The sequence below is a fragment of the Flavobacteriales bacterium genome, from assembly GCA_016779995.1.
Taxonomy (GTDB): domain Bacteria; phylum Bacteroidota; class Bacteroidia; order Flavobacteriales; family UBA7312; genus UBA8444.
On sequence record JADHMO010000003.1, the window covers coordinates 114879 to 172549 of the forward strand.

The window sequence follows — 57671 nt, forward strand, 5'->3', positions numbered from 1 at the left end:
AATCTTGGACTTGAAGTTAGCTCAAGTGAATTATTTGATATGGTTCAAGGAGATAATCCATATCCATCTGTTAAGCAATCGTTTACAAACCCTGAAACAGGACAGTTTGATAGAGCGAGATTATTACAATTTCTTAAAGAAGACATCAATAATGATGAGACCGGACAAGCTATGCAACAATGGTTAAACTTTGAAGAGGCTATCCGTAAAGAAAGACAAAATAATAAGTATAACGCATTAGTAGCTAAAGGCTTATCGGCATCAGATTGGGAAGCACAACTGACTAAAAAATACCAATCAGAGATACGTAATGTATCCTACATTCAAATTCCTTTCCAGAGTATTCCAGATAGTCTAATATCGGTAACTGATTCTGATTTGAAATCTTACATTAAAGATAATAGCACAAAATATCAGCAAACGGCATCACGAACTATTGAATACGTTGTATTCAATGTTAGTCCGTCAGATGAAGATAGAAATGATGCTCAAGATTGGATACAAGATGTTAAATCTGATTTTTCTCAAACAGATAACGATGAGCTATTTATTAGAAAAAATTCTGATGTATTTAACCGTGTAATGTTCGTTTCTAAAGACGATTTAACAGATGACGTTAAGCCATTATCTACCGCTCAAGCTGGAACAGTTATTGGTCCTTTCAAGCAAAACGCAAATACGCTTAGACTAGCTAAGTTAGTTGAGAAAGCGTCAAGACCTGATTCTGTTGAGGCAAGACACATTTTAATAACTACTGCTGATGCTGATGCTAAAATAGATAGTTTGAAAGATGTTATTTCTAAAGGACAGTCTTTTGCTGCATTGGCAGAAAAATTCTCACAAGACCAGGGTTCTGCCGTCAATGGCGGTGACTTAGGCTGGTTTTCGGAAGGATTAATGGTAGAAGAATTTAATAACGCTTGTTTTAGTGCTAGAAAAGGAGAGTTAGTTGTTGTTAAAACTCAATTTGGAACACACTTAATTGAGGTTGTAGATAAATCTAAATCAACAGAAAAGTATAAAGTTGCTTACTTGGATAGACAGGTAACATATAGTAATACGACTTATCAAAATATATTTGCTAAAGCGGGTAAATTCGCTGCTGAAAATTCTAACTACGAGCAATTTGATGCTTCTGCAACAGCAGAAAATCTATCTAAAAGAATAGCAGACGAATTACAAGAAAGCACAATAAGTATTCCTGGTTTGGAGAACCCAAGAGAATTAGTGAGGTGGGCTTATGAATCTGAAGTCGGAGATGTTTCTGACGTTTTTGAATTTGGAAATAAAATAGTTGTTGCTACGCTTACTTCAATTAAAAAGGAAGGATTGAAAGATGTAGAAGATGTTAGAGCAGAAGTCGAAACTTTAGTTCGTAACCAAAAGAAATCTGAAAGATTAATGGAAGAGTTATCGAGCTATTCTTCTTTAGATGAAATTTCCTCTAATTATGGTTCTACAATTAATACTGTTGAGGGACTAAATTTTTCAAGTACACAAGTACCTAATTTAGGAGATCAACCTGCATTTGTTGGTGCTGCTTTTGCAGTAGAAGAAGGTCAAGAGTCTGGAGTATTTTCAAGCAAAAATGCAGTCTTTGCGCTTAAAGTCGATAAAGTCATTGCATCTGCTGAAAACTCAGATTTTTCAAATGCTAAAAATTCGATTATTAATACCCTAAAAAGTAGATCATCTTTTCAAGCATATCAAGCTCTAGTTGAGTTATTTGATGTTAAAGATAATAGAGCAAAATTCTATTAGAATTCTGTCTTATGAAGTATAAGCCTCAACGTTTCGTTGGGGCTTTTTTTATCTCAACACTTGAAGTCTGTACGAGTCTAGGTTGAGAAAAATAAATAATAAAATCGTAAAGCCCCAAAGTGATGAGCCGCCGTAGCTAATAAATGGTAATGGAATTCCAATAACAGGCGCTAGACCTATTGTCATGGCTACATTAATAGCGATATGAAAGAAAAATATACTCACTACACCATAGCCAAAAACTTTACTAAATACTGAGCGTTGCCGTTCAGCTAAGTAAAGTAAACGAAAGAGAAACGCTAGGTATAGTAATAGCAAAAACGTACTGCCAATAAATCCCCATTCCTCTCCAATTGTGCAGAAAATAAAGTCTGTGCTTTGTTCAGGAACAAAATTGAATTTTGTTTGTGTGCCATTTAAGTATCCTTTTCCTGCAAAACCTCCAGAGCCTATTGCTATCATGGATTGATTGACATTATAGCCAGAGCCGTGAGGGTCGCTTTCTTGTCCTAATAATACTTTTATTCTCGTTACATGATGAGGTTCTAAAACACGTTCAAAGGCATAATCTACGCTGTATATAAATCCTATACACATAGCCAATAAAGAAGAAATAATTATTAGTTCACGAAGTTTTCTACTAGAGATTATAAAAAAGAAAATAGCTATAACCGATAAAATTACAATTAGTACAATTTTAGAAACAATGATAGATGTTACAAATAAAATGGTAGTAACTATGCCTATAATGAGTAAAGTAGCTGGTAGCCCAAAGCGATAAAGTACTAATATAAAAGTCGAGTAAACAAGAGCTGAGCCAGTATCATTTTGTAAAGTGATAAAGATAACGGGGAATAGGATTAAAGCTGTTGCTATGATTTTATTTTTCGTTTTTTCTAAGCTCATATTTAATCTACTTAAAAACTTCGCTAAGGCTAGGCAACAAGCCACCTTAGCAAATTCAGCAGGTTGTATTCGTATGAAGCCAAAATCAAACCATGATTTGGCACCATTGACTTCTATACCGAATAATAAAACACCAATAAGACTCAGTAAAGAGAGTACATAGATTAGATAAGCAAAACCTTCAAAAAATTTCCAATTAAAAAACAAAATGAAAATAGCAATTAGGAAGGCTATCGATATCCATATTAATTGTCGTCCATACTTTTGGCTGAAATCCATCAGCTCATAGTTTTCATTAAATAATGCCGCATAGATATTTAACCAGCCTATTATGACTAATACGGCATACATTAGTACAGTCCACCAATCAACTTTATCAAATATGTGACTTTTAAAACGCATTAATATTCAATTACTCCTTCCACAATTTTTTTCTCCAACCAATCTCTTTGAATAGTGTCGTTGAGGTACTTCTCTATCATTAGACTAGCAATAGGAACGGCCCAAGTTGAGCCCCAACCTCCATTTTCTACATAAACTGCCAAAGCAATTTTAGGATTATCTTTTGGGGCAAATCCAATAAATATGGAGTGGTCTTCTCCGTGTGGATTTTGTGCAGTTCCAGTTTTACCACATACCGTAATATTTTCCATTTTAGCGATATTAGATGTTCCTAATTCCTCATCTTCTACAACCTCTTGCATTCCCTTTATCACTATTTCGAATAGAGAGGAATCTACCATAGTACGAATGGGTTTTCTAAATCTATCATCTATGCTATCATTTTCAATGCTTTTAACGATATGTGGCGTGTAATAATAACCTCTGTTGGCTATTGCTGCAGTCATATTTGCCATTTGTATGGGAGTGGTTAGCAAAGCATCTTGCCCGATGGAAAGGGATAAATTAGTTAATGATTTCCAACGATTTTTACCATAAATTCTATCGTAAAAATTTGGAGTAGGCACAAAGCCTTTTTGACCTGTCGGTAAGTCATTATTAAGCCAATTACCTAATCCAAAGCTCGTGACATAGTTTCGCCATACTTCATAGCCCTCGTATGTATTGGGGTATTTTTCAATAATTGCTCTGTAGACATTACAGAAATAGGCATTACACGAATTTGAAATAGATTCAATAAGATTCAAAGGAGAACGGTGCGGGTGGCACTTCATTTTACGCTTTTCCTCACCATACACATAACCTTCATCACAATTAAATTTACTTCCAGAATATATGACCTTTTCTTGAAGCCCTATCAATGCATTTATCAATTTAAATGTTGAACCTGGTGGATATTGCGCCAAAGAAGCTCTATTAAAAAGAGGCTTATTTATGGTATCTTCATTTAAAATCAAATAGTTTTCTGATCGCTTTCTTCCAACTAAGATATTAGGGTCGTAATTGGGTGACGATATTAGACATAGAATTTCGCCTGTTGAGGGTTCTAAGGCAACAATACTCCCTCTTTTATTTTTCATTAAAGACTCGCCGTAGTTTTGCAAAAAAATATCTATCGAAGACTGAAGGTCTTTGCCTGGTTTAGATTTGATATCAAACTTACCATCATTAAAGCTTCCTTTAATATTGTTATGTACGTCTTTTAAAAGTAGTTTGACACCTTTTTGTCCTCTAAGTTTATCTTCATAAGCTTTCTCTATACCACTAACTCCTATATAGTCCCCTTCTTTGTAGTAGGGATTACTTTTGACAATTCTTTCGTTGACTTCTCCCACATAGCCTAGCAAATGACTAGCCGTTGAGTAAGGGTATTTTCTTAAGGTTCTTGTTTGTACAAAAAAGCCAGGCATCAAAAACATATTCTCTTGTAACTTGGTATAGGTTTCGACAGATATTTGCTTCATCAATACACTAGCTTTATACATAGAATAATTTCTAGCCTTTTCTATTCGCTTCATTAGATTGAGAGTGTCAATTTCTAACAAGGAGCAAATGAGAGCTGTGTCTAAAGATATGGCTTGTTTTGGGGTAATCATAAGGTCATAAGCCGCTTCATTATATACGATAAGCTCTTTATTCCTATCATAAATAAGTCCTCTCCTTGGGTAGTCTGTTTGTTTTCTGATTACGTTGTTTTCTGATGATGTTTTAAAGCTATCATCTATTACTTGAATTGAAAATAAACGAATAATGAAAATGAGTATGACTAGTCCAAAAAAACCACCAATGATATACGTTCTATTTTCGTACCTTTTCACTTCAATGTATTTCTAGAATTTAAAAATTGGAAGATGATTAGCAAGATAGAAGTGATTAAAGCACTAGCTATTGTACGTAGTAAAATATTACCAATATCGAATCTAAAAGCTTCAATAGTAAACAATACCAAATGATGTATAAATACTAGTAGGGTAGTATATATCACACAAATCTGAACGCCAAATTCTTTCATTGAAAACTCAATCATAGTTTGAGATTTGTTTTTCAGTTGAGGGACTAGTCTATAAAGTATAGGGGTACGCACATAAGCAATTAATACACATGTAAAAGCATGCATTCCCATAGAGTTTTGAAAAGCGTCAATAATAAGCCCTGTACCTAGAGCTATGAATAGGGTTAAATTTTTGTTTGACTTATTGAAGGGTAATAATATGATAAAAAGAAGATAAACATAGGGATTGATATATCCCATAAAAAGGATGTTGTTAAAGATGAATACTTGTAAGAAAATAAATAGTATAAATCGAACGCTATGTCTTATCGTTACATTATTCATCTAGGGATTTTTCTAAATTAATCTTTTCATTTTTATTTAAAGACTCACACACATTGACATACCTCAATTGTTTCAAATCTTCAATGAAAGTCATTTTTATTTTATGGAATTTATCGTCATTCTCTGTGTCAATTTCGCTTATTAGACCAAGGTCTATTTTTGAAGGAAAAATATGAGAAAAACCACTTGTTATTATAGTGTCACCAATAGTTAACTTTACATGTGATGGGATATCGTATATACGAGCTTTTTTATAGCTTTTTCCATCCCACTGTAAAGAACCAAAATGGTTGTTTTTTTTGATTGCTACACTTAGTTTGCTTTGGCTATGTAAAATTGATAGTACCGTACTGTAACGTTTTGAGGTTTCTTTAACTATACCAATAACACCTCTTTCAGAGATAACGCCCATGCCTTTTTTTATACCATCGATTTCACCTTTGTCTAGGGTTAAATAATTATTGGCCTTTGCCACAGAGTTATTTATGATAGTTGCTGAAATGTATTGATAAGGGTCTGTGCTTCTTATAGTATCTGTGTTTTGATAGCTAATAAGACTTTTTAATTTCGCATTCTCTAATAGGAGTAAATCGTTAGTCTTCTTTAGTGAAAAGTATTCTCTAATATTACTAATTACAGCAAAACTATTTGCCGTTACGCCATTAGTTGAATTTAAAAATGCGGCCTTGTGAAATTGACTGTTTTGAACGATAAGAAATAAGGCAAAACTTTCTAAAAGAATGAATAAGAGTAAATGATTGTGTTTATTTATTAACTCTAATAGGTTACGCATTTTCTATCCAATAATTTATCGAATTAAAAATGGGAAGTTTTCAGTATTCTTCAATGCAATTCCTGTGCCTCTAGCTACTGCTCTAAGCGGGTCTTCAGCGACATAAACTGGCAGTTTAGTTTTTAAAGATATACGTTTGTCAAGTCCTCTGAGCATAGATCCTCCACCAGTAAGGTAAATACCAGTATTGTAAATGTCGGCAGAAAGCTCAGGAGGTGTTTGACCTAAGGCAGCAAGTACAGCTTGTTCTATCTGCGAAATAGTTTGGTCTAAAGCTCTAGCAATTTCTTTGTAAGTAACGATAATTTCTTTTGGAATACCACTCATCAAATCTCTACCATGAACAGCAAAATTTACTGGTGGTTCTTCTAATTCTTGAAGAGCAGCACCAACATTTATTTTTATTTTTTCTGCCATACGTTCACCAATATCTATATTGTGATGATTCCTCATATAAATACGTATATCCGTAGTGAAGTTATCACCTGCTACACGAATAGACCTATCGGTAACAATACCCCCTAATGAAATGACAGCAATTTCTGAAGTACCACCGCCTATATCAATAATCATATTACCTTTTGGTTCAAGAACATCTACACCGATACCAATAGCTGCTGCCATAGGTTCATGAATAAGAAATACTTCTTTTGCTCCAGCATGTTCAGCAGAATCTTTTACCGCTCTTTTTTCTACTTCTGTAATACCAGAAGGAATACAGACTACCATTTTTAATGATGGTGAGAATATACTTTTTCTTCGAGGTATCATTTTAATCATACCTCTTATCATTTGTTCTGCAGCAGAGAAATCAGCAATAACACCATCTTTCAGTGGCCTAATGGTTTCTATAGTTCTGTGGGTTTTACCATGCATTTGCTGGGCTTTCTTACCTATAGCAACAACTTTATTTAGGATAATATCTTTAGCTACAATTGAGGGCTCATCAACAACTACTTTGTCGTTGTGAATGATAAGAGTGTTTGCTGTACCTAAATCAATAGCAATCTCTTGTGTCATAAAATCGAAAAAACCCATATTCTTTTCTTTTTAGTGTTTAAAATGTCTTGTTCCAGTCATTACCATGACCATTTTGTTTTCGTCGCAGTAGTCAATGGATAAATTGTCTTTTATAGATCCACCAGGTTGAACCACTGCTTTAATACCTGATTGATGTGCAATTTCTACACAATCTGCAAAAGGAAAGAAAGCGTCTGAAGCCATCACACAGCCCTCTAAATCAAAACCAAAATGCTTGGCTTTTTCAATTGCTTGATTTAAGGCGTCAACTCTAGAGGTCTGACCTACACCACTTGCCAATAGCTGCTTGTCTTTTACAAGAACGATAGCATTTGACTTGGTGTTTTTACAAACTTTACTAGCAAACTCTAGGTCTGTCAAATGTTGTGCTGTTGGCTCTTCTTTTGTCACCGTCTTCATACCTTCAGCTCGGTCGATGGCTACATCTTTATCTTGTTCTAAAACACCATTTAAAATAGTTCGAAACTGTCTATTTGGTAGCTTAGATTCCTTCTGCACTAATATAATGCGATTTTTCTTGGATTTCAAGATTTCTACAGCTTCTTTTTGATAGGACGGAGCAATAATGATTTCGCAGAATAAAGTGTTGATTTCTTGGGCTGTTTGCTCATCAAGTTCTACATTACAAACTAGTATGCCGCCAAAGGCTGAAATAGGGTCTCCAGCTAGAGCAGCCTTGTAGGCATCTTTTAAGTTATCCCTTGAGGCAATACCACAAGCATTATTGTGTTTTAAGATGGCAAATGTGGTATCTTCAAATTCAGAGATGAGATGTATTGCGGCATCTACGTCGAGTAAATTATTATAAGAAAGTGCTTTGCCATTGAGTTGTTCGAAAAAGCCTTCAAGGTCACCATAAAATGTGCCTTTTTGATGTGGGTTTTCTCCATACCTCAAGCTATTAGCATTAGGCATACTGAATTTGAAGGCTGTATTGCCATCATCGAAATATGTAAAAATAGCAGAATCGTAGTGCGATGAAATGTTAAAAGCTTTTGATGCAAAGCGTCTTCTGTCTTGAATTTCGGTGCCATCTTTATCTTTTAGAATATCATGAAATTCTACATAATCAGCTCTCGAAGAAATGACCATTACATCTTTGAAGTTTTTGGCTGCTGCTCGAATTAAGGAGATGCCACCGATGTCAATTTTTTCTATGATTGATTGTTCGTCAGCACCAGAAGCAACAGTTTCTTCAAAAGGGTAGAGGTCAACAATAACAATATCAAACTCTGGAATGTCATATTCCACTAGTTGATTATTATCAGATTCTAACTCACGGCGACTTAAAATGCCACCAAAAACTTTAGGGTGTAGTGTTTTTACTCTACCTCCTAATATAGAGGGGTATGAAGTGAGGTCTTCTACTCTTTGGACATTTACTCCAAGTTCTTCAATAAATGTTTGAGTACCTCCTGTAGAGTAAATATTTACTCCTAATCGGTTGAGTTGTTCAACGATAGGGGCTAATCCATCTTTGTAAAAAACAGATATTAATGCATTTTTGGGCTGAATGTGTTTGTTCATTTATCTATGGTCTTATCTTGCAATATTACCTAAATAACATCTTTCAATCAACCACTATTAAAAGCTTTTACCTGTTTGTTAATAACTTTCAATTCCTTCAAAAAATCTTATCTTTATCCAACCAATTTTCATTATGATTTTACTGCGTATTTTTTTAGAAAGTTTTCGTTTTGCCTGGCATGCCATCGTTAGTAATAAATTGAGAACTTTTTTGTCTTTGCTAGGTGTAACCATCGGCATATTAGCAGTTATTACCGTATTTACAATTGTTGATTCTTTGGAGAAAAACGTCCGTGATAGCATCAACAAATTAGGAAGTGACGTCATTTATATTCAAAAATGGCCTTGGGGTGCTAGCGATGGTGGTGAATACAAGTGGTGGGATTTTATGAGTAGGCCAGAGGTAGAAATTAGTGAAATGAAAAAGTTAGCCGCTAAGTCTAAAAAAGCAGAGGCTATTGCCTTTATGATTAGTGCAAATAGAACACTCAAATACCTTAATAATAGTGTCGAAGGGGTAGATGTTATGGCAGTTTCATACGATTGGAAGTCGATTCGAAGTTTTGACTTGGCTTATGGTAGATATTTTACTGAGCAAGAAATTGATGGGGCAAAAAACTATGTCATATTAGGTCATACCATAGCACTTTCCTTGTTGAATAATTTAGACAATGTGGGAGAGGTTATTAAGATTAAGGGTGAAAAAGCTACTGTTATTGGTGTTTTTTCTAAGGAGGGAGAAGATATTACTGGCAACTCTTTAGATGATGCTGTTGTTGTACCTGTTACTTTTGGATATAAACTAATGAACAAGCGATGGAGCAATCCCACTATTATTGCAAAAGCAAAAACTGATGTTTCTAATGAGGAGTTAAGGTATGAGCTCACCGGTGTTATGCGTTCGCTGAGGAGACTTAAGCCCAAAATGTCGGACAACTTTGCTATGAATGAAATAAGTTTGATAAGTAGTCAGCTAGATAGTTTGTTTTCAGTAATTGGTTTAGCTGGTTGGATAATAGGAGGGTTTTCTATTTTAGTAGGGGGCTTTGGAATTGCAAATATTATGTTTGTTTCTGTCAAAGAAAGAACTAAACAAATAGGCATACAGAAATCACTAGGGGCAAAGAACAGTTTTATCTTATATCAGTTTTTGTTTGAATCTATCTTTTTGTGTTTAATTGGAGGCATTCTAGGTTTGACTTTAGTCTTTTTACTGACTCAGTTAGTGACTAATTTTCTAGATTTTTCTATTGATTTAACCCTTGAAAATATTGCTTTAGGTTTGAGTGTATCTGCAATAATTGGTATAATCTCGGGTATTGTTCCAGCATTATCGGCATCAAAACTTGACCCTGTTGAGGCCATAAGAAGGTAGTCCAATTATTGAACGATAAGATTAGTTAGTGTAAAGTAATAATCTACTGACTAAAATTAAATTATTCCAATAATATAGAATTGATTTTCTCTATGCCTTGTTGAATGCTATTGACATTTTTTATTCTAAAAATCAATTTACCTTTCAGTTCTTTCATCTCACAATTTTTATGATTCTTTTTAAAATATTCTAAGACCTTACCAAAGGTGGTAGATTGAAAATAGGGATTTTCTTGTGGAGGGAAATATCCTGTTAGATTTTCGTTCTTTAGAGATATACGTTGGAAGCCTAGGGTCTTGCCTATCCATCTTAGTCGAAGTGATAAGATTAGTTCTTGCACTTCTGTGGGTAAAGGTCCAAACCTGTCAATAAGTTTAGCTTTGTATTCTATAAGTTGCTCTTCTTCAGATAAACTGCTCAGTTCATTATATAATTTTAGACGCTCACTGATGCTATTGACATAATCGTTGGGGATTAATATTTCCATATCAGTATCTAACTGACATTCGTCAACAAATTCTTTTTCTTTATCATCTTCGGCATACAATTCCTTAAACTCTTCTTCTTTCAGTTCGTTGATAGCTTCGTCCAATATCTTTTGATACATCTCAAAGCCTATATCACTAATAAAGCCGCTTTGTTCTGCACCCAGCAAATCTCCTGCGCCACGAATATCAAGGTCCCGCATAGATATGTTAAACCCACTACCTAGTTCAGAAAATTGTTCAAGGGCATTAAGTCGTTTTCTAGCGTCTGCTGTAAGAGAATAGGTAGGAGGGGCTAAAAGGTAGCAGAACGATTTTTTATTGGAACGTCCTACTCGTCCACGCATTTGGTGTAAATCACTGAGTCCAAAGTTATTGGCATTGTTGATGATGATGGTATTGGCATTTGGTATATCCAAACCACTTTCAATAATAGTAGTAGAAACTAACACGTCAAATTCATTTTCCATGAAGGAAAGCATCAGTTCTTCCAGTTTTTTGCCTTCCATTTGACCATGACCTGTACCAATCTTAGCATCTGGACAAAGTCGCTGTATGAGTCCTGCCACTTCTTTAATGTTTTCAATTCTATTGTGAACAAAAAAAACTTGTCCACCCCTAGAGATTTCATAACGGATAGCGTCACGAATAGTTTCTTCATCAAAAGTGCATACTTCTGTTTCTACAGGATATCTATTTGGCGGTGGGGTATTGATAACCGATAAATCCCTAGCACCCATCAAAGAAAATTGTAAGGTTCTTGGTATAGGTGTGGCGGTCAGTGTTAAGGTATCTACATTAGCTTTAAAGGTTTTGAGTTTATCCTTGACAGCAACTCCAAATTTCTGTTCTTCGTCAATAATTAATAATCCTAAATCTTTAAAGCTAACGTCTTTTCCTACAATTCTATGTGTGCCTATAAGAATATCCACTTCTCCTTCAGCTACTGCTTTTAAAGTTTCTTTTTGCTCTTTCGTAGTCCTAAATCGATTGATATAATCCACTTTACAAGGCAATCCCAGCAACCTATTTTTAAAGGTCTTGGCATGTTGCATAGCCAATATGGTAGTTGGCACCAATACAACCACTTGTTTATTATCTGTTACAGCTTTGAATGCCGCCCTAATGGCAACTTCCGTTTTTCCAAAACCAACATCGCCACAAACCAACCTATCCATAGGCATAATGCTTTCCATATCTCTTTTGACATCTAAAGTAGCTTTGTGCTGGTCAGGAGTGTCTTCGTACATAAAGGAGGCCTCTAGTTCATATTGTAAAAAACTATCTGGTGAAAATTCAAAGCCTTTCTGTTCTTTTCGCTTGGCGTATAATTGAATGAGGTCATAAGCAATGGCTTTAACTCGGCTTTTTGTTTTTGCTTTTTTCTTTTGCCAAGCACCAGAGCCTAGCTTATTAGTCTTTGGTTCTGCTCCGTCTTTGCCACTATATTTTGCAATTTTGTGCAATGAGTGTATGCTAATAAACAAAGTGTCGTTGTCTTTGTATAATAGCTTAATGGCTTCTTGTTTTTTGTTATTTATGTCTATGGTGTGCAGTCCAGCAAAACGACCAATACCGTGGTCAATATGTGTGACATAATCGCCTGCTTGCAAACTATTGAGTTGCTGCAAACTGATAGCTTGATTGTCAGCAAAACTTTTTTTAAGGTGAAATTTATGGTATCTCTCAAAAATTTGATGGTCGGTATAGCAACATAATTTCAATTGATGATCCACAAAGCCCTGACTCAAACTTAACAGAATAGGCTTGAAATGAGCGTCTTTATCGTAATCTTCTAAAATACTCTCAAAACGAATGATTTGTTCCTTACCATTACAGAGAATAAAATTTTGATAGCCTTTATTGTGGGCATCTTCTAAATCCTCAATGAGTAAATCAAATTGTTTATTAAAGACGGGTTGTGGTGAAGACCGAAACTCAAAAGAAGCATCGGCGTTAAAGTAGTGGCGTTGCCCAAACTCTACCACAGGAAAATGAGCCAATTGTTTTAAGAACAAGTCTCCGTTTAAGAAAATGTGTTGAGGCTGGGTGTGTTTAAGAGGACTATCTTGAAGATTGTCAAAGTGTTGCTCTGCTTTTTCAAAGAGCTCATTGAGTTTGTTTTTGGCATGGTCACAGTCTATGAGCCATACTTTAGAATTATTAGGTAAAAACTCTAATATACTCTCTTGGGCATTGTCACTAAAAATAGGGAATCGAGGAACAATGCTAATGTGTTTTTGCTTTTCTTTAGACCTTTGGCTATTGATGTCAAAAGTCCTAATACTTTCTATTTCTTCGTCAAAAAATTCTATTCTGAAAGGGGACTCATTAGAAAAAGAAAACACATCTACGATACCCCCACGAACGGAATATTGACCGGGCTCAATGACAAAATCAACACGTTTGAAGTTGTATTCTTGCAGACATTCGTTTAAAAAATCTATGGATATTTTATCCGATAGCTTAATATCGAAAGAGTTGTTTTTAAGTTGCTCTTGGCTGATGACTTTTTCAAAGATTGCCTCCGGATAACTGACTATTATAGGTAGATTTTGATGGTTTAAACTATTCAAAACCTCTGTTCGTAATAGAATATTGGCATTGTCGGTTTCTTCTAACTGATATGGTCTTCTGTATGAACTAGGATAAAACAATACTTTTCTGTTCAACAGTGTTTCGAGGTCATTCAGAAAGTAAGCCGCTTCTTCTTTGTCGTTAAAGATAAATAGTTGAGGTCTTCTTATCTTTTGAACACTATGTGAGGCAATAAGTGCTGTTTGAGCACCAACTAAATTTTTAAGATGAAATTTTGCAGAATTATTTTCTCTAAAACAATCCGCCATTGCATTTAAGCAAGGGTGGTCTTTGTAGTGATTAGATAAAATTAAAGGTTTCAATTAATCCTCCTGCATAAATGATTCAGCCTTTTCAACCATTTCTGTTGAGCCAATAAAAAATGGCACACGCTGGTGTAAGTCATTAGCTTCTATATCCATTATTCGTTGAAAACCATCTGAAGCCTTGCCGCCCGCTTCTTCAATAATCCAAGCTAAAGGGGCGCATTCATATAAAAGCCTTAATCTACCTTTAGGAGCAGCATCGGTGCTAGGGTAAATGTAGATGCCTCCTTTCAGCATATTACGGTGAAAATCGGCAACTAATGAACCCATAAATCGTGCTGTATGGGTACGCTTTCCATTATTTAGTTGATGACAGTAATCGGTATATTTTCTAACGCCTTCGGGCATTATTTTTTCGTTGGCTTCGTTGACCGAAAATATTTCGCCATTGAGTGGTGTCTTAATGTTAGGATGCGATAGGCAGAATTCGCCAATCGAGGGGTCAAGAGTAAAACCATTAACGCCATTTCCAGTAGTGTAAACTAGCATAGTAGAAGAACCATAAATGACATAACCTGCAGCAACTTGTTCAGTGCCTTTGACAAAAAATTCATCGGTGGTCACTTTTTTATTGGTTTCTTTTCTCTTTAACACATTGAAGATAGTTCCTACTGATACATTCACGTCTATATTAGACGATCCATCTAGCGGGTCCATACATACCAAGTATCTAGCTCCTTTGGACTCTAGCCCATCAAGAACAATGATTTCTTCATTTTCTTCAGAAGCGATAGCGGCGCATTGACCACCTGAATTTAGCGCAGAAATAAAAGCATCATTGGCATAAATATCTAGTTTTTTTACAGATTCACCCTGCACATTATCTTCGCCAACTTCTCCAAGGATATCGACTAATCCTGCCTTATTTATTTCTCGATTTACAATTTTTGCCGCTATGGATATGTCATAAAGCAAACGAGTTAAATTACCAGTAGCTTCTGGTTTCAAAACTTGTTGTTCGGTAATAAATTCTGCTAGAGTAGTTATTTTAGCCATTGGGTGCTTAATTATTCAGCAAATATCGAATTTTTAGACAAATAATTACGTTCAAAAATAATTAACTTTGAACACTCTATTATGGAAGTTAAAATTAGAAAAGGTCAAAAAGCCGATTTGCCTAGTGTATTGAAACTTATCAAGGAACTTGCTGAATTCGAAAAGGCGCTTGATGAGGTTAGTGTGACTTTAGAAGAGCTTGAAGATGATGGCTTTGGTCAACATCCCTATTATTGGTTTATCGTAGCCGAATATAAGGGTGAGATTATTGGACTTTCTTTTTATTTTATTCGCTATTCGACTTGGAAGGGGCGATTTTTATTTTTGGAAGACTTTGTAGTCAAGGAGAACTATCGAGGTCAAGGAGTTGGAGCGCAATTATTTGAGGAAACAATTCGAATTGCACAACGATTAAATGTTAAAGGTATGATTTGGCAAGTATTGGATTGGAATGAAGATGCCATACGTTTTTACAAAAAATATGAAGCGTCCATACATACAGAATGGCTAAATGGAAAGCTGAGCAAAGAACAATTAAATGCATTTGAATTAAATGAAAGTATTTAAGTTTGGAGGGGCGTCAGTTAAGGATGCCGAGGGTATTCGTAAGATTAGTCAACTTCTTCTCAATGAAGGTGCAGAACCACTTGCTATTGTTGTTTCAGCTATGGGCAAAACGACCAATATGCTTGAAAATGTAGTCAATGATTATTACGACAGAAATACCCCAAACCTTGATGAAGTCAAGCACTACCACTATGCTATTTTAGAAGAATTATTTGATAAGTCTCATTCTATTTTTGATGAAATCAATAATCTATTTGTGGAGATAGAATGGGCTATAGAAGATGCGCCGACGTCCACTTATGCTTATGAATACGACCAGATTGTATCTGTTGGCGAATTGTTGTCCACCAAAATAGTAAGTGCCTTTTTAGAGCAGGAAGGCTTTGCTAACAAATGGATAGATGCTAGAGATATTATCCGCACTGACAACACTTACAGAAACGCTCGTATAGATTGGCAGTTAACCCAACAACAAATTGCTAAATACATTTCTAATGATGGGGTGTTTTTGACTCAAGGTTTTATTGGTTGCACCACAGAAAATTTCACGACTACTTTAGGACGTGAAGGTTCAGATTTTACAGCTGCTATTTTAGGTTTTGCTTTGGACGCTGAAGAAGTAACTATCTGGAAAGATGTGGACGGCATGCTCAATGCTGACCCCCGTTATTTTGACGATGCTAAGTTGTTGCATCAGCTATCCTTTGCTGAGGCTATTGAGTTAGCTTATTTTGGAGCAAAAGTAATACATCCCAAAACCATACAGCCCTTGAAAGAAAAAAACATATCGCTAAGGGTTAAGTCTTTCCTCAATCCTAAAGAGGAAGGAACTGTCATCTTTGAAGATGCAGAAATGAAACCCTTTATGCCTTCTTTTATCATTAAGGAAAATCAAATATTGATTTCTATTTCTGCCAATGATTTATCTTTCATCGTGGAAGACCATTTGAGTTATATTTTTTCGCTTTTTGCTAAATATGGACTAGCCATAAATATGATGCAAAACTCAGCAGTAAGTTTTTCTGTTTGCGTAGATAACGATTCTCAAAAAACATTACCTCTCATTTCTGAACTAAAAGAAGGTTTTAAAGTTCAATACAACGACCAATTAACACTGTGTACCATTAGACACTATGACCAAGCTGCCATAGACAAAGTGGTGGATGAAAAAAATATACTAGTAGAACAAAAAAGCCGTCAGACTGTTCAGTTTGTATTTTCAAATTAGTTCCTTTTTAAAAATCTTGTGGTCTATTTCTCTTTTTTTGGTTAGTTTTGCGTTAAACAATCCTTTAAAAAAACACCATGAAAAGACTATTCTACTTTCTTTGTGTGAATTTTATTTTTTTCACATCAAGTGCCCAAACTACACAATTTGTTATTTCTACAACAACTACAACCAATGCCAACGAATACCAATGGAATATTCTAGATTCGGATAGTACGACTGTTTTATTTTCGAGTACAGTCTTTAGTGATAGTACTATGGTGAATGATACGGTTACTTTAAACGATTGTAGTGATTATTATTTTGTCACGTCTTCTAATGATACGGCAAATTCTACATGGAGTAGTGGGTCTTCTGTTTATGTAATAGAATTAGCCTCTTCAGATACAATAATACAAACTGTTGGTACGACACCGCCTTTTATACAAACTGTCTTTGCTGCACAGTGTAATTTAATAATTAATGAAATTCATTATGATAACATAGGTACAGATACCTTGGAAGGTGTCGAAATTGTAGGAAAAGCAGGTTATGATTTGTCTTGTTATACTTTATATCTATATAATGGTTCTACAGGCTTGGTATATGATTCACTCAATTTATCAGGAGTTATACCAAATGATAGTTGTGGTTATGGTGCAATTTGGTTTGCTATTTCAGGTATCCAAAATGGAGATGTTTCTTCTGGTGATGGAATAGGGTTAGCAAATAGTTGTAAGAAATATAAAATCCAATTTTTGAGTTACGAGGGTTCGTTTATTGCCAATAATGGACTGTTTGATTCAGAAGTAGCAATGGATATTGGAGTTAGTGAGTCGGCTATGACTCCTGTTAATACATCTATTCAGCTTGTTGGTTTTGGAGAGGAGTATTCATCTTTTGTTTGGGTAGCCTCTTTGCCAAATACTAGAAATATGGTGAATACTGGACAAAGTTTTTGTTTGCCTGATTTAGAACTAGTAGATGTGGTGTTAGATTCGGTATGTGATGCATTAAATCCTGTAAACAATAGATTTATTTTAACTAATGTCGGTACAGTTCCATTTAATAACTTTTTAGTGAGTTATTCTATTAATGGAGGCACAACTGTTAGTGAATTGGTAGCAGATACCTTAATGCCCGCAGACACTTTAAATTATAGTTTTGTGACGTCTGAAGATTTTAGCAATGCTGTTGGTGATTATTCCATTACATCGTGGTGCTCCTTAAATAGAGATTCTAATTCTTCCAACGATAGTTTAAGTAAAATCATCAATTTTATTGATATAGTAGCTTATGATACAACTGTTTGCTATGGTGATAGTTTATTATTGTCACCCACAGTTTCGAATGCGACCAACTATATTTGGAGCACTGGAGATACAACTTTATCCATATCGCTTTTACCGTCTAGTACGTCTTCCTACACTCTTATTGCCTCCAATGCTTGCTTCTCAGATACAGCTATTATCAATGTAATTGTGTCAAACCCTACTTTAGATTTAGGTTCTGATTTAGTTCTTTGTGGAAATGATACTATTACCTTAGATGCTACTGCTAATTTTTCTTCATACGCTTGGTCTTCTGGTGATAGTCTTCAACTGACTAGTATAATTCAAGGGGGGGCTTATTCTGTTGTTGTAACGGATAGTTTAGGTTGTAGTACTTCAGATACCATTTCTATATTTCATTCGATACCACAGGCTGATTTAGGTGCAGACCTAAATATTTGCGGTCTTGATTCTATTGTTCTTGGCGTTTCAAGTTTCAGTTCTTATAGTTGGTCAAATGGAGATACTTCACAAAACTCAGCAGTCACACAAGTAGGGACATATACTGTGTCTGTAGTTGATAGTGTAGGTTGTCCCGACTCGGATACTATTGTAATTTTCGAATCAGCAACATCTGTTGATTTAGGACCTAATGTTGTTGCACTTTGTGGTTCTAACGATACGATTACTTTAGATGCAACTTCCATTTATTCGTCATATTCTTGGTCAACAGGTGATACTTTACAAAGTTTAGCCGTTTATCAAGTAGGAAACTATAATGTTACTGTTACTGATAGTTTAGGTTGTACTGCATCGGACTCAATAGAAGTGATAGTGTCAAACCCTACTCTAAATTTGGGTTCTGACACATCCTTGTGTAATTATACTTCATTATCTATTACTGCTCCAGCCAATTTTAGTTCTTATATATGGTCAAATTCAGATACTACACAAACTATTACAGCTACTCAAGATGGTGCATATTCATTAATAGTAACTGACAACTATGGCTGTCAAGCTTTTGATACGATTGTTATATCTTACAATGGTCCTAGTTTAGACTTAGGTCCTGATGTCATAGTTTGTGAAGGAGATTATCATACGTTTTTTGTACATGATAATTATAGCATTTACCAATGGTCTCAAGGCGGTTCTTTAAATTATATTACTGAAAAGACAGCGGGTGAATATTGGTTAAAAGTAACGGCTTCAGATGGTTGTACTAGTATCGATACGGTTAAGCTAAGTACTAAAGACTGTACATCTTTAGAAGAGGCAAAGGATATTCAAAAGCTCAAAATTTTCCCTAATCCTAATAATGGAACATTTAATTTAAGTTTAAATAATTTTTCTGAAGAAAAGGGAAGTTTCGAAATAGTAAATACACTTGGAGAAAGGGTATATGTTCAAGATTTAGAATTTAATGAATCGATTTCTCAAAACTTTGAATTGAACTCACTTCCTAAAGGAATTTATTTCTTGAATGTTAAGACTGAAAGCAAATATCTTGTTGAAAGACTAATAATTCAGTAATTATAGATTCATCTGTCTATAATTTTTTGAAATAGTACTTGAGCAATTTTGAGTTGGCTTTCTTGTGTCCAACCAGCAATATGGGGGGAGAGGATGACCTTATTGGACTCTAGCAGTTGTTTCAATTCTGTTGGTTGTTCGGATAAGTTTTCGAAAGATGTTTTTTCGTATTCCAAGACGTCTAGACAAGCCCCCAAGACTTTGCCAGAGTTGAGATTTGCCAAAAGGGATTTGGTGTCTAAACAAGACCCTCTAGATGTGTTGATTAGATATATAGGCTTATGGAATTGCTTCAAAAATGAATCCTTGACCAAGTGCTGAGTTTCTTCTGTAAGTGGAATGTGTAAACTCAAAATGTCAGCTTGTTCAAAAATGGTTTTCATATCACTTTCAATAGCATATTTTGGGGAGTAGTTTGTTTTGTATTTGTCATAAGCTAGTACTTTAGTTTCAAATCCACTTAATACTTTAGCCAATGCTGAACCATTATTTCCATAGCCAATAATACCAACCGTTTTACCACTCAATTCAATCCCTCTGTTTTCTTCTCTTTGCCAAATGCCCTTTCTTACTTCGCTGTCAGCTTTATTAAGATTATTGAATAGACTTAAAATCATGCCTAAGGCGTGTTCAGCTACCGCTTGTTTATTTCCCTCAGCAGCATTGATGGCATGTATGTTTTTAGAATGGACATAGTCAAGGTCTATGTTTTCCATGCCTGAACCTGCACGAGCGATAAAAGTAAGGTTGTTAAAGTGCGATAAGAAATGGGCATTAATTTTTATGCGAGAACGAATAACTAGACCGTATGCATCATTGTGTTGTTCAACAATAGCCTTTTCAGAAAGGTCGTATCCTTCAACACAAGTATAGCCTTCTTTTTGTAATTCTTCCCAAAGGTATGGGTGAACGGTATCTACAAAAAGCACTTTTTTCATAAAGATAGTATCAGCTGACCTATGAGGAAATAAATAAATAGACCAAGTACATCGTTAACAGTTGTGATGAACGGTCCTGTAGCTAAAGCGGGGTCAATTTTATATTTATCTAGGGTTAGTGGGATAAATGTTCCAAATAAAGCAGCGAAAATGATAACTGACAATAACGCTATGCTAACTGTTATGCTTAACAAAAGACTATAGCCTAATAAATAGGCTGCTAATAAAATAATGCTTGAACAGATTATACCATTAACTAAAGCAACACCGAGCTCTTTAATTAGTCTTTGTGAGATATTCCCTAAGGTATTGGTTCCACCAGCTAGACTTTGTACTACAATAGCAGCAGACTGAACACCAACATTACCGCCCATAGCTGCAATAAGAGGGATGAAAAATGCCATTTGATAGTTTTTCTCAATATCAAAAATGCCTATCACTTTTGCCCCAAAAAGTCCGCCTATCATACCAATTAGTAACCAAGGAAGTCTAGCTCTAGTAATTTCCCAAATTGTATCGCTAGACTCTACGTCTTCAGAAATACCCGAAGCCAATTGATAATCTTTTTCAGCTTCCTCTTTCATAATATCCATGACATCATCGGCAGTAATTCGACCAATCAATTGGTTCAAGTCATTAACTACAGGTAGCACAATTAAGTCGTACTTATTCATTGTATTAGCTACATCTTCTTGGTTCATCGATGCGCTAACTTTGATGATGTCTTCTTTCATTATTTTAGAAATAATGGTCTTAGAGTCTGTAAGCAATAATCGTTTGAGTGATAGGGTACCTAACAGAACATTATTATCATCAACAACGTAAATCGTATAGACTAACTCTACATCTTCTGCTTGTCGACGCATTTCTTTGACACAACGCATGACTGACCAGTTGCTATTTACCTTGATAAGCTCTTTTGCCATTAGACCACCAGCAGTATCTTCATCATAATTTAGTAAGTCAACAATATCACTAGCAAGTTCTTGGTCTTCAATGAGTGAGAGTACTTCTTGCTTTTTGTTCTCTGGTAATTCAGAAATGATATCGGCAGCATCATCTGAATCCATATTATCAACAAATTCTTCGGCGATTTCTTTTGGAGAATATATTTTTAAGAGTTTTTCTCTGAGGTATTCTTCCAATTCTACCAATACATCGGCAGCTATATTATCTTCAAGTAGTTCGAATAGAAAACAAGTGTTATCAAATTCCAATTCATCAAGAATTTCGGCAATATCGGCAGGGTGACAGTTTTTAATCATAGAAATAATAGACTTTTGGTCTTTATTTTCTATGCGCTCATTTAGTTCGTCAATAAATTTTTTGGTTAATTCAAACTTCATCACTCAAAACAGATTGTTAAATTCATAAAATCTTCAACACTTAATTGCTCAGCTCTCAATGAAAGGTACTGACTAGCAGTATTTTCGTCCACCAAGTTAAGACTTTTTAGAGCATTTTTCAAAGTCTTTCTCCTTTGACCGAAAGCTGTTTTTACCACTTTGATGAATTTTTTCTCATCACAGTCTAACTTATCTCTGTCATTTCTTCTCAATCTTATGACTGCCGATTTTACTTTAGGTGGTGGGTCAAAGACAGTTTCATCTACCGTAAAAAGGTATTCTACATCATAATAGCATTGTAGTAGAACACTTATTATGCCGTATTTTTTACTGCCTGGTAGCGATACAACACGTTCGGCAACTTCTTTTTGAAACATACCTACAATTTCAGGTATTATATCCTTGTGGTCTATTGCTTTGAAAAGAATTTGAGAAGATATGTTGTAAGGGAAATTGCCAATAATTGCTATGGGTTCCTTGAAAATTTCTTGTAACGGTAGTTTGAGGAAATCGCCTTCTATAAGATGATGATCTAATTCAGGAAAGTGTTTTTTAAGATAAGAAACGGATTCTTTATCTATTTCTATCACAAATGTTTCTGTATCTAAAGGAATGAGAAATTGTGTTAGCACTCCCATGCCTGGTCCTACTTCTAATACTTTAGAATAGTTGTTTAAACTTAGGCTATGAGCAATATCACGAGCAATTCCTAAATCTTTTAGAAAGTGTTGACCGAGGTGTTTTTTTGCTCTTACCTTTGACATGAATTAATGTTGATGAACGATTTCTAAAAGTGTTCTGAATGCACCAAATTTACCTCTGTATCGCTTGTTGTGTTCTTCTTGTAATTGTGGAGCGCATTTTTCTTGATATTCATTAAGTGTAGCTATATCCTTACAGCTGTACTGAATGGCATAAGTAATTTCATCTTCCACCAACAAACGACATAATTTATTATCTAAAAAGTAGCCCGTGCCCATCACTTCAGGAATATGAACTTCTTTCATCCATTTTAACCAATCTTGATGAATACTTTGGTCTACTAAACTTACAGTTACATTATAAATAATCATAATTCTTCGTTTTGGTCACCTCTTAACTTTCTAAATCTTTTTCGAGCCTCTACAGTGTATATGCTATCGGAATAGTCTAAAACTATCTTTTCATAAAGTTCTTGTGCTTTTTTACTATCGTTGAGTTTTTCTTCGAGTATCTCTGCCCATTGGAACAAGGCATCGTCAGCAAGTATATCAAATGAAAACTCAGTAGCTACTTTTTCATAGAGTTTTACAGCTTGGGTATAATTTTTCTTGTTGAATTCTATTTCAGCTTGTTTGTAAAGAATTTCATCAGATAGGGTATGCCCTGGAAAAGTAGTGAGCATACTGTCTAATAGCTGATAGCTTTCATCGTTTTTGTTCTGATAGATAAGCCATTCTGCTTGGGCATACATTTGCATAGCTAGTGCTGAGGTATCTAAGCCCATATTATCAGTAATTAGAAGGGACAACTGCATAGCGTTATTGGCAATTAGTTTGGTGGTAGAGCCTTTCAGGACATTGAGTTGTGCTTGTGCCCAATCGAATTGACCTTGGAAATAGGCAACCCTTGCTCGTCTGAATTTAGCTTCGTGGCCGATAGGGTTTTCTTTAAAAGCTTTTTCTACTTGTGAATATTGAATGATAGCGTCCCATTCTTTAGTATTGATGAGGTAAATGTCTCCTAGTATAAGCTTACATTCTGCTTGAAGTTCACTTTCTGGCAATAAGTCAATACATTCTTCGAGGATTTGTTCAGCGGTTTCGGTTTCGTAAAGATGATAGGCTTTTAATTTAGCGTAGTCTTTCATCAAATAGACCAAATCTTTACTCTTTCCAAGTTCATCTATGGTAGATTGATAGTCATTATCTAGAGATAGCAATTCGTTTTGGCTGTATTCTCTATTGAGGAGTTCTTCACCGCTAACAATGACTTGTGAAATTTTAGCATCGATATAAAAGGGGTTGTCAACACCTAAGTCAATGAGGTATTGATAGCATTTTACAGATTGATTGTAGGCTTTGTTTTCGTAGGCTATATAGGCAAGGTCAAACATACGCTCTCCATTTTCTCTTAAGCGTTTGTCTAGTGCTTTGGTATAAATGTAAGCGGCATTATACTCGTTCGATTGTATGTAAAGCCATATTAATAATTCAGTTAGAGCATTATTGTTATTCTTTTGGACACGAGACAATAATTTCTTAGATAATAAGTCGTAGTTGTCTTGGCTGCTTTTAGTTCTACCTAGAGTGTTTTGAAGTCGAATTTTAACAGACTTAAGATGGCTTTCTTCCTTTTCTATTAAGTCCAAATAGGTGTCAATCATCTGTTCAGTTTTTCCGGCACTAGACAATGCCGCTGCGAGTTGAAAGCCAAATTCATAATTAGGATTCAATTCTTGTCCTCGCTCATAGGTTTTGAGTACGTAGTTGTATTCTTTATTTCTTAAAAAGCTATTGGCTAAAGAGGTGACTTGATTTATTCTACCGCTTTCCATAGCATCGATACTTTTTTGAAATTCTATTTCTGCTCGAATTTTATCTCCTTTAGCTTTATAAATGAACCCTAAGTCGGCTATATATTTAGCTTGATTGGGGTATTTCTTTTTTACTTTTTTAACTAATGCAATAGCGGTGATATATTTTTCTTCAGCAGTTAGACATTTTAGATAATTGCTGTAATAGCTTAGTATATTAACTTTCGATTCTAAGGTTTCGTAAATCTCATTGGCTTTATCACATTGTTTGCTATTAGCATATTTATCGGCAATCTTTAGGTTAGAGTTGGATTGCGCAGATAGATTTAGAGCATAAATGCATAAGGTTATGAGTAAAGTAAACCTCATTTATTGATAATTGAAGGTTTGACTAAGTTGCTCAAGACTATCGAAACGTATTTCATAATTTTTATAGGCTGATTGAAACTCATTCAATTGAATTGATATTCCTTCAAGGGCTTGTTCTTCTCTTACTATAATAGCATTTAATTCTTCCTTAGTGAAAATAGCGTTGTCAATATCGCTCAGTAAGTTTTGTAGTTGTTCTTGATTTCTAATGATGTTAGTTACAAAACCGTTCTTTTGATTGGGCGCATTCTTGAATTGGCGTTTCATCAGTTTCAAATCATTAAGGTAGGTCATTGTCTCTAGGCTTGGTTTCTTGTCAGTGCTAAGTTTAGTTTTGGAGTAGGCTAAAGCTTCTTTGTAACGTTTCAAATTAGAGCCTGCTGAGCTAATATCTATATTTTCAACGCTTTGTAAAAGACTATCATATTGTATGATTACAGCATTGACTTGTTCTTGCTCTTGTTCAAAAGTTGATGAAGAACAAGCAGTTAAAATTCCTATGAGTATAAGTGCGATATATTTCATTAGTCGATGTATTCAAATCCAGTGTATGGCACCAATACTTTTGGTATTCTAATGCCTTTTTCATCCTGATGGTTTTCCAAAATTGAGGCTACTATTCTTGGTAACGCTAAGGCACTACCATTGAGTGTATGGCATAAAACGTTTTTCTTGTTTTCGTCTTTGTATCTCAATTTTAATCTGTTGGCTTGATAGCTTTCAAAATTTGAAATAGAACTAACTTCTAACCAACGTTTTTGAGCGGCTGAATAGACTTCCATATCATAAGTAAGGGCTGAAGTGAAGCTCATATCTCCACCGCAAAGTTTTAATATTCTAAAAGGTAATTCTAAATCCCTTAGCAGTTCAGTGACGTGTTCTACCATTTCATCTAAGGTTTGGTAAGAATCCGATGGTTTTTGTACTTGTACAATTTCAACTTTGTCAAATTGATGCAGTCGGTTCAAGCCCCTTACATCTTTACCGTAAGAGCCAGCTTCTCTTCTAAAACAAGGGGTATAAGCGGTATATTTAATTGGAAATTCTTCGCTTTTTACAATTACATCTCTAAAAATGTTAGTTACTGGCACTTCGGCAGTAGGTATGAGGTAGAGGTTGTCGCCAGTAACGTGATACATTTGACCTTCTTTGTCTGGCAATTGTCCTGTGCCAAAACCACTAGCTTCGTTTACGAGGTGTGGAGGTTGAACTTCCAAATAACCTACTTCTGTATTTCTATCTAAAAAGAAATTAATCAATGCGCGTTGCAATCTAGCACCTTTTCCTTTGTATACGGGAAATCCAGCACCTGTGATTTTTGTGCCGAGTTCAAAATCTATAAGGTCGTACTTAGCCGCCAATTCCCAATGTGGTAAGGCTTCTGAATGTAGTTTTGGGATATCGCCTTCTTCTCTGACTATTTCGTTGTCTTCAGGAGTTTTGCCATTGGGCACACTGTCGTGAGGTACATTAGGAATATGGATTAATAATTCTTGTAACTCTTCACTGACTTGATTGAGCTTTTCTGAAAGCGTCTTGCTTTGTTGTTTTAGTGTTACAGTTGTTGCTTTAGCTTCTTCGGCTTTTTCTTTTTCCCCATTTTTGAAGTAAGCACCAATTTCTTTGGCTAATTGATTGGATTGAGCTAAGATATCGTCTAATTTGTTTTGAGTTTCTTTTCTCAAATCATCTTTTGCAACAATATCTTCAAAGACAGTTGTTGCATCAAAGCCCTTTTTAGCCAATTTTGTGATGGCTTCTTCTCTATTTTCTCTTATATAATTAATCTGTAACATAACTTAGTTCTTGTTAGACAAAAATAACATTCTAATTCAAAAAAAAACTCCCTAACTTGAAAAGCAGGGAGTTTAATATTTTATTAATACGCTAGCTTTTAGTTGATAGGGTCAACGGAAACGTATGATCGATTATTGGCTTTTTTTCTAAATTGAACAATACCATCAGTAAGAGCAAATAAAGTATGGTCTTTTCCCATTCCTACATTTTCACCTGGGTGATGTTTTGTTCCTCTTTGACGTAAGATGATGTTACCTGCTATTGCGCCTTGACCACCATAGATTTTTACACCTAATCGTTTACTTTCCGATTCTCTACCGTTCTTACTACTTCCTGCACCTTTCTTATGAGCCATAGTATTTAGTTTTAATTGTTAGACTATTTGTCAGTTTTCTTAGCTGCGGTTTTTTTAGCAGCTGGTTTTTTAGCTGTAGTTTTTTTAGCAGCGGCTTTTGGCTTAGCAGCACTTGCTGTTTTGGCCTTAGGAGCTGCTTTTTTGGCTGGAGCTTTTTCTGCTGCTGCTTTTGGTTCAGCTTCTTTCTTTGCTGAAGTAGCAGTAGCTTTTTTAGCTGTAGCACCTTTTTCTACAATACTTTGGATTTCAATTTGAGTGAAAGCTTGGCGATGACCATTTTTTACTCTGTATCCTTTTCTTCTTTTCTTTTTGAAGACAACGACTTTGTCTCCTTTCATGTGGTCAAGCACTTTTGCAGTTACTTTTGCACCACTGATAGCTGGGGCGCCAACATTAACTTTGCCATTGTTGTCAATCAATAATACATTATCGAATTCAACTTTAGCACCTTCTTTTTCCTCTAGTCGATGAACGAAGATTTGTTGGTCTTTTTCAACTTTGAATTGTTGCCCTGCTATTTCTACAATTGCGTACATTCTTAAAGTTTTAATTTATCCACTATTTTTTAGTGGGCTGCAAATGTAGTAATTAATATATAATTGACAAAAAAAAATTAGGCTTTGTTAATCAAGTGTATTCCCCCTAGAATTATAGCAATGCCAATAAAATGATTTAGGGTAATGATTTCGCCATCTACAAAGCCCCAAAAAATAGCAACAATAGGGATTAAATAAGTTACTGAAGAAGCAAAAATAGCAGTGGTGCCCTTCACTAATTGGTTAAATAAAACTAAGGCTATAGATGTGCCTACCGTTGATAGTAACACCACAAAGAATAAGGCTAAATATGCGCCGTCAATTGTCATCTTCTCTGAAAAATCAGAAAACCCTAATGCTAGTAAACAAAATGGCCCAACCACAAAAAAGGCTAAGCCTGAAATGTCCATGGCACTCATGTCTTGTAAATAATTCTTAATAGTATTTAAACTGATAGCGTAACATAGGGTAGCAATGATAACATACCACGAATAACTAGCATTTTCTAACACTAAGCCGCCACCTGCAATGAGCCAAACAGCACCAGAAAGTCCTAATAAAATACCTATCAGCTGACTGACTTTAACTTTGGTTTTAAATAACAACATGGCTAGTACAAAGGTAAAGAGAGGGACTAAGGCATTCAATATACCAATGAGTGAGCTATCCAATTGTGTCTGTGCTTTTGTAAACAAAAAAGCTGGAAAGCCGTTTCCAAACAAACCCACAATAAGTATTGGAATAATATGCTTTTTCTCTATGGAAAAAAGTTTGTTCCAAACAAATGGTAGAAGACTCAACCAAGCAATGCCCATTCTGAGTTGTGCTACTTCGAGGTCGTTAAATACTACTAAACCTTTTTTCATCAATATGAAAGAACTTCCCCAAATGAATGCTAAAAGAATCATTAAGGCCCAGTGATAAAATTTTTTGGAAGATAAATCCACGTACAATAATTTTTGCAAAGATATGTTAGTATTTTTGTAACTCTAAAAAACTATCCAATTATGTTAAAATTATTTATTACCCCCTCATTATTAGTATTCTTATTGATAGGCTGTGGTCAGTCTAATTCATCTGAATATAAAGAAGAAGTTCTTGCTGTAGCTGACGCCAAAGTAGAAATGACGATTGATGGCATGAGCTGTCAGGTCGGTTGTGCAGCTTATATTGATAAAGAACTTGAAAAAGTTAGTGGTGTGGTTTCTGCTGATGTAAGTTTCGAAAATAAGTTAGCATCGGTTACCTACGACAACAGTTTGATTAGCGAATACGATATTGTTAGTACGATAAATTCTTTGAAAGATAGTGCTTATTCTGTAACATCTGTAGAAGTAGAAATTTTGAAAACGGTAGAAAAGAAAAAAATCGATACCCACTAAAAAATGAATTCATACTCTAGGCGTTTTGTTCGTTTCAATTGGTGGGCTTTGGTGTTCATCTTTCTAGTAGTCATTGCTGGTAGTTTTGTGCGTACGACGGGTAGTGGAATGGGTTGCCCCGATTGGCCCAAGTGCTTTGAGCAGTGGGTGCCTCCGACTGATAGTAGCCAAATACCACCAAACTATAAAGAGAGGTTCAGTCAACAAAGAGCTGAAAAGGTAGAAAAGTTTGGTGATATAATTTCTGTATTTGGTATGTCCGATGTGGCAGAGCAACTCAAAAATGACCCAAACTTACACAAAGAAGAAGATTTTAATGTTCGTAAAACGTGGACGGAGTATATCAATAGGTTGTTTGGCTTTTTAGCTGGTAATTCTTTATTGATTATTTTCTTTTGGATTGCCTTGTATTACCGAAAAAACAAACGCTTGTTTTTAGTGTCTTTTGTCAATCTTATTTTAATTGCTTTTCAAGCTTGGTTTGGTTCAATTGTAGTCGCCTCTAACTTAGTGCCATGGACCATAACCTTGCATCTATTTTTTGCTTTAGTCATTATAGGATTGCAGTTGTACGTCATACGATTGGTAAGCCCTTCTCAAAGTCAAAATATACAATTGTCAAAAGAACTTTATATTTTGCTGTGGCTATGTTTTATTATTACGGCTGTTCAAATGTTTTTGGGTACACAAGTCAGAGAGTCTATAGATGCCTTAACACGACTTGGTATTGGCCGTGAGCAATGGACAGAATCCCTTGGATTGCCATTCTTTATTCATAGAAGTTTCTCTTGGTTGGTATTGGGATTGTTAGCTTATATGGCTTACAAAAACGAACGTACTTACAAGTATAAAATCATACGATGGTTATTCATAATTCTAGTTATTGAACTTCTAAGTGGTGTTTTATTGGCTCATATAGATATGATTGGCTTAATACAAAACGCTCATCTATTATTTGCCACCATCTTATTCGGGATACTATTTATGATGGTGTTTAGAATTAAATTACGTTAAATTTAATTTTACTAAATGTAGAATTACTTATCCTTACATTCCTTTCAGTTGATTTTCTAAGAATTTTATTCGTTTATCCATTTCAAAAATGTGAAGGTAAAGTTCTTCAATTTTTTCTAGATTAATTTCGGTAGCTCGATTGACAATAATTCCTCCTTGATTTTTGATGTCTTGCCTCGATGGAACGCCTGGTAAATGATGGTTTTCCTTGACGAATTTTTCAACTTTTTCAAGGGCTTTAAATTGATAGTTTGGATTGAATTCACTATTGCCTTCATAAAAATGTTCAAATACATAATCTGGTGTTATAGTGCCCGTGGCTAATATATTGCCATTTACGTGAAGTTTTTCTGTTGGATTGTTATTTCCAATACCTATATTACCTCCATTTTTTATTATCAATCTCGGAGAGAAGTTTTCACTGTAGCCAAATAGTTTTAAATTTCCAATCCTCATCGGATTTCCACCATCGTCGTATTCTGTACAAAATAATCGATAGTATCTGTAAGCATTTGTATTAGGGATATTAGTTTCATAATTATATGAGTAAGTCATTTCTGATTTACTATCTAAAGTAGTCCAATTCGAATTATCGTTTGAGCCTTGAAACTCCCAACTTATTGGTCCTCTAGTAAGATTTGAGGAAAAAATTGCAGGTGTTTCAATTCTGTATTTATTCACGATATTATTAGAAGTGCCAAAATCATATGTGCACCATTGCGGTAAATTACTTGAACCGTTATTGATAGATGCAGCCCATAGTGTTGTTGCGTTATTATCAATTAAGTTATTAGCACAACACCCTATAGAAACAGTAGGGTTTATAGAACTTGTAAATTCTGCTGAATTTGACGGGTTTCCTACTGCAAATTCTAAGTTATTGTCTTCTTGATAGTTAATAAATACGCTGCCAAATTCAGTTAAATTAATCCTTTGAATATTATTAGTCATAACTCTTAAATCTTCATTATTAGTAGTTCCTAATGTGTTAGTGCTATTAGTATTATTATTGCTATATGTTGTCCAAAAAGTATTCCATTTTGTTCCATCGTAGTAATACATATTATTTTGAACAAAAGCTAAACTGCCAGTAGCAGGTGATGTAATATTATTTAAATCGTTTAAATTAGAAATATTATGTATTCTTATAAGTTGGTCGGCAGTTTGGGCATTAACAGATAAACTAATGCTTAGTATCAATATTAGTAGATAAATTTTTTTCATAGCACATTCGAGATGAGATGAGATGAGATGAGATGAGATGAGATGAGATGAGATGAGATGAGATGAGATGAGATGAGATGAGATGAGATGAGATGAGATGAGATGAGATCATAGCTTTAAATAAAATAAGGTTTGTAAAGTTACAAAAAAAGCCCCCATTTTGGGAGCTTTATTTATAAATAGTTAGAAATTTCCTTTTACATCATACCTGGCATACCGCCACCGCCCATTGGAGGCATTGGATTTTCTTCAGGAATATCAGCTAATACACATTCTGTAGTCAGTAGCATTCCTGCAACAGATGCTGCATTTTCTAATGCTACACGCGTTACTTTAGTTGGGTCAATAATACCAGCTTCGAACATATTTTCGAATACTTCTTTTTTAGCATTGTAACCAAAATCGGCTTTACCTTCTTTCACTTTAGAAACGACTACTGAACCTTCATTACCTGCATTGGCAACGATTTGACGTAATGGCTCTTCAATAGCACGAGTAACGATTTGAATACCAGTCGTTTCGTCGGCATTATCGCCTTGTAATTGAGCTAGTGCATCGGCTGCTCTTACTAAAGCGACACCACCACCAGGGATAATGCCTTCCTCAACAGCTGCTCGAGTAGCGTGTAGAGCATCGTCCACTCTATCTTTCTTCTCTTTCATTTCTACCTCAGAGGCTGCGCCAACATAAAGTACAGCTACACCACCTGCTAATTTAGCTAGCCTTTCTTGTAGTTTTTCTCTGTCGTAGTCCGAAGTAGTGCTTTCGATTTGAGCTTTGATTTGATTGACTCTAGCCATAATGTTGTCTTTGTCACCAGCACCATTTACAATAGTTGTATTGTCTTTGTCAATAGTGACTTTTTCAGCAGTACCTAGCATGTCAATAGTTGCATTTTCAAGCTTAAAACCTCTTTCTTCAGAAATGACAGTTCCACCAGTTAGAATAGCGATATCTTCTAGCATTGCCTTTCTTCTGTCACCAAAGCCTGGTGCTTTAACGGCAGCAATTTTTAAAGAGCCTCTCATTTTGTTAACTACCAAAGTAGCTAGTGCTTCACCATCAACATCTTCGGCAATAATTAACAATGGTTTTCCTGATTGTGCTGCCGGTTCTAGAATAGGCAATAAATCTTTCATATTCGATATTTTCTTATCGTATAAAAGAATGTATGGCGTATCCAAGTCGGCTAGCATTTTCTCAGCATTAGTAACAAAGTACGGAGAAAGATAGCCTCTGTCAAATTGCATACCTTCAACCACTTCTACATAAGTATCGGTTCCTTTTGCTTCTTCAACAGTAATAACGCCTTCTTTCTTAACCTTGTCCATAGCTTCTGCGATGAGTGAGCCGATTGCATTGTCGTTATTGGCAGATATAGCACCTACTTGTTGTATCTTTTCTATGCTATCGCCAACTTCTTGAGATTGCGATTTCAAATTTTCAACAACAACTGAAACGGCTTTATCAATACCTCTTTTTAAATCCATTGGATTTGCTCCTGCTGCTACGTTTTTGAGTCCGTTAGACACGATGGCTTGTGCTAAAACAGTAGCTGTAGTAGTACCATCTCCAGCTATATCGGCAGTCTTTGATGCGACTTCCTTGACCATTTGAGCTCCCATGTTTTCAATGGTATCTTCTAACTCAATTTCTTTAGCAACAGATACACCATCTTTAGTAATGGACGGACCACCAAATTTTTTATCAATAACAACATTCCTGCCTTGAGGCCCTAATGTTACTTTAACTGCATTGGCAAGAGCATCGACACCTCTTTTTAGTGCATCTCTTGCTTCTATATCAAATTTTATTTCTTTTGCCATTTGTATATGTTTTAAATGATTGCTAGAATGTCAGATTCACGCATTATCATGTAATCTTTACCTTCGTATTTTAATTCTGTCCCAGAGTATTTACCGTATAGTACAGTATCTCCAACCTTAACGGTTAAAGGTTCATCTTTTTTACCGTCTCCTACAGCAACAACTGTACCTTTTTGTGGTTTTTCTTGGGCAGTATCTGGAATAATAATTCCAGATGCAGTAGTTGTTTCAGCCTGAGCAGGCTCTACAAGTACTCTGTCTGCAAGTGGTTTTACATTCATATTTTTTTAGGTTTAAATTAATATTCAATTATAGCATAAATCAAAAAATGTGCCACAAGGGCACACTTATTTGATATAATGACTTTTTTTCAGATTGTTCTGAAAAAATGACAAATTGTTATTCCGCTGGAGCTTCCTGTATCGGAAGAGAAGGAAGAGCTTGAGTTGGGATAGCTGTTTCGTCAAGTTGTTCTTTCATAATAGACTGGTTTTGTACTCCTCCAGAGTTGGTAGAAGAGATAGCAAAATTTGATGCTAGTGAAAAAACCAATAATGCAATTGCTAAATACCAAGTCGCTTTTTCTAAAAAGTCAGCAGTTTTTTTAACTCCCATTACTTGATTTCCACCGCCAAAAGTTGCAGATAAACCACCACCTTTAGGGTTTTGAACCAATACTACTAACACTAGCAAAATGCAGGTTATTACTATTAAAACTGAGAAAATCGTGTACATAAGATTATTTATTTTTTGTGATCAATTGATCGATTAATTCAATTTGGGATGCAAATAAAGAACTTTTTTGGGGATATTTCAAGGAAAGCTGATGATATGCTGCTTTTGCTTTTTCATAATGCCCTTGTTCTAAATAGACTTTTGCTAGTGTTTCTGTAACTATATCGAAGTGAAACTTTACGCTTTCTTTGGCTTTATCACTAGCAGAATAGAATTCTTTTTTTGGTTTTCTATCCCTATTGGCAATAAAGTCTTCAATAAGATTTACTTTTTTCTGTAGTTTATTTTCACTCGCTTTGCTTCTTTGGATGGGTTTAGCATGACTTAATTTTAACCATTCATTAAAGGAATGTGTTTCTTCTTTATCAAATTCTAAAGGCTGACCAATGTTTAACTCCTTTTTAATTTGCGTTGTTTCACTAGAGAGGTCTTTCTGAACCTCTTTTTTGTTTAACCTTGGCTCAACTTCTTTGACCTTTTCTTCTGTCAAAAAGTAAAAAAGTCGTTTTCTATCTGTACTATATGCGGCTGTTTTTTTTAGTATCTGATTATAATGAATGTTATTTGTGTTTTGAAGACCTTTTAAATGTAATATCCTAGAAGTTGAGCAAAATGGATAGGTCTCAATCAATTCCATGAGTATTTTGGTGTCATCAGCGTCAATTTTATTGGGGTTGCTGATCCAATTTGAATATGTTTCTTTAGGGTTTACCAATTGGTGAATGCTTCGTTAAATATATCGTCTATTAATTGGGATACAATTTCTTCGTTTAAAGATTCTTCAATAGTAGTAAAATCTTGTGAGCTCTCATAATCTGCGTATCTACTAAAAGTTTTGTCGTAATTACTTTCTTCATCTATAATGTTGACGAATTTGACTTTAACAGTTATACTTAGTCGATTTTTAGAGGCGGTTTCATTAGCTTGTATAGCAATGGGATTAATGCTGTAGTTCGTAATTCGCCCACTGAATATCAAATCACCATCATTATTTAATGGTATAAGGTTTGTTTCTGATGAAAATTTATCTTTTAATGCTTCTGTTAGGGCGTTGGATAACACCGGCGGTGCTAAAGAGGCTACATTTTCAAATGGATTTATGCTTACGCTTTTTACCTCGTTGGAAATTGATGCACCGCTTAATGAGTATATTCCGCAAGAGCTAATTCCAAATAGCAGGGCAATTAAACAGATATATGGTAGTCTTGTCACAACAAATACTCTTTAATTTTTCTATATAATGTGCGCTCAGATATTCCTAATTCTTCTGCTGCATCTTTTCTTCTTCCTTGATGTCTATTTAAAGCTTTTTCAATTAGTATTTTTTCTTGTTCTTGTAGTGTTAAAAAAGTTTCCTCTTCTTTTTCTTCAACTTGTTCTTTTATATGAATAGCTGGTTTTTCTATATAATGGTTGATGACTTTCTCATTATCAATTTCTTGATGTTTGTCGCCCATCAATTCTTTAGTCACTCGCTTTAAATCGTTCAAGTCGTTTTTCATATCAAAGAGGACTTTATAGAGTATTTCTCTTTCTGAGATGTCATTTTCTGCTTTCTCGTTTTTGAATAATACGGGTGTTGTATTCTGTTTCGGGATATAATTTTTTAGAGTATCATAGCTGATACTTCTGTCTTGTTCTACGGCAGATATCTGTTCGGCTACGTTTTTAAGCTGTCTAATATTTCCTGGCCAAGAGTAATTGTGTAACAACTCAACAGCTTCCTCTTGTAAGCGAATGGGAGGGATATGATACCTGTCAGCAAAGTCCGAAGCGAATTTTCTAAATAATAAATGTATATCTTCTGTTCTTTCTCTTAAAGATGGCATTTTTATGTTGATTGTATTTAATCGGTAATACAAGTCTTCTCTAAATTTCCCTTTATTGATGGCTTCTTCAATATTCACATTGGTAGCTGCAATGACTCTAACATCTACTTTTTTTACCTGACTTGAGCCTACTTTCATGAACTCTCCACTTTCCAATACTCTTAGTAGCCTTACTTGAGTGCTTAAGGGCAATTCACCGACTTCATCTAAGAATATTGTGCCGCCATCTGCAACTTCAAAATAACCTTGTCTATTATCACTTGCTCCCGTAAAGGCGCCTTTTTCGTGACCAAAAAGTTCGCTATCAATGGTACCTTCTGGAATTGCACCACAGTTGACAGCAATATATTTATTATGTTTTCTTTGACTGTTGTAGTGTATAATCTTAGGCATAGATTCCTTGCCCACGCCGCTTTCTCCAGTTATCAATACTGAAATATCTGTCGGTGCTATTTGTACAGCCGTATTGATGGCTCGGTCTAATTTGTTTGAATTACCAATTATACCAAACCGTTGTTTTATGTCTTGGTGCTTAATCATACCAGTTTAATAGCTTTACCTTTTAGTGTTGCTGAGGTGAAGTCCTCAACATGTACTATAACATAATCTCCAGCCTTGTAATCTTCTCTAGGAAATACAATGACAGTGTTTTGTGAATTTCTTCCGTATAATTCTTCTTTAGACTTCTTAGAAACCCCTTCTACAAGTACTTTATGTGTTTTGCCAACTTGTTCTTTATTTCTAATAAAAGCGTGTTTCATCTGAAGATCAATAATTTCTTGCAGTCTTCTTTTTTTAGTTTCGGCAGGAACATCATCATTTAACTTGCGTTGTGCTTGTGTATTTGGTCTTTCAGAATAGCTGAACATATAGCCAAAGTCATATTTTACGGCTTCCATCAGACTTAATGTATCCTTGTGTTCTTCTTCTGTTTCAGTACAAAATCCAGAAATGATATCCATTGATATGCCGCAATCTGGAATAATTCTTCTTATTGCTTCAATTCTATTTAGATACCACTCCCTAGTATATCCTCTATTCATGAGCTCAAGAATTCTGCTATTTCCAGATTGAACAGGTAAGTGAATATAATTGCAAATGTTCTCATACTTAGCAATAGTATGAAGGACATCGTCTTGCATATCTTTAGGGTGAGAAGTAGAAAAACGAACTCTTAGACTAGGACTAACTTCAGCTACCATAGCTAAAAGCTCTGCAAAATTGGTGCTTTTGTCTTGTTCTTCTTGGCTTAATTTATCAAAGTCCTTTTTTGGGCCGCCTCCATACCATAGGTATGAATCTACATTTTGACCAAGTAAGGTAACTTCCTTGTAACCATCAACTACTAATTGCTTACATTCATCAACAATACTTTTTGGGTCTCTACTTCTTTCTCTTCCTCTAGTAAAAGGTACAACACAGAATGAACACATATTGTCACACCCTCTAGTAATGGATACAAAGGCTGTAATGCCATTTCCGCCTAGCCTTACAGGGCTTATCTCTGCATAGGTTTCTTCCTTAGAAAGAATAACATTGACCGCTTTTCTTCCATCATTAACTTCCTCAATTAGATTAGGTAAATCACGATAAGCATCTGGCCCTACAACTATATCAACAAGTTTTTCTTCTTCTAAAAATTTATCCTTTAGACGTTCTGCCATACAGCCTAAAACACCAACAAGCATTTTCGGGTTTTGTTTTTTCTTAATGGCATTATACACTTTCAGTCTATTTCTTACGGTTTGCTCAGCTTTTTCTCTAATCGAACACGTATTTACAAATACTACATCAGCATCTTCAAGGTTTGGTGTTGTGGAAAAGCCTTCCTTAGTTAGAATAGAGGCTACAATTTCACTGTCAGAAAAGTTCATTTGACAACCATAACTCTCTATATACATCTTTTTGGCTCCAACTTCTGTCTGATTAAGTTGTAAGGCTTCGCCTTGTCTCGCAATATCTACTACCTTTTCGATGTCTTCCATATGATTTATGCTAAATAAAGATTGCAAAATTAATAAAAACTGCCAAATTGACAGAAAAAATATTTTTTCAAAATTATTATATTATTTATAATATAAAGTCAATTTGGCGGTGTCAGTCGTTTGGAATTTTAAAAAAAGGTGTTCTATATTTGCATTCATTTTAAACGAAAACAACTTATTTCTTATGGCAAAAAATTTAGTGATTGTTGAGTCACCAGCAAAAGCAAAAACAATTGAAGGTTTTTTAGGAAAAGACTTTTTAGTAAAATCAAGTATAGGTCACATCAGGGATTTGCCTAAGAAAGGTGGAATGGCTATTGATATAGAAAATGGATTCGCGCCTACCTATGAAGTTTCTGCTGACAAGAAAAAAGTTGTTGACGAATTAAGTAAACTTTCTAAAAAATCGGAAGTTGTATGGCTCGCAACGGATGAGGACCGTGAAGGAGAGGCCATCGCTTGGCATTTGCAAGAAGCGTTAAAGCTAAAGGCAGAAAAAACCAAGCGTATTGTTTTTAATGAAATTACAAAATCAGCAATAACAAAAGCCGTAGACAACCCAAGAGAGATTGATATAAACTTGGTGAATGCCCAACAAGCTAGGCGAGTTCTTGACCGATTAGTAGGTTTTGAGTTATCGCCTGTTTTATGGAAAAAAGTCAAATATGGCCTTTCTGCTGGACGTGTTCAGTCTGTCGCTGTAAGATTGATTGTTGAGCGTGAAAAAGAAATCACAAATTTTGTAAGTGAATCTAGCTATAAGGTTTCTGCCTATTTTTTGAACACCGATCAACTAGTTTTTAAAGCGGATTTGCCAGAACGTTTTAAATCAAAAGATGAGGCACTTTCATTCTTAGAGTCTTGTTCTAATTCAACCTTTACAATTTCTTCACTGACCAAAAAACCAGCTAAAAAATCTCCAACAGCTCCATTTACTACATCTACCCTTCAGCAAGAGGCATCTAGAAAGTTAGGCTTTACTGTTGGCCAAACGATGAGTGTGGCTCAAAAACTTTACGAATCAGGTAAAATTACTTATATGCGTACAGATAGTATGAATCTTTCTGACGATGCTATTAAGTCTGCGGGTGGTTTTATAGAGTCAAATTATGGAAGCGAATATTTTAAGAGTAGAAAATTCGCCACTAAATCCAAAGGAGCTCAAGAGGCTCACGAAGCGATTAGACCTACTAATTTAGCTAATGCTAAAGTTGATGGTGAGCGTAACCATAAAAGGTTGTATGAACTTATTTGGAAGAGAACAATTGCTTCGCAAATGGCAGACGCCCAATTGGAAAGAACTACTGCTGAAATAACAGTTTCTAATGCCTCTAATCACTTCCTAGCCAAAGGAGAAATGATCAAGTTTGATGGTTTTCTTAAGGTGTATATGGAAAGTACAGACGATGAGGATTCTGAAGAACAAGACGGTATGTTGCCTAAATTAAATGAAGGTGAAGTCGTATTTTCTAGAGAAATAAATGCTGTTGAACGATTTAGTAAGCCTAAGCCTAGATTTACTGAGGCTAGTTTGGTTAAGCGATTAGAAGAACTTGGGATTGGCCGCCCATCTACCTATGCTTCAACAATTACAACAATACAAAACAGAGGCTATGTCGAAAAAGGACAAAGCGAAGGAGTTTTAAAGCCTTATCTAAGTCTTACGCTGAAAGACAATGCTATTACAGAAGAAAAAAAATCTGAAAAAACAGGTTCAGATAAGTCTAAATTGAAGCCTACAGATATTGGAACTGTGGTAACTGAATTTTTAGAAACTAACTTTTCAGATGTTATGGATTATGGTTTTACAGCTGACGTTGAAAAAGAATTTGACTTCATTGCAAAAGGTGAAAAAGTTTGGAACGAAATGATTAGTCAATTTTATGATGGTTTTGTTAAAACGGTCAATGATGTTGCTGACACTTCTGAGGCGGCTAAAGGTGAGCGACTTCTTGGAACCGAACCGAAATCAGGTGAAAATGTTTACGTTAAAATAGGTCGTTTCGGTCCCATGGCTCAGATTGGTGAGGCTAGTGATGAAAAGAAACCTAGATTCGCTTCATTATTAGCATCGCAAAGTATAAACACAATAACATTAGAAGAAACCTTAGAATTGTTTAAATTACCAAGAACTGTTGGAGAGTTTGAGGGTGAAGAAGTAGTGGCGGCTATAGGTCGTTTCGGTCCTTATCTAAGGTTCAAAGGTAAGTTTGTGTCCATAAAAAAAGACGATGGTGACGAACCATTAACTATTGAAATTGATAGGGCAATTGAATTAATTTTGGCTCATAGAAAGGCCGAAGCAGAAAGAATAATAAATCGCTTTGAAGGTGAGCCACTAGTTCAAGTGCTTAATGGAAGGTATGGTCCTTTTATCCAAATTGGTGAGGGTGCTCGTAAAAACAAAATGAACGTTAAAATACCAAAAGATGTAGAACCCAAATCTTTGACTAGAGAAATGTGTCTTGAGTTAGCAGAAAAAAGTAAGAAAAAGTAAATGGAATTTGAGTTAAGCTTTAAACCTTTGGTTCATCGTAGTGAAGACTATCAAAATAGTCAGCTTGGACGTAATATTATGGCTTACACTCAAGGTGACTTTCCAAACCTAGCTGAAGCAGATTTAGTTATTTTTAGTGTTCCAGAATTTCGAGGAACCTCATTCAATAATAAGGCTGATTCTCTAGATAAAATACGAACAGAATTATATCAATTGTTTGAGGGGCAAGAAAGGCTAAGGATAGCCGATTTAGGACAATTGATATTGGGCGAAAAAATTAACGATACTTATCAATTACTTACTGATGTTTTAGTGGAGTGTGAGCAGCGAAATTTATTTGCTCTTATCATTGGTGGTGGACAAGACTTAACCCTTTCACAATACCGTTCTTGTGTGCACTTAGGGAAATTATCCAATATGGTTAGTTTTGATTCACGTTTTGACTTTGGCGAAGATGAAAATGCTTTAGCCTCTGAGTCTTACCTTTCTGAAATCATCAAAATTCAGCCAAATGTTCTTTTTAATTTTACAAATATTGGTTACCAAACCTATTTTAATACTCAAGACTCCGTTAAGCTAATCAATAAACTCTATTTTGATGCTTATAGACTTGGAGAAATTCGACAAAATATTGAAGAAGTAGAGCCTTCATTACGAAATGCAGACTTTCTTAGCTTAGATATGGGTTGTGTACGTCTTTCTGATAATCCTTCAGTGCTTAAAAGTTCTCCTAATGGTTTTTATGCCGAAGAAGTTTGTCAAATAATGCGTTATGCTGGAATAAGTGGTCGTCTAAAATCGTTGGGAATATTCAATTATGTCAATTTTGAGGATAAAAACTTGCAGTCAGAAAAATTAATAGCACAAATGATTTGGTGCTTTTTTGAAGGTTTTTTCCATAAAATGAAGCTTTTTAAACCTACAGATGATGATATGGTCAAATACCATGTTTCTATGAGAGAAGGAGAGTATAATACTTGTTTCTACAAAAATAAAAAGCTGGAAAAATGGTGGATGGAAGTCCCAATAATTAATTCAAATTCCTCATTGCCTTTCGAAAATTATTTTATTCCTTGTTCATACAACGACTATCAGATAGCAGTTAAGGGAGATATGCCTGAAAGGTGGTGGAAAGCATTTCAAAAAATGAATCAACATTAAAATAATACTTACTTAAGCTATTTTTCTAGTAAAAAAAAATAGTTATTTTAGCCGAATATTAATTGTGATAAACGTTTTGACGTTACCTTTTATGAAAAAATATTTTTTGCTTTTCTTGTTGTTTTCTTTCGCTTTGCATTCCAAAGCACAGCAAGATCCTCAGTTTAGTCAATATATTTTTAATAATCTATCTTTCAATCCTGGATCTGCAGGTAGTGAGGAGGCGATTTGCGCGACTGCTTTGCATCGTTCTCAGTGGGTTGGATTTGAAGATGCTCCTGTCTCAACAAATTTTGCAGTTCAAAGCCCATTATCCTTATTACATGGTGGTATAGGACTAAACATCTTGACAGATAAAATTGGACAAAATGAATTTTTATCTCTAAACCTTTCTTATGCATATCAAGTTGAGCTTTCTGGAGGTAAATTGGGTATAGGTCTTTCTGTAGGAGTGATTCAAGATGAGATTGATGGAGCTAACATTATCACACAAAATCCTGATCCATCTATTCCAACTTCTGTTGATAAAGCATCAGGATTGGATTTAGGAATGGGTTTGTTTTATAATTCAGACAAATTATATGTTGGACTATCTTCAAAGCATATGAATGAACCGACTATAGCAACTTCAATAGACATAATTGATATCAAAAGACATTACTATCTAACAGCCGGATACATACATGAGTTAAATGAGAAGCTTGATTTAAAGCCGTCCTTATTAGTTAAAACTGAAGGTGTAACAACTACGGTTGATTTGACTTCATTGCTTGAATACAATAAAAAGCTTTGGGGTGGAGTTACATATAGACCGAGTTCTCGTGCAGTATTATTGTTAGGTATGCACATCAATGAAGATTTAAAATTTGGATTTTCATATGATGTCCCAACTACAAACGTATCCACTTCAGGAACTTTCGAGTTTATGCTGGGATACTGTTTCAAAATAGATTATAACAAAGTAGTAAAAGGATTTAAAAACCCTCGATTCCTATAAAATTGTTATATTTGTGACTTTCTCAAGCTTAATCATCACTTTTTTTAGTGGTGATTTTGTGGCTTAGAATAAAAAATAAACCCTCTTTTGAGGTATTAAAATATGAGTATTATGAAAAATTTATTTATCCTCGGTTTGATTGCAATTGTTTTTGCAAGTTGTTCAACAACTGGTAACGGAGAGTTGATTGGTGTTCAGAATAGACCTATTTGGAACCCAACTGATCCTTATGGAATGGTTTTTGTTCCTCAAGGTAGTTTTAACATGGGTCCTGGTGATCAAGATGTGCCTTATGCGCACGTCACACAGCACAAAACGGTTTCTGTTGCAGCGTTCTACATTGATGAAACTGAAATAACAAATAATGAATATAGACAATTTGTTACTTGGGTGCGTGATTCTATTGCTAGAATAATTCTAGGTGAAAATGGTGTTGAAGGATATGAGTTGATAGAAGAAGACGAATACGGTAATTTTATTGATCCACCAAACATTGATTGGAACAGACCTATTCGTTGGGAGGATGCTGAAGTAAGAGAGGTGCTCGAAGATGAGATGTATCTTCCAGAGCATGAACGTTTCTATTCAAGACGTCAATTTGATACAAGAAAATATAATTATCGCTACGAAGATGTTGATATCGTAAGAGCCTCTTCAAGATCAAATAAAGCAAAGGGTAAAGAAGATAGGTCTATCTTTGTTGAGAAGCCAGAAATTAACATTTTCCCTGATACGTTAGTTTGGACTTCAGATTACACCTATTCCTACAACGATCCTCTTTCTAGGAATTATTTTCATCACCCAGCATTCGATGACTATCCTGTAGTTGGTGTAAGTTGGAAACAAGCTGTGGCCTTTTCTAAATGGAGAACACATATCTTAGATAATTACCTCAATGATAGAGAAGAGCCTTTACATGACGAATTTCGTCTTCCTTCCGAGTCTGAATGGGAGTATGCTGCTAGAGGAGGATATGATTTAGCTCCTTATCCATGGGGCGGTCCTTATACGACCAATGATGCTGGATGTTTCTTAGCTAACTTTAAGCCAAGACGTGGTAATTATACTGCTGATGGTGGATTGAGAACAGTAAAGGTGGCCTCATATAATCCTAATAATTTCGGTTTGTACGATATGGCTGGAAATGTTGCTGAGTGGACAAGTAATGCTTATGACGAATCAGCATTTAATTTTGCTCACGATATGAATTTTGATTTCAATTATGATGCCGAAGATTCAGATCCTGAGATTTTAAAACGTAAAGTAATCAGAGGTGGTTCTTGGAAAGATATTTCTCATTTTATTCAAGTTGGAACAAGAGATTACGAATTTCAAGATACAGCAAAATCCTATATAGGTTTCAGAAATGTAATATCATTTATTGGTAGAGACAAAGCAGATTTTAGATAATTATTTAACAAATTTTATAGAAAAACTACATTATGGCATTAATCAACCCTAATTCAAAGAAATTTAAAAATGGAATGGCAAAGCTCTATGGTTTTGGAGCGGCTATTGTAATCCTTGGTGCATTATTTAAATTACAGCATTGGACTGGTGCTGGCGCTATGTTAACAATAGGTCTTACTGTTGAGGCGGTTATCTTTTTCTTCTCGGCATTTGAAAAGCCACATGAAGAGCCAGATTGGAGTTTAGTATATCCAGAACTTGCCTATATGAAAGATCCAGATGATAAATCATCTTCTTCATCGGCTAAAACACCTGTGCAGGAGTTGGACAATATGTTGGAAAATGCTAATGTTGACCAAGCTCTTATAACCAGATTAGGTGATAATTTAAGAAGCTTTAATGAAACAGTTGAAGGTGTCAATAAGTCTATGGATGCAGTTTCTGCAACAGGTGATTATAGTGATCAAATGCGTGAAGCAGCTAGAAAATTAGCTGAAATGAATACCTATTATGACTTGCAACTTAAAACTATGCAAAATATGGGTAATTCAGTAGGAGACTCAGAAAAGTTTCAGGTTGAAATTTCTAAGTTAGGTACTAATTTAGAGGCTCTCAACAAGATGTATGCAAACATGCTCAGCGCAATGAATAAATAAATAATTCTATTTAAATTTAATTAGAACACTCTAATGGCAGGAAATAATTTATCGCCCAGACAGAAAATGATTGGTATGATGTATTTGGTACTAACAGCAATGTTAGCATTGAATGTATCCAAAGAAGTTCTTGACGCTTTCCAGAAGATAAATGGAGGTATTGTAAAGACTACACAAAACTTCAATAGTAAGAATGACGAAGTATATTCTGCTTTTGTATCAGCTGCCGAAACTAATGAAACTAAAGCTGGTCCGTGGAGAGATAAGGCGTTTAGTGTAAAAGAAAAAGCAGATAAGTTAAACGACGATATTCAACGCTTAAAGTTTGATATGGTGATGCTTGCTGATAAGCAAGTAACTTTTGAAGGAAAAGAGCCAATAGAAAATATAACTTATGATGATTTATCAGCCGCTCAGAAAAAAATGCTGATGGTTGATGTAATTAGCAAAAAGGATAGAGAGCGTCCAGGTGAGTTGATGATTAACAAGGGGAATGGTGAAATTTTACAAAAGGCTCTAGAGGAATATCGTGATTATCTTAAAGAGTTAGTTGATGAGCCAACTATTCAGTCTTCACTTTCAACTACATTTACTTTCGAAGATAAGAAAGAAAAATATGGTTCTGGAATGCTTTCTTGGGTTCAGCAGAACTTTCAAGATATGCCTTTAATTGCAGCAGTAACTATCTTATCTAAGATTCAAACTGATGTCAGAAACGCTGAATCTGATGTAATAAAATATTTACAGCAAGAGATTGATGCAGGTTCTTTAAAGTTTACATCTGCTGATGCTATTCAAATTGCAACTTCAAACTATGTTTTCTTAGGAGATTCTTTCAAAGCTGATGTTTTTCTTGCTGCAAAGGATACAACCCAAAACCCTTTGATTTATGTTGGAGACTACGAAGTCGATGAAGATGGAAAATATAAAATGGTAGGTAATTATGACTCTATACCTGTTGTTTCTGGAAAAGGAAAGTATGCTGTTAAGGCAAATTCCGAAGGATACAAAAAATGGGGTGGTCTAATCTCAATGAAGACTGATGCTGGAACAAAACTTTACCCATTTAATGGTGAATATCAAGTAGCTAAAGCAAGTTTAGTTGTTTCTCCTACTAAGATGAATGTGTTTTATATTCTTGCTAGCTATCCATTGAAAGAAGATGCATTAGGAAACCCAATTGATGTATCTGTACCTGGTGTTCCTAAAGACAAGTTAAGTGTAAGTTGTGATAATGGAACCGTAAAGAAAGTTGGCGCAGGATGGGAAGTTTTCCCTAAAACTACGGGAAAAGCTAAAATTAGCGTCACCGCTGAAATTGACGGCAAAAAAAGAAATATGGGCTCTTTAGAGTACAGAGTAATGAGAACTCCTAAGCCCGAACCAAAGTTTTTAGGATCTAAAAACAAAAAAGTCAAGAAGAGTCAGTTGCTTTCTTCTAATGCTAAGTTATATGCTGAATTAAGCAACTTTGTTTTTGATATTAAATACAGAATTACAGGCTTCTCTGTTGATGTAACTCAGCGTGGAGAATTAGTTACTAAATTTGCTAAGGGAAATAAAGTAACACCTGAAATGAAATCATTGTTTGAATCTCTACAAGTCGGTTCGGTATTATACTTTACTAACATAACTTGTAAAGGTCCCGATGGCGCACCAAAGTCGTTGCCTGCGCTTAAATTAACAATAAATTAAAACCTAAATATTATGAAGAATTTAATTTTAGTTGTATCCTTAATTTGCATTACACATTTTTCGTTTGCACAAGATATTTTAGACGGTACACCCCGTGATGGAGCTTATGATAAAGACATCAGAGATGGCGGTAAGGAAAGAATGATTCAAGATTATCAATACGTTCGAGAGGCTGATGTGATGTGGTCAACAAAAATTGAACGAGTAATCGATTTAAGAGAAAAGATGAATCAAGTGTTCTACTATCCTTTGTTGCCAATAAATGATAGACAAAACTTAATTGACGTCTTGATGCAAGCTATTGATGAAGGAACGATAACTGCATATGGCAATGCAACTAATGATGATGAGTTTCAGTCTCCTATGTCTCGTTCAGAAGTGGACTTGATTGGTGTTATGGAAGGGGAGAAAATGACTATTGAAGAGAAGTTTGATCCAGACAATCAAGAATATTATTTAGATACCACTTATAACATATTTCAAAGGCATGATGTGAAAAAATATAGAATTAAAGAAGAGTGGTTCTTTGATAAGCAACGTTCTGTAATGGAAGTTAGAATTATCGGTATTTGCCCAGTTATTGATAGAAAAAATCAAGATGGTGTTTATACTGGTGAAACTTCATTGTTTTGGGTATATTTCCCTGAAGCTCGAAAAATTCTATCAAAATCTGAGGTATTTAACCATAGGAAGAATGATGCAGCTCGTTTAACTTATGATGATATATTTCATAAAAGATTTTTCAGTAGTAGAATTGTCAAAGAGTCTAATAAATATGATAGAAAAATATCTGAGTATAAAGAAGGTATAGATGCGCTGTTAGAAGCTGAAAAGATTAAAGAAGAAATCTTTAACTTAGAACACGATCTTTGGGAATACTAGTTATTTATATTCTCTAGTAATTTAAAAGTCTTCATCTGAAGACTTTTTTTAATATAAATAGGGCTGTTTAAAATGAATAATAAAATAGCAATTATTGGTTTGGGTTACGTGGGTATACCACTTGCAGTAGAGTTTGGAAAATCAACACCTACAATTGGTCTAGATATAGATAAATCTAGAATTGATGAATTAAACTCGGGTTTTGACAGAACATTGGAAATGTCAAAAGATAACCTTGAATCATCAACACACTTAACGTATACTACTGACATCAATGATACTTCAGACTGTAATATTTATATTATTACAGTACCTACTCCTATTAATAGTAAAAATCAGCCTGACTTAACACCCTTGGTCAAGTCAAGTCAATCAGTTGGTAGTGTGCTAAAGAAAGATGATATAGTTATCTATGAATCTACTGTTTATCCTGGTGTCACTGAAGATGAGTGTGTGCCTATTCTTGAGGAGGTTTCAGGCTTAAAGTTTAATGTCGATTTTTATTGTGGATATAGTCCAGAGCGTATTAATCCTGGCGATAAAGAAAAGACATTAACTAAAATTTTAAAAATCACTAGTGGTTCAACCCCTGAAGTAGCTGATTTTGTAGACTCTTTATATAAATCCATTATCACTGCGGGTACATATAAGGCTCCCTCTATAAAAGTAGCTGAGGCTGCTAAAGTAATTGAAAATACTCAACGTGATGTGAATATTGCTTTAGTTAATGAATTAGCTTTAATATTCGATACAATGAATATACCAACAGATGAAGTTCTTAAAGCTGCTGGTACCAAATGGAACTTTTTAAATTTTAAGCCTGGTTTAGTTGGCGGCCACTGTATCGGTGTTGATCCTTATTATCTCACATTCAAGGCTGAGAAAATGGGATATAAGCCAAACCTTATTCTTTCATCTAGAATAATTAATAATGGTATGTCAGCTTATATTGCAAAAAAAACAATTCGTTTTTTGGTTGATAATGATAAGAATATCAAAGGTGCTAATATTTTAATTTTAGGTTTAACATTCAAAGAGAATTGCCCAGATATTAGAAATACTAAAGTGTTCGATATTATTGATGAATTAGAAGATTATGGGTGTTGTATAGATATTTATGACCCTTGGGTAGATGTTTCTGAGTTAAAAGCAACTCATGATAGAGAAATTATATCAAACCCCTTTGAATCTAAAAAGAAATACGAAGCTATTTTAGTTTGTGTTTCTCATCATCAATTTATTGATTTAAAAACGGAAGATTACAATTCTATTTCAACTGGTAATCCAATTGTTTTGGATATTAAAGGAATCGTTAACGAACCCATTTGGAGACTCTAATGAAAAAGAATTTCGCATTAATAGGTGCAGCAGGATATATCGCTTCTCGACATATGAAAGCTATTAAAGATACTGGTAATAATTTAGTTGCCGCTTTAGATAGATTTGATAGCGTAGGAATTATTGATAGTTTTTTTCCAGATGCTCATTTTTTTACTGAACCAGAGCGATTCGATAGGCATATTTACAAACTCAAAAATTCATCTAACGCTATTGATTACGTTAGTATATGCTCTCCAAATTATCTGCATGATGCTCATATAAGACTAGCCTTACGTAATGGTGCGCATGCAATTTGTGAGAAACCTTTGGTATTAAACCCTTGGAACATAGACGCATTAGAGCAGGTTGAGAAGGATTATGGTAAAAAAATAAATAATATCTTACAACTTAGGCTTCATCCATCTATTATAGCACTAAAAGAGAAAGTGGATAATGGACCAAAAGATAAAATATATGACATTGATTTAAGTTATCTGACAAGTAGAGGTAATTGGTATTTCACATCTTGGAAAGGTGACAGTGCTAAATCTGGGGGTATTGCTACTAATATTGGAATTCATTTTTATGATATGCTAACTTGGATTTTTGGCGATGTTAAAAATAATATATGTCACTTGTCACAGGAAGATAGAGCTGCAGGATTTTTAGATTTAGAAAGAGCTCGAGTAAGATGGTTCTTAAGTGTAAACTATGATTTAATACCTGAACATATTAAAGAAACAGGACAAAGAACATATCGCTCAATTACCGTAGAAGGCGAAGAGATAGAGTTTAGCGGAGGTTTTACTGATTTGCATACGAAAAGTTATGAAGCGATACTTGAAGGAAATGGTTTTGGTTTGTTAGAAGCTAAAACGTCAATTGACATTGTACATACCATTAGAAATTCTGAGCCCTTAGGTCTTAAGGGAGACTACCATCCATTTTGTAAATTATGAGTGTATTTATTCATCCTACATCCATTGTTGACGATAATGTTTCAATAGGTATTGAAACCAAAGTTTGGCACTTTTCTCATATTCTTTCTGAAACTTCCATTGGTGAGCGATGTTCTTTTGGTCAAAATTGTGTAGTTGGTCCTAGAGTAAAAATTGGTAATGGAGTAAAAGTTCAAAATAATATATCTATCTATGAAGGTGTCGAAATTGAAGACGATGTATTTTTAGGGCCTTCTATGGTTTTTACGAATGTGATTAATCCTAGGAGTTTTATTGTTCGTAAGGAAGAATTTAAAAGGACTCTACTAAAGAAAGGCTGTTCCGTTGGTGCTAATGCTACTATTGTCTGTGGATTGACTATCGGAGAGTACTCTCTTATAGGTGCGGGGACTGTAGTCACTCGCGATATAAAACCTTTTGAAATGGTGTACGGCGTACCTGCTAAACATCAAGGTTGGGTTAGTGTAGCTGGTAATAGACTTAATTTTAACGATAATAATATAGCTGAAGATTCGTTTGATAATAGTAAATACAAGCTTTCGAATAATACAGTTCAACTTATCTCATAATATGAAAATTCCTTTTATTGACTTACAATCGCAGTATCAATCTTATAAAGAAGAAATAGACTCTGCTATACATGCTGTTCTTGATTCCTCACAATACATAATGGGGCCTCCTGTCAAAGAGTTAGAATCTAATTTAGCTAAGTATACGGGTGCTAAGCATGCTATAGCTTGTGCTAGTGGTACAGATGCGCTTTTAATTGCATTATTAGCTATTGGCATTAAACCAGGTGATGAAATTATTACGACACCATTTACTTTTATTGCCTCTAGTGAAGTGATTAGTTTATTGGGTGCTATTCCAGTATTTGTTGATATAGAAGAAGATACATACAACATAAACGCTTCTGAAATTGAAGGTAAGATAACAGATAGAACCAAAGCCATAATACCTGTTTCACTTTATGGTCAGACTGCTGATATGGATGTGATTAATGAAATAGCGTCTAGACATAATTTGATAGTTATAGAAGATGCTGCCCAAAGTTTCGGAGCATCTTATAAGGGTAAAAAAAGCTGTAACCTAAGTCACTTTGGTTGTACAAGTTTTTTTCCATCTAAGCCCTTGGGCTGTTATGGAGATGGTGGTGCATTATTTACGAGCGATGATGAGCTTGCAGCCAAAGCAAGGTTGTTTCTAGCTCATGGATCAAAAATAAGGTATGTACACGAAGTAATAGGTGTGAATGGTAGAATGGATACTATTCAGGCAGCAGTTGTAGATGTGAAGTTGAAATACTTTGCTGATGAAGTTCAAAAAAGAGAAGATATAGGAAGTCGCTACATTGATTTATTAAAGGGTAAACAACTTAAATTGCCCGTGATTAGAGAAGGAAGAACAAGTGTATATGCTCAATTTACAGTACAATCTGAGAAAAGAGAGGAATTAATTCAACTCCTTAATGATAATGATGTGCCAACAGCCATCCATTACCCAACTCCATTGCATTTGCAAGAATGTTATCAATCGTTAAATTACAAAGTTGGTGATTTCCCAATTTCAGAGAAGGCAGCTAAAGAAGTTTTTTCTTTGCCAATGAGCCCATTTTTAACAGAAGACCAACAAAATTATATTGTTGATTTATTATAGATGGGTTAAATCTTCTAGTATTTAACCTATGGTGAATTTTAAGACAGATTTTAAAGACTCCGTATTCTACAAGAATATTTTTATCCTTTTAAAGGGTTCTGTTTTAGCCCAGCTAATTCCCTTATTAATATCACCCTTTATAACTCGATTATATTCTCCTAAAGAGTTGGGTGTATTAGCCTTATTTTCATCCATTTCAGTTATTCTAGGCTCAGTAGTAAATGGCAGATATGAACAAGCACTAGTATTGGTTAAAACTGAAAACGAAGCTAAGCATTTAACTATACTGTCTTTACTTATAAGCCTTGTTGTGAGTCTTATCCTTTTTTTATTCTTTATTTTTTTTCAGCCTCATTTACTTGATTTTTTTAATGAACCAGACTTAGCCTTTTGGATTTATTTAATTCCACTTGTGGTGTTTTCTATAGGGGCGTTTAACACTTTGAATTATTATGAATTAAGAAAAAAGAACTTTAAAAAGATATCTAATTCTGAAATTTATCGTTCAACTTCTTTAGCAGCTATTCAATTAAGTTTTCCATTAATAAAATCAGGACTATTTGGTTTAATGATTGGAAAGATAATTTCTTCATTGATAGCTCCTTTTTATCTATGGAAAATTTCAAAATTTGAAATAGGTAAAGTAAATACCTCTTTACTATTAATTTTAGCTAAAAGGTTCATTGATTTTCCGAAATACACCAATTTTTCAATATTATTGAATAATCTAAGTGTAAATGCAATTAACTTGCTAATACCTGTTTTATATTCGACCTCATTATTAGGACTCTATTCATTAATGTATAAAGTCTTAGCAGTTCCTTTTTCTTTTTTAGGTAATACCATCAATCAAGTGTTTTTGGAAGATGCTGTTCGTCAAAAGAACGAATTAGGTCAAGCATATGAGTTAACAAAACGAATGGTAATACAATTGACTCTTGTATCTGTCATATTTTTTGGGACAACTTATTTTATAGTCGAAGATTTTTTTGCTGTTGTCTTTGGTGAAGATTGGAGAATGTCAGGGGTTTATGCTAAGTACTTAATACCATTTTTTATGTTCAAATTTATTGCCTCTCCTTTGACAAGTATTCATACTGCATTTGAGAAACAAAAATTAAGTTTCACATTGCAATTGATTATGTTTGTTTTATCTATGGGGAGTTTATTGTATGCATATTTTAATTTGTGGATTTTTGAGCATTATTTACTATTGTTTAGTGTGCTGATGTCAATTTTTTATATTTATAGAGTTTTAATTATTCTCAAGATTGCTAAAAACCAATTAAGTATTTATGAATAGGGGTGTATTTTATAATTCGGCTTTAACTATTATTAGACAAGTGCTGAGTATAGGTTTTGGTATTTTAGCCACAATGATAATTGCCAGAACGCTAGGCGCAGAAGGTCAAGGGCAATATACTTTAGCGATTTTACTTCCTACCTTATTATATACATTTTTTAATTCAGGTTTATCAACTTCTACTGTATTTTATGTGGCCAAAAAGAAATATTCAGATATAGATATTTATTCAACAAATTTATTAACCTCTTTCTTGTTAAGTATTTTTTCTATTCTAGTCGGAATTTTTGTTGTATTCTTTTATAAAGATTATTTTTTTGAAAATATTAGTCAGCAATTGTTGTTGTATAGTTTATTAATTTTACCAATACTCTTTGCGCAAAAAAATCTACCTACTATTTTTCAGGGAAAGGAAGAGTTTAAAAAATTTAATTTTATTGTTCTTCTTAACCAATTTGGACTATTAATTTTCTCTATCTTTTTTGTTTGGGTATTAAAATTAGGTGTCATTGGAGCCATCTTGAGTTTTGCATCCGCACAATTATTAATGTTAATTGTCACTTTTTATTTTCTGAATCAATCTTATGGTTTATTATGGCCCAAAAAGTATTCTCTAACTTATTTAAAGGATAGTTTTTATTTTGGTATTAAAGGTCATTTTAGTAATGTTCTGACCTTTTTAAATTATCGTTTAGATATGTTTTTGATAGCTTATTTTATGGATAATTCTGCGGTGGGCTTATATTCTATTGCTGTAATATTGTCCGAAAGGATATGGACAGTTTCTCAATCCGTTTCAACCGTATTATTTGCTCGAATATCTAACCTTAATGATGACGTATCTAAAAATAAATTTACTTCCTTAGCTGCAAGAAATACTTTATTTATATCGCTGATTGGGGGTAGTGTTCTAGCACTTTTAAGTCATTGGATAATCATAATTCTTTTTGGTGAGAACTTTTCAGAAAGCATTTTACCATTTTTATATTTAATACCTGGTGTAATTATTTTTTCTTTGGGTAGAGTGCTTGCCAACGATTTTATCGGTAGAGGTTATCCAGAAATAAATACCTACATTGCTATAGTAATAGCTTTTACAAATCTTATTTTAAATGTATGGCTTATCCCACTTTATGGCATTAATGGAGCAGCAATAGCAACCTCAATTTCCTATACCTTTGATGTAATTATAAAATCTATTGTATTTTCTAAAAAAAATACCGTCCCATATTATGACTTTATTATTATGAAAATATCTGATTTTGAATTGTACAAAAACAAGGTTACAATTTTTTTTAAAAAGCGTTAAGATGCATGTTTTACTATTGACTACGGCATATAAGAATAAATTTAACCCTGTTAATTCATTATTCTTTTATGATCAGGCTAAGGCATTATTAAATAATGGATGTAAAGTTGGGGTAATCTGTCCCATGCCTATAACGTTTAATAATATTTTAAAATCTAAACGTTTTGTGTTTTCTGACGAGTTTTATGATGATGATAAAATAAAAACCTATGTTAGACCTTTCTTATCTATTCCTAAACTTAAAAAAAGAACAGCGAAAATCAGATTTGAAGAAGGCAAGTTTTTATTTAAAAAGTACATTATAGAAAATGGAAAGCCTGACGTGATTCATGTACATACCTTTTTAGCTGGAGAAATAGCTTTATGGATTAAAGATAAGTATAATATTCCTTTTGTTGTTACCGAGCATTCATCAGGCTTTGCTCGAGGAATTTATAACCAAAGACAATTACAACTTGCCAAACAAGTATTTACAAATAGTGAATGTAATATAGCTGTAAGTGAACCTTTTTGTAGTCTCTTAGAAGAAAAGACAAATGAGCATTTTAAGTATATCCCAAATGTTGTAGACACTAATTTTTTTACACTTCCTTCAAAGAAATCTAATGCAACAAATTTCACTTTTTTGAATGTTGGTCATTTAGATAAGAAGAAGAATCAATTAGGACTAATTAAAGCATTTAAGAAGTCTTTTTTTGGTCAAAATAGCTATCAGCTAAAAATTGTCGGAGACGGCTCTGAACGTAAAAATTTATTAGATTTTGTTAGAGATGAAAAATTAGAACTTCAAGTACATTTAGTCGGTAAAAAAAATAGGAATGAAGTAAAATTTGAGATGCAGCAGGCTGATTGTTTCGTGTTATCAAGTTACTACGAAACTTTTGGAGTTGTATTAATTGAAGCGATGTCATGTGGTTTACCCGTTCTTTCTACCAAATCAGAAGGTCCTGAGTCAATAATTAAGAATTCAATGCTTGGAACACTTTGTGATTTAAAAGATTTGGATAAAGAAATGCTAAAAATTGTAAAATCTAATTACAATTCGGATTATATTAGAAAATACATAGTAGATAATTTTTCAGAAAAAATTATTTCAAAGCAATTGATATCAATTTATTCTAAAATTATAAAAAATAGATGAAATTTTTATCATATATCAATTCAATATTGTTTGTAGTTATATTCGGTTTAGTATCACTAGGAGACTCTTTTGTAGATTTATCTTTTTCATTTTTAAACGAGATTGTACTTTTTTCTTTTCTATTACTCATTTCGTTAAATTTTACTAGATTTAAATATGATTTTGGATCATTAATTTTTATAATTCCCGCAATTATTTTTTGTTTATTAAGTTTAATATCTGCTAATAACTTACATGCTGGCGGATACAATACTGCAATTTTCATTATTTTAATTCTCATTTTATTTTCTATTCACGGAATAAGATTTAGCGATAAATTGCTTAATACTCTTATATTCTTATTTACCACTGGAGTACTTGTAGGATCGTGGTTTTTTATAGAAAATAGTTATTCTGAGCTTTTAGGATTCGACAAAGAATCAGGAATATTTATCAATAGTAATTCCTTTGGTATGTTTTTGGCATTTATGATAGCTTTTGCAATGTTGAGTTTTAAAAAATCAATATATAAATTTATATATGTTGCGATACTAATGCTTTTCTTGTTGTACTCTAATTCTCGGGGCTCACTAATGTTCATATCAATATTTCTAGCACTTTATTTTATAAGGTCTTCAACATCGACAAACCGATTGTTTTTAAATGTCATCTTTGGATCTATTTTTGTGATTTTCACTTTCTTTACGATTAATTCTTTTATTGCTGAAACAGATATTAGAATAATTAATAAAATACAAAATTCTGGTACTTCAGGAAGATTTGACATGTGGGTGCAAATCATAAGTAAAATGTTAAAAGATATAATCCATATTTTCTTTGGAAGTGGACCATCAACAACCTTTATTGATGGAAAGTCTGCGCATAATTCGTTTATCAACGAATCATCTAACTTAGGAATTTTCTTCGTGTTATTTTATTCTTTTTTGATATTCTACAAGTATGTTAAATATCAACTTGTTAAGTATTCTGATTTCTCACTTATTGTTATACCAATTTTATTTTTAGGTATGGTTGAGTCCGTTCTATTTGTCAATTCATTATTGTGGTTGCTACTATTATTTTTAAATCTTAAGTATAATTCAGAAAAGATAGCCGATGACTAATATTCTTTTGATACTATTTTTGTCATCAGTCTATTTGATGAATGCCTTTGGAATAGGCCCAAATCTATATCCATTGAGGATAATTCTACCTATCATAATTATATATTTTTCCGTTCTTATTTTCCAAAAATCAATACTATTGAGAGAAAAAATTAAAATACAGCCTATTTTGATTTTTTCACTATTGTTTTTTCTTTATTATTTCTTTCACACCTATATCGTAAGTTTTTTAAGGCACACATTATTCGGTTACAATTATGAGTTAAACTCAATACTAAACTTTACTTTTTTATTCGGTTTAATTCTGACTTTTTTTCTCACATATCTTACCGACACAAAAAAGTTTTTTAAAATTTTTAATGGTGTAACCCTATTGTTTTATTTCATTTATGGATTGTATGCTTTTTACGAAATCATCACGGGTAATCATTTACCTACATCTGACTTATTCGATGCCCCATATTGGTTAAGATATTCACCAACGGTAGTTTATTATAATTCTAATGACTTCGCTTCTATTTTTACGCTAATGTTTATGTATTTGTTAAGTACATATGATAAAGAAAAAACATTATCAATACTATGGCTTTTTGCAATGATATGTTTCCACCTAATAATAGCATATTATTCACAGAGTCGAATTTCACTATTAGTTTCTTTACTTTTTTTAGGATTTAGATATCCTTTCAAATTGGCTTACTCATCAATTCTTGGCGTATTGATATTGCTTGTTGGCATAACAGTATTTGAGCCCAATTGGTATATACAATTTTTAGACGGTTTAAAAGAGTTGAAAACAGATTTATTATTTTCTGATAGGCAATCTACTTCGATAAGGCTTTATCTTTATAAACACTCTATTATGTCTATATTTTCTAGCTATGGATTAGGATATGGAGTTGATTACTCATTACAATATTTTCAGTCTATTAACGACCCTAATTTGTCACACATTGTTAATCCGCATTCCTATATTTTTGAAATCCTTATAAATAGTGGTGTTTTAGCACTTTTAGGTTTTACATTATTGAATATTTATCTCATTGTAAAAAATATTTTTTTAAAAGAATACGATTTAGTTGTTCAAGTTTTAATGTTTAATCTATTACTATTTTCATCAAGTTCATCATTGTTCATTTGGACAATTTATCTTTTTATATTTATATACATTTGCAAAACAGCTCAGCAACAAATAAAATCTTAAAACAATCATTATGGAAATATTTAATTTATTAAAATCAATACTCAATTTTTCGCAAAGACAATGGAAATTTATTTTATCATTTTTTGTGATAGGTGTTGTTTTAGGCTTTTTATATGATAATTTAAAAGCACCATATTATGAAACTTCAGCTACGGCAACGTCAGGATTGTCATATTTTGAAGGTATCATTGACCCTAGTGAGTTAGAGTACCCTATCATTGACCAAAAGATAGCTATTGATATGGTTAATGGGTTAGGTAAAATAATTGAAAATGAAGAATATTTAATTCTAGCAAATAAGCTTAAAATTTCTGAGGATATAGCTGAAACAGTCAAATTTATTGAGGCGGAACAATCCTATGAATTAGACTTAGAAAATAGAAGACAAAAATTATCTCAGTTTTCTATAACAATCAAGGTGACAGACAATCAATCTATAAAAAGTGTTAGTGATGGTTTTCTAAATTATTTCAACAATAACGGATATTCAAACATGAACTATTCACTATTTCAAAAACAGTCCCCTGAATTAATCAAATATTTAGATCAAGAAATTAAAGATTTACAATCCTACAGAAGCAATTTGAATGATAAAACTGATTTCGAAATGAGTACGATTTCTATTGCAAATGATAATAGTGAGTCTTTACAGAATCAGATTATTCAATTGTATGAGAAAAAACAAGCTTTAGAGAGAGATTTGGAATTACTCAAGCCATTATCTTTCGTATCTAATTTTCCAGTTTATAGAAAACCTACTTCCAGAACTTTATTTAGAGTTGGAGTTTTATCTTTTGGTTTTCTTTTCTTAGGTTTTGTTATAGCATTATTTAGAGATGTAAAATCGTTTATGAAATAGAAATTTGATGAAAGTTTGCCATTTATCATCAGTACATCCAAGAAACGATACTAGGGTATTTTTTAAAGAATGTGTAACACTTCAAAAAAATGGATACGATACACATTTAGTGATTGCAGATGGTCTTGGTGACGAGACTAAGTATGATGTTAAAATCATAGATGTTGGTGAGCCAATCAATAGATTTTCAAGAATATTCATTACTACTCTAAAAGTATTTCTTCAAGCTAAAAAATTAGAAGCTGATATTTACCACTTTCACGACCCAGAGTTAGCCCCTCTATGTTTATTGTTCAGATTACTAGGTAAGCCGGTTATTTTTGATGTTCATGAAAATATTGGAGAACAGATAAAAGATAAACAGTGGCTTAGTCCAGTATTTGCTAACTTTTTCAGCTTTTTATTTTCTTTTTTAAACACTATTTTCACCAAATCTTTTAGTGTTATAATAGCCGAAAATTCCTATTCTACAATCTATAAAAATCAAAAGTCTAAACATAAATTTGACGTCGTTTTAAACTTTCCAGAACTTCAATTGTTAAAGCAATTTAAAAATGTAAATAGAA

At 34.0% G+C, this 57671-nt stretch carries 53 protein-coding genes (2 of these 53 cut by a window edge); 25 read left to right on the forward strand and 28 right to left on the reverse strand.

The genetic code is table 11. From position 1 onward, the window contains the following. Positions 1 to 1761, forward strand: partial view of a SurA N-terminal domain-containing protein gene (locus ISP71_03560; GenBank protein ID MBL6663161.1) — the 3' portion only. Its footprint begins 297 nt before the window's first position; only the last 1761 of its 2058 coding nucleotides appear in the window; its start codon lies beyond the left edge, outside the window; its stop codon occupies positions 1759 to 1761. A gap of 48 nt (positions 1762 to 1809) precedes the next feature. Here ISP71_03560 and rodA read toward each other — a convergent pair whose 3' ends face one another. The 6 genes from rodA to purH are packed head-to-tail and all read right to left on the reverse strand — an operon-like array spanning position 1810 to position 8765. Further along, positions 1810 to 3069 carry a rod shape-determining protein RodA gene (gene rodA, locus ISP71_03565; GenBank protein ID MBL6663162.1) on the reverse strand — a complete coding sequence of 420 codons (1260 nt, stop codon included), beginning with the start codon at positions 3067 to 3069 and terminating at the stop codon, positions 1810 to 1812. Beyond that, a complete protein-coding gene (gene mrdA / locus ISP71_03570) occupies positions 3069 to 4886 on the reverse strand; it encodes a penicillin-binding protein 2 (protein ID MBL6663163.1) in 1818 nt (605 codons plus the stop codon). The genes rodA and mrdA overlap by 1 nt, the downstream gene beginning before the upstream one ends. After that, on the reverse strand, positions 4883 to 5404 hold the full coding sequence (mreD, locus tag ISP71_03575; protein MBL6663164.1) for a rod shape-determining protein MreD: 522 nt from the start codon (positions 5402 to 5404) through the stop codon (positions 4883 to 4885). Before mreD ends, mrdA begins: the two co-directional genes overlap by 4 nt. Beyond that, the gene (gene mreC, locus ISP71_03580) at positions 5397 to 6197 is read right to left on the reverse strand and encodes a rod shape-determining protein MreC (GenBank protein ID MBL6663165.1); all 801 of its coding nucleotides are present in this window, start codon (positions 6195 to 6197) and stop codon (positions 5397 to 5399) included. Before mreC ends, mreD begins: the two co-directional genes overlap by 8 nt. Positions 6198 to 6212: 15 nt before the next feature. Further along, the gene (locus tag ISP71_03585) at positions 6213 to 7235 is read right to left on the reverse strand and encodes a rod shape-determining protein (GenBank protein MBL6663166.1); all 1023 of its coding nucleotides are present in this window, start codon (positions 7233 to 7235) and stop codon (positions 6213 to 6215) included. Positions 7236 to 7247: 12 nt separating this feature from the next. Then, complete coding sequence (gene purH / locus ISP71_03590) at positions 7248 to 8765, reverse strand: bifunctional phosphoribosylaminoimidazolecarboxamide formyltransferase/IMP cyclohydrolase (protein ID MBL6663167.1); 1518 nt, start codon at positions 8763 to 8765, stop codon at positions 7248 to 7250. A gap of 133 nt (positions 8766 to 8898) precedes the next feature. Between purH and ISP71_03595 the strand changes: the two genes are divergently transcribed. Next, the gene (locus tag ISP71_03595) at positions 8899 to 10140 is read left to right on the forward strand and encodes an ABC transporter permease (GenBank protein ID MBL6663168.1); all 1242 of its coding nucleotides are present in this window, start codon (positions 8899 to 8901) and stop codon (positions 10138 to 10140) included. Positions 10141 to 10201: 61 nt separating this feature from the next. On the opposite strand, the gene mfd is transcribed toward ISP71_03595, so the two are convergent. Together mfd and fbp are read right to left on the reverse strand one after the other, a co-directional pair. Further along, the gene (mfd, locus tag ISP71_03600; GenBank protein ID MBL6663169.1) at positions 10202 to 13471 is read right to left on the reverse strand and encodes a transcription-repair coupling factor; all 3270 of its coding nucleotides are present in this window, start codon (positions 13469 to 13471) and stop codon (positions 10202 to 10204) included. Between the two features lie 54 nt (positions 13472 to 13525). Then, positions 13526 to 14524, reverse strand: a complete 999-nt coding sequence (fbp, locus tag ISP71_03605; GenBank protein MBL6663170.1) for a class 1 fructose-bisphosphatase — start codon at positions 14522 to 14524, stop codon at positions 13526 to 13528. 81 nt (positions 14525 to 14605) lie between these two features. Here fbp and ISP71_03610 point away from each other — a divergent pair, with 81 nt between their 5' ends. From ISP71_03610 to ISP71_03620, 3 genes are all read left to right on the forward strand, one after another. After that, positions 14606 to 15091, forward strand: coding sequence for a GNAT family N-acetyltransferase (locus ISP71_03610; protein ID MBL6663171.1), 486 nt, complete (start codon positions 14606 to 14608; stop codon positions 15089 to 15091). Continuing rightward, positions 15078 to 16319: an aspartate kinase gene (locus ISP71_03615; GenBank protein ID MBL6663172.1), complete on the forward strand. Its 1242-nt coding sequence runs from the start codon at positions 15078 to 15080 to the stop codon at positions 16317 to 16319. Before ISP71_03610 ends, ISP71_03615 begins: the two co-directional genes overlap by 14 nt. A gap of 77 nt (positions 16320 to 16396) precedes the next feature. Continuing rightward, positions 16397 to 19102, forward strand: a complete 2706-nt coding sequence (locus tag ISP71_03620) for a T9SS type A sorting domain-containing protein (GenBank protein ID MBL6663173.1) — start codon at positions 16397 to 16399, stop codon at positions 19100 to 19102. Between the two features lie 8 nt (positions 19103 to 19110). Here ISP71_03620 and ISP71_03625 read toward each other — a convergent pair whose 3' ends face one another. From ISP71_03625 to ISP71_03670, 10 genes are all read right to left on the reverse strand, one after another. After that, positions 19111 to 20040: a hypothetical protein gene (locus ISP71_03625; protein MBL6663174.1), complete on the reverse strand. Its 930-nt coding sequence runs from the start codon at positions 20038 to 20040 to the stop codon at positions 19111 to 19113. Next, positions 20037 to 21386: a magnesium transporter gene (gene mgtE / locus ISP71_03630; protein MBL6663175.1), complete on the reverse strand. Its 1350-nt coding sequence runs from the start codon at positions 21384 to 21386 to the stop codon at positions 20037 to 20039. Before mgtE ends, ISP71_03625 begins: the two co-directional genes overlap by 4 nt. Further along, the gene (rsmA, locus tag ISP71_03635; protein ID MBL6663176.1) at positions 21386 to 22150 is read right to left on the reverse strand and encodes a 16S rRNA (adenine(1518)-N(6)/adenine(1519)-N(6))-dimethyltransferase RsmA; all 765 of its coding nucleotides are present in this window, start codon (positions 22148 to 22150) and stop codon (positions 21386 to 21388) included. Before rsmA ends, mgtE begins: the two co-directional genes overlap by 1 nt. A 3-nt stretch (positions 22151 to 22153) precedes the next feature. After that, positions 22154 to 22459 carry a DUF4286 family protein gene (locus ISP71_03640; GenBank protein ID MBL6663177.1) on the reverse strand — a complete coding sequence of 102 codons (306 nt, stop codon included), beginning with the start codon at positions 22457 to 22459 and terminating at the stop codon, positions 22154 to 22156. Further along, a complete protein-coding gene (locus ISP71_03645; GenBank protein MBL6663178.1) occupies positions 22456 to 24270 on the reverse strand; it encodes a tetratricopeptide repeat protein in 1815 nt (604 codons plus the stop codon). Before ISP71_03645 ends, ISP71_03640 begins: the two co-directional genes overlap by 4 nt. Then, entirely contained in the window at positions 24271 to 24795 is a 525-nt protein-coding gene (locus tag ISP71_03650; GenBank protein MBL6663179.1) for a hypothetical protein, read from the reverse strand. Beyond that, positions 24795 to 26066, reverse strand: coding sequence for a serine--tRNA ligase (gene serS, locus ISP71_03655; GenBank protein MBL6663180.1), 1272 nt, complete (start codon positions 26064 to 26066; stop codon positions 24795 to 24797). Before serS ends, ISP71_03650 begins: the two co-directional genes overlap by 1 nt. Before the next feature lie 98 nt (positions 26067 to 26164). Beyond that, entirely contained in the window at positions 26165 to 26422 is a 258-nt protein-coding gene (gene rpmA, locus ISP71_03660) for a 50S ribosomal protein L27 (protein ID MBL6663181.1), read from the reverse strand. A 23-nt stretch (positions 26423 to 26445) separates the two neighbouring features. Then, on the reverse strand, positions 26446 to 26958 hold the full coding sequence (rplU, locus tag ISP71_03665) for a 50S ribosomal protein L21 (GenBank protein MBL6663182.1): 513 nt from the start codon (positions 26956 to 26958) through the stop codon (positions 26446 to 26448). Between the two features lie 77 nt (positions 26959 to 27035). After that, positions 27036 to 27866 (reverse strand): EamA family transporter, encoded by an 831-nt coding sequence (locus ISP71_03670; protein ID MBL6663183.1) that lies wholly within the window; start codon positions 27864 to 27866, stop codon positions 27036 to 27038. Between the two features lie 99 nt (positions 27867 to 27965). Here ISP71_03670 and ISP71_03675 point away from each other — a divergent pair, with 99 nt between their 5' ends. Both ISP71_03675 and ISP71_03680 read left to right on the forward strand, forming a co-directional pair. Then, on the forward strand, positions 27966 to 28340 hold the full coding sequence (locus tag ISP71_03675) for a heavy-metal-associated domain-containing protein (protein MBL6663184.1): 375 nt from the start codon (positions 27966 to 27968) through the stop codon (positions 28338 to 28340). A gap of 3 nt (positions 28341 to 28343) precedes the next feature. After that, the gene (locus ISP71_03680; GenBank protein MBL6663185.1) at positions 28344 to 29354 is read left to right on the forward strand and encodes a COX15/CtaA family protein; all 1011 of its coding nucleotides are present in this window, start codon (positions 28344 to 28346) and stop codon (positions 29352 to 29354) included. A 33-nt stretch (positions 29355 to 29387) separates the two neighbouring features. Here ISP71_03680 and ISP71_03685 read toward each other — a convergent pair whose 3' ends face one another. From ISP71_03685 to miaB, 8 genes are all read right to left on the reverse strand, one after another. Further along, complete coding sequence (locus ISP71_03685; GenBank protein MBL6663186.1) at positions 29388 to 30578, reverse strand: discoidin domain-containing protein; 1191 nt, start codon at positions 30576 to 30578, stop codon at positions 29388 to 29390. A gap of 197 nt (positions 30579 to 30775) precedes the next feature. Continuing rightward, positions 30776 to 32404, reverse strand: a complete 1629-nt coding sequence (gene groL, locus ISP71_03690) for a chaperonin GroEL (GenBank protein MBL6663187.1) — start codon at positions 32402 to 32404, stop codon at positions 30776 to 30778. Positions 32405 to 32415: 11 nt separating this feature from the next. Beyond that, a complete protein-coding gene (locus ISP71_03695; protein ID MBL6663188.1) occupies positions 32416 to 32685 on the reverse strand; it encodes a co-chaperone GroES in 270 nt (89 codons plus the stop codon). Between the two features lie 118 nt (positions 32686 to 32803). Further along, positions 32804 to 33139: a preprotein translocase subunit SecG gene (secG, locus tag ISP71_03700; GenBank protein MBL6663189.1), complete on the reverse strand. Its 336-nt coding sequence runs from the start codon at positions 33137 to 33139 to the stop codon at positions 32804 to 32806. A gap of 4 nt (positions 33140 to 33143) precedes the next feature. Further along, entirely contained in the window at positions 33144 to 33629 is a 486-nt protein-coding gene (locus ISP71_03705; GenBank protein MBL6663190.1) for a hypothetical protein, read from the reverse strand. Positions 33630 to 33847: 218 nt separating this feature from the next. After that, positions 33848 to 34351, reverse strand: coding sequence for an LptE family protein (locus tag ISP71_03710; GenBank protein ID MBL6663191.1), 504 nt, complete (start codon positions 34349 to 34351; stop codon positions 33848 to 33850). Next, positions 34348 to 35508: a sigma-54-dependent Fis family transcriptional regulator gene (locus ISP71_03715; protein ID MBL6663192.1), complete on the reverse strand. Its 1161-nt coding sequence runs from the start codon at positions 35506 to 35508 to the stop codon at positions 34348 to 34350. The genes ISP71_03710 and ISP71_03715 overlap by 4 nt, the downstream gene beginning before the upstream one ends. Next, on the reverse strand, positions 35505 to 36944 hold the full coding sequence (gene miaB / locus ISP71_03720; GenBank protein ID MBL6663193.1) for a tRNA (N6-isopentenyl adenosine(37)-C2)-methylthiotransferase MiaB: 1440 nt from the start codon (positions 36942 to 36944) through the stop codon (positions 35505 to 35507). The genes ISP71_03715 and miaB overlap by 4 nt, the downstream gene beginning before the upstream one ends. 193 nt (positions 36945 to 37137) lie before the next feature. On the opposite strand from miaB, the gene topA reads away from it, so the two are divergent. The 14 genes from topA (at position 37138) to ISP71_03790 (ending at position 53939) form a co-directional block, all read left to right on the forward strand. Further along, positions 37138 to 39450, forward strand: a complete 2313-nt coding sequence (topA, locus tag ISP71_03725; GenBank protein ID MBL6663194.1) for a type I DNA topoisomerase — start codon at positions 37138 to 37140, stop codon at positions 39448 to 39450. Further along, complete coding sequence (locus ISP71_03730; protein MBL6663195.1) at positions 39451 to 40611, forward strand: formimidoylglutamase; 1161 nt, start codon at positions 39451 to 39453, stop codon at positions 40609 to 40611. It abuts the gene before it with no gap. A gap of 91 nt (positions 40612 to 40702) precedes the next feature. Next, complete coding sequence (locus tag ISP71_03735; GenBank protein ID MBL6663196.1) at positions 40703 to 41608, forward strand: type IX secretion system membrane protein PorP/SprF; 906 nt, start codon at positions 40703 to 40705, stop codon at positions 41606 to 41608. 111 nt (positions 41609 to 41719) lie between these two features. Then, positions 41720 to 43018 (forward strand): SUMF1/EgtB/PvdO family nonheme iron enzyme, encoded by a 1299-nt coding sequence (locus ISP71_03740; GenBank protein ID MBL6663197.1) that lies wholly within the window; start codon positions 41720 to 41722, stop codon positions 43016 to 43018. A gap of 32 nt (positions 43019 to 43050) precedes the next feature. Beyond that, positions 43051 to 43674 (forward strand): gliding motility protein GldL, encoded by a 624-nt coding sequence (gldL, locus tag ISP71_03745; GenBank protein ID MBL6663198.1) that lies wholly within the window; start codon positions 43051 to 43053, stop codon positions 43672 to 43674. Positions 43675 to 43707: 33 nt separating this feature from the next. Further along, complete coding sequence (gene gldM / locus ISP71_03750; protein MBL6663199.1) at positions 43708 to 45369, forward strand: gliding motility protein GldM; 1662 nt, start codon at positions 43708 to 43710, stop codon at positions 45367 to 45369. Positions 45370 to 45381: 12 nt separating this feature from the next. Then, positions 45382 to 46251, forward strand: coding sequence for a gliding motility protein GldN (gene gldN / locus ISP71_03755; protein ID MBL6663200.1), 870 nt, complete (start codon positions 45382 to 45384; stop codon positions 46249 to 46251). 72 nt (positions 46252 to 46323) lie between these two features. Then, complete coding sequence (locus tag ISP71_03760) at positions 46324 to 47589, forward strand: nucleotide sugar dehydrogenase (protein MBL6663201.1); 1266 nt, start codon at positions 46324 to 46326, stop codon at positions 47587 to 47589. Further along, complete coding sequence (locus ISP71_03765) at positions 47589 to 48530, forward strand: Gfo/Idh/MocA family oxidoreductase (GenBank protein MBL6663202.1); 942 nt, start codon at positions 47589 to 47591, stop codon at positions 48528 to 48530. The genes ISP71_03760 and ISP71_03765 overlap by 1 nt, the downstream gene beginning before the upstream one ends. Next, positions 48527 to 49099: an N-acetyltransferase gene (locus ISP71_03770; protein ID MBL6663203.1), complete on the forward strand. Its 573-nt coding sequence runs from the start codon at positions 48527 to 48529 to the stop codon at positions 49097 to 49099. Before ISP71_03765 ends, ISP71_03770 begins: the two co-directional genes overlap by 4 nt. A 7-nt stretch (positions 49100 to 49106) precedes the next feature. Then, a complete protein-coding gene (locus tag ISP71_03775) occupies positions 49107 to 50186 on the forward strand; it encodes a DegT/DnrJ/EryC1/StrS family aminotransferase (protein MBL6663204.1) in 1080 nt (359 codons plus the stop codon). A gap of 28 nt (positions 50187 to 50214) precedes the next feature. Beyond that, positions 50215 to 51489, forward strand: a complete 1275-nt coding sequence (locus ISP71_03780; protein MBL6663205.1) for an oligosaccharide flippase family protein — start codon at positions 50215 to 50217, stop codon at positions 51487 to 51489. Continuing rightward, entirely contained in the window at positions 51482 to 52798 is a 1317-nt protein-coding gene (locus ISP71_03785) for a flippase (GenBank protein MBL6663206.1), read from the forward strand. The genes ISP71_03780 and ISP71_03785 overlap by 8 nt, the downstream gene beginning before the upstream one ends. A gap of 1 nt (position 52799) precedes the next feature. Beyond that, a complete protein-coding gene (locus tag ISP71_03790) occupies positions 52800 to 53939 on the forward strand; it encodes a glycosyltransferase (protein MBL6663207.1) in 1140 nt (379 codons plus the stop codon). On the opposite strand, the gene ISP71_03795 is transcribed toward ISP71_03790, so the two are convergent. Both ISP71_03795 and ISP71_03800 read right to left on the reverse strand, forming a co-directional pair. Then, a complete protein-coding gene (locus ISP71_03795; protein ID MBL6663208.1) occupies positions 53923 to 54204 on the reverse strand; it encodes a hypothetical protein in 282 nt (93 codons plus the stop codon). The genes ISP71_03790 and ISP71_03795 overlap by 17 nt on opposite strands. Positions 54205 to 54327: 123 nt before the next feature. Continuing rightward, positions 54328 to 54519 (reverse strand): hypothetical protein, encoded by a 192-nt coding sequence (locus tag ISP71_03800; protein ID MBL6663209.1) that lies wholly within the window; start codon positions 54517 to 54519, stop codon positions 54328 to 54330. Between ISP71_03800 and ISP71_03805 the strand changes: the two genes are divergently transcribed. From ISP71_03805 to ISP71_03820, 4 genes are all read left to right on the forward strand, one after another. Then, positions 54512 to 55042, forward strand: coding sequence for a hypothetical protein (locus ISP71_03805; protein MBL6663210.1), 531 nt, complete (start codon positions 54512 to 54514; stop codon positions 55040 to 55042). The two genes, ISP71_03800 and ISP71_03805, sit on opposite strands and share 8 nt — an antisense overlap. A 373-nt stretch (positions 55043 to 55415) precedes the next feature. Beyond that, positions 55416 to 56246: an O-antigen ligase family protein gene (locus ISP71_03810; protein MBL6663211.1), complete on the forward strand. Its 831-nt coding sequence runs from the start codon at positions 55416 to 55418 to the stop codon at positions 56244 to 56246. Between the two features lie 10 nt (positions 56247 to 56256). Next, positions 56257 to 57105: a hypothetical protein gene (locus ISP71_03815; GenBank protein MBL6663212.1), complete on the forward strand. Its 849-nt coding sequence runs from the start codon at positions 56257 to 56259 to the stop codon at positions 57103 to 57105. A 4-nt stretch (positions 57106 to 57109) separates the two neighbouring features. Continuing rightward, positions 57110 to 57671, forward strand: partial view of a glycosyltransferase gene (locus tag ISP71_03820; protein ID MBL6663213.1) — the 5' portion only. The gene runs 548 nt beyond the window's last position; only the first 562 of its 1110 coding nucleotides appear in the window; it begins with the start codon at positions 57110 to 57112; its stop codon lies off the right edge, out of view.

Excerpts from the sequence above, each read along its gene's own strand:
- rodA (MBL6663162.1), bottom strand. The coding sequence starts at position 3,069 with ATGCGTTTTAAAAGTCACATATTTGATAAAGTTGATTGGTGGACTGTA.
- mreD (MBL6663164.1), bottom strand. The coding sequence starts at position 5,404 with ATGAATAATGTAACGATAAGACATAGCGTTCGATTTATACTATTTATT.
- mreC (MBL6663165.1), bottom strand. The coding sequence starts at position 6,197 with ATGCGTAACCTATTAGAGTTAATAAATAAACACAATCATTTACTCTTA.
- ISP71_03585 (MBL6663166.1), bottom strand. The coding sequence starts at position 7,235 with ATGGGTTTTTTCGATTTTATGACACAAGAGATTGCTATTGATTTAGGT.
- purH (MBL6663167.1), bottom strand. The coding sequence starts at position 8,765 with ATGAACAAACACATTCAGCCCAAAAATGCATTAATATCTGTTTTTTAC.
- ISP71_03595 (MBL6663168.1), top strand. The coding sequence starts at position 8,899 with ATGATTTTACTGCGTATTTTTTTAGAAAGTTTTCGTTTTGCCTGGCAT.
- mfd (MBL6663169.1), bottom strand. The coding sequence starts at position 13,471 with ATGGCGGATTGTTTTAGAGAAAATAATTCTGCAAAATTTCATCTTAAA.
- fbp (MBL6663170.1), bottom strand. The coding sequence starts at position 14,524 with ATGGCTAAAATAACTACTCTAGCAGAATTTATTACCGAACAACAAGTT.
- ISP71_03610 (MBL6663171.1), top strand. The coding sequence starts at position 14,606 with ATGGAAGTTAAAATTAGAAAAGGTCAAAAAGCCGATTTGCCTAGTGTA.
- ISP71_03615 (MBL6663172.1), top strand. The coding sequence starts at position 15,078 with ATGAAAGTATTTAAGTTTGGAGGGGCGTCAGTTAAGGATGCCGAGGGT.
- ISP71_03620 (MBL6663173.1), top strand. The coding sequence starts at position 16,397 with ATGAAAAGACTATTCTACTTTCTTTGTGTGAATTTTATTTTTTTCACA.
- ISP71_03625 (MBL6663174.1), bottom strand. The coding sequence starts at position 20,040 with ATGAAAAAAGTGCTTTTTGTAGATACCGTTCACCCATACCTTTGGGAA.
- mgtE (MBL6663175.1), bottom strand. The coding sequence starts at position 21,386 with ATGAAGTTTGAATTAACCAAAAAATTTATTGACGAACTAAATGAGCGC.
- rsmA (MBL6663176.1), bottom strand. The coding sequence starts at position 22,150 with ATGTCAAAGGTAAGAGCAAAAAAACACCTCGGTCAACACTTTCTAAAA.
- ISP71_03640 (MBL6663177.1), bottom strand. The coding sequence starts at position 22,459 with ATGATTATTTATAATGTAACTGTAAGTTTAGTAGACCAAAGTATTCAT.
- ISP71_03645 (MBL6663178.1), bottom strand. The coding sequence starts at position 24,270 with ATGAGGTTTACTTTACTCATAACCTTATGCATTTATGCTCTAAATCTA.
- ISP71_03650 (MBL6663179.1), bottom strand. The coding sequence starts at position 24,795 with ATGAAATATATCGCACTTATACTCATAGGAATTTTAACTGCTTGTTCT.
- serS (MBL6663180.1), bottom strand. The coding sequence starts at position 26,066 with ATGTTACAGATTAATTATATAAGAGAAAATAGAGAAGAAGCCATCACA.
- rpmA (MBL6663181.1), bottom strand. The coding sequence starts at position 26,422 with ATGGCTCATAAGAAAGGTGCAGGAAGTAGTAAGAACGGTAGAGAATCG.
- rplU (MBL6663182.1), bottom strand. The coding sequence starts at position 26,958 with ATGTACGCAATTGTAGAAATAGCAGGGCAACAATTCAAAGTTGAAAAA.
- ISP71_03670 (MBL6663183.1), bottom strand. The coding sequence starts at position 27,866 with ATGATTCTTTTAGCATTCATTTGGGGAAGTTCTTTCATATTGATGAAA.
- ISP71_03675 (MBL6663184.1), top strand. The coding sequence starts at position 27,966 with ATGTTAAAATTATTTATTACCCCCTCATTATTAGTATTCTTATTGATA.
- ISP71_03680 (MBL6663185.1), top strand. The coding sequence starts at position 28,344 with ATGAATTCATACTCTAGGCGTTTTGTTCGTTTCAATTGGTGGGCTTTG.
- ISP71_03685 (MBL6663186.1), bottom strand. The coding sequence starts at position 30,578 with ATGAAAAAAATTTATCTACTAATATTGATACTAAGCATTAGTTTATCT.
- groL (MBL6663187.1), bottom strand. The coding sequence starts at position 32,404 with ATGGCAAAAGAAATAAAATTTGATATAGAAGCAAGAGATGCACTAAAA.
- ISP71_03695 (MBL6663188.1), bottom strand. The coding sequence starts at position 32,685 with ATGAATGTAAAACCACTTGCAGACAGAGTACTTGTAGAGCCTGCTCAG.
- secG (MBL6663189.1), bottom strand. The coding sequence starts at position 33,139 with ATGTACACGATTTTCTCAGTTTTAATAGTAATAACCTGCATTTTGCTA.
- ISP71_03715 (MBL6663192.1), bottom strand. The coding sequence starts at position 35,508 with ATGATTAAGCACCAAGACATAAAACAACGGTTTGGTATAATTGGTAAT.
- topA (MBL6663194.1), top strand. The coding sequence starts at position 37,138 with ATGGCAAAAAATTTAGTGATTGTTGAGTCACCAGCAAAAGCAAAAACA.
- ISP71_03730 (MBL6663195.1), top strand. The coding sequence starts at position 39,451 with ATGGAATTTGAGTTAAGCTTTAAACCTTTGGTTCATCGTAGTGAAGAC.
- ISP71_03735 (MBL6663196.1), top strand. The coding sequence starts at position 40,703 with ATGAAAAAATATTTTTTGCTTTTCTTGTTGTTTTCTTTCGCTTTGCAT.
- ISP71_03740 (MBL6663197.1), top strand. The coding sequence starts at position 41,720 with ATGAAAAATTTATTTATCCTCGGTTTGATTGCAATTGTTTTTGCAAGT.
- gldL (MBL6663198.1), top strand. The coding sequence starts at position 43,051 with ATGGCATTAATCAACCCTAATTCAAAGAAATTTAAAAATGGAATGGCA.
- gldM (MBL6663199.1), top strand. The coding sequence starts at position 43,708 with ATGGCAGGAAATAATTTATCGCCCAGACAGAAAATGATTGGTATGATG.
- gldN (MBL6663200.1), top strand. The coding sequence starts at position 45,382 with ATGAAGAATTTAATTTTAGTTGTATCCTTAATTTGCATTACACATTTT.
- ISP71_03760 (MBL6663201.1), top strand. The coding sequence starts at position 46,324 with ATGAATAATAAAATAGCAATTATTGGTTTGGGTTACGTGGGTATACCA.
- ISP71_03765 (MBL6663202.1), top strand. The coding sequence starts at position 47,589 with ATGAAAAAGAATTTCGCATTAATAGGTGCAGCAGGATATATCGCTTCT.
- ISP71_03770 (MBL6663203.1), top strand. The coding sequence starts at position 48,527 with ATGAGTGTATTTATTCATCCTACATCCATTGTTGACGATAATGTTTCA.
- ISP71_03780 (MBL6663205.1), top strand. The coding sequence starts at position 50,215 with ATGGTGAATTTTAAGACAGATTTTAAAGACTCCGTATTCTACAAGAAT.
- ISP71_03785 (MBL6663206.1), top strand. The coding sequence starts at position 51,482 with ATGAATAGGGGTGTATTTTATAATTCGGCTTTAACTATTATTAGACAA.
- ISP71_03790 (MBL6663207.1), top strand. The coding sequence starts at position 52,800 with ATGCATGTTTTACTATTGACTACGGCATATAAGAATAAATTTAACCCT.
- ISP71_03795 (MBL6663208.1), bottom strand. The coding sequence starts at position 54,204 with ATGAAAATTGCAGTATTGTATCCGCCAGCATGTAAGTTATTAGCAGAT.
- ISP71_03805 (MBL6663210.1), top strand. The coding sequence starts at position 54,512 with ATGTTCATATCAATATTTCTAGCACTTTATTTTATAAGGTCTTCAACA.
- ISP71_03800 (MBL6663209.1), bottom strand. The coding sequence starts at position 54,519 with ATGAACATTAGTGAGCCCCGAGAATTAGAGTACAACAAGAAAAGCATT.
- ISP71_03815 (MBL6663212.1), top strand. The coding sequence starts at position 56,257 with ATGGAAATATTTAATTTATTAAAATCAATACTCAATTTTTCGCAAAGA.